Raw genomic sequence first — 57,042 nt, forward strand, 5'->3', positions numbered from 1 at the left:
GCGCCGGTCGGCGGCTTGAGCGTCGACGTCCGCGTCGGCGCGCCGCCGCACGCGGCAAGCAGTGCGGCCGTCGCGGCCGCCGCAACCCAGCCGGCCAGCCGGGGCCCAAACCACATACAATGTCCGTTCTTGATGGAAACCGCCATGTCAGATTTTCTCGACCAATATCCGATGCTCATCTTCGCGCTCGAAGCTTTCGTAGCGCTCGCCCTGCTGATCTTCATCGTCGTGTGGACGTCGTCGGGCAGGAAGAAGCACGCCCGCAGCAACGACCGCCAGCCGCGCTGACCGCCCTCGCACGCTCAATGCAGCGTGCGCGGCATGTGCAGCGCAAATTCGTCGACCGGCGCGTCGAACCGCTCGCCATCCTCCGCCACGCAGAAGTACGCGCCGCGCATCGTGCCGACCGGCGTCGCGATCACGGCCCAGCTCGTGTATTCGAAGTGTTCGCCCGGCTGCAGCAGCGGCTGGTGCCCGACGACGCCGAGCCCCTTCACTTCCTGCACGTGGTTCTCGCTGTCCGTGATGATCCAGTGACGCGCGATCAGCTGCGCCGCGACCTGCCCGGTATTGCGGATGGTCAGCGTGTACGCGAATGCGTATTGACGTCGATCGGGGTCGGATTGTTCCGGCAAGTAACTGGTTTTCACCGAAACGGTGAACTGATACTGACTCATGATGTTTCCGCTGTAGGTAAGCGCCCGCGCCAACTCGAGCGGCCAAGCCGCGGGCGCGCCGCATTGGTTCGGCATTCTATGCGGAATCGGGCCGCAACCGCACGGCCTGTCGCCGCGCACGGGGTCGCCGGACGGTAGAATGGCGGTTTTGCGCCGCAGCGTCCCCGCTCCCCTGTCATGACTCAATTCCGCATCGCTCCCAGCATCCTGTCGGCCGACTTTGCTCGGCTCGGCGAAGAAGTCCGCAACGTGGTCGCCGCCGGCGCCGACTGGATTCACTTCGACGTGATGGACAACCATTATGTGCCGAACCTGACGATCGGCCCGCTCGTCTGCGAGGCGATCCGCCCGCACGTGCAGGTGCCGATCGACGTGCATCTGATGGTGCGCCCGGTCGACCGGATCGTGCCCGATTTCGCGAAAGCCGGCGCGAACCTGATCAGCTTCCACCCGGAAGGCTCGGACCACATCGACCGGACGCTGTCGCTGATCCGCGATCACGGCTGCAAGGCCGGCCTCGTGTTCAATCCGGCCACGCCGCTGAACTATCTCGACCACGTGATGGACCGCCTCGACTTCGTGCTGCTGATGTCGGTGAACCCCGGCTTCGGCGGCCAGTCGTTCATTCCGGAAACGCTGAACAAGCTGCGTGAAGCGCGTGCCCGCATCGACGCGTACACCGAGCGCACCGGCCGCGAGATCCTGCTCGAGGTGGACGGCGGCGTGAAGGCCGACAACATCGCGGAAATCGCGGCAGCCGGCGCGGACACCTTCGTCGCGGGTTCGGCGATCTTCGGCAAGCCCGACTACCGCACGGTGATCGACGAAATGCGCGCCGCGCTCGCCACCGTCGAGCGGAGCTGACGCCGTGGCCGATTCCTCGCTGGCGGGTCGGGCACCGGCCGAAGCCGACGGCCCGATCCGTTTCGCGGCGCCGCGCATCGACGCGGCGCTGATCGACCTCGACGGCACGATGGTCGATACGGCCGACGATTTCACGGCCGGGCTGAACGGAATGCTCGCGCAGCTCGGCGCGCCGGCCACGTCACGCGACGAGGTGATCGGCTACGTCGGCAAGGGCTCCGAGCATCTGATCCAGAGCGTGCTGAAGCCGCGCTTCACGCCCGACGAAGCGCACGCGCGCTTCGACGACGCCCTCGCGATCTATCAAACCGAATACGCAAAGATCAACGGCCGTCACACGCGCCTCTATCCCGAGGTCGCGGCCGGCCTCGATGCGTTGCGAGCGGCCGGCATCCGGCTCGCGTGCGTGACGAACAAGCCGCATCGCTTCGCGGTCGAGCTGCTCGAGCAATACGGGCTGATCGATCGCTTCGGCATCGTGCTCGGCGGCGACAGCGTCGCGCGCAAGAAGCCTGATCCACTGCCGATGCTGACAGCCTGCGACGCGCTCGGCGTCGCGCCGGACGCGGCGGTCGCGATCGGCGACTCGGAAAACGACGCATTGGCGGGCCGTGCGGCCGGCATGGCGACGCTGACGGTGCCGTACGGGTACAACCACGGCAAGGCTATACAAACGATAAATTCGGATGGTATAGTCGATTCGTTGCTGGTCGCAGCACGCGCGATCACCGCGCACAACGCCGGCCGGCCAACCATCTGATTATTTCTTCCATCCGCATGTTTCTGAATAAAAAACGGAGTCTGAGCAGCATCGACCGGGGAGCCTGGCCCTGGCGTCGCTGGTCGCGCTAACCTCTTCGATGAGGTACGCTGAGGCACGTCTTCAGCGCCGTTTTTTATCTCGCTGCGCATCCGCGCGCCGATCGTCGCACCACCTCGAGTTCTACCGCGCCCGAACGCTTGCGTTCAGGATCGGCCGCAGGCTCGCGACGCTCACGCCCGGAATGCCGGCCGGCAACAGGCACTTCTCGATCGACCGCCCTTTCGCCGACGGCAGCCCCCGCAGCGTCAAGTGATCCCTGGCGCACGCCGCCGCTCGTCCCGAACAGGACCGGAACATGACCGAACTCGAATTCCAATCGCTCGCGAACGAAGGCTACAACCGTATCCCGCTGATCGCGGAAGCGCTCGCCGACCTCGAAACACCGCTGTCCCTCTACCTGAAGCTGGCCCAGCCTGAACGTGCGGGCGCCAACTCGTTCCTGCTCGAGTCGGTGGTCGGCGGCGAACGCTTCGGCCGCTATTCGTTCATTGGCCTGCCTGCACGCACGCTGGTGCGCACCCGCAACGGCGTGTCCGAAGTGGTGCGCGACGGCCAGGTCGTCGAGACGCACGACGGCGACCCGTTCGAATTCATCGAGTCGTTCCAGGCGCGCTTCAAGGTCGCGCAGCGCCCGGGCCTGCCGCGCTTCTGTGGCGGCCTCGCCGGCTATTTCGGCTACGACGCGGTGCGCTACATCGAGAAGAAGCTCGCGAACACCGCGCCGCGCGACGATCTCGGCCTGCCCGACATCCAGCTGCTGCTCACCGAAGAAGTCGCGGTGATCGACAACCTCGCCGGCAAGCTCTACCTGATCATCTATGCGGATCCGGCCCAGCCCGAGGCTTATACGAAGGCGAAGCAACGCCTGCGCGAGCTGAAGCAGCGCCTGCGCACGACCGTGCAGCCGCCCGTCACGTCGGCGAGCGTGCGCACCGAGACGTTCCGCGAATTCAAGAAGGAAGACTATCTGGCCGCCGTGCGCCAGGCGAAGGAATACATCGCGGCCGGCGAGCTGATGCAAATCCAGGTTGGCCAGCGGCTGACGAAACCGTACCGCGACAATCCGCTGTCGCTGTATCGCGCGCTGCGCTCGCTGAATCCGTCGCCGTACATGTATTACTACAACTTCGGCGATTTCCACGTGGTCGGCGCGTCGCCGGAAATCCTGGTGCGCCAGGAAAAGCGCGGCGAAGACCAGATCGTCACGATCCGTCCGCTCGCCGGCACGCGCCCGCGCGGCAACACGCCCGAACGCGACGCGGAACTCGCGACCGAACTGCTGAACGATCCGAAGGAAATCGCCGAGCACGTGATGCTGATCGACCTCGCGCGCAACGACGTCGGCCGCATCGCGCAGATCGGCTCGGTGCAGGTTACCGACAAGATGGTGATCGAGAAGTACTCGCACGTGCAGCACATCGTCAGCTCGGTCGAAGGCAAGCTGAAGCCCGGCATGACGAACTACGACGTGCTGCGCGCGACGTTCCCGGCCGGCACGCTGTCCGGCGCGCCGAAGGTGCGCGCGATGGAACTGATCGACGAACTCGAGCCGGTCAAGCGCGGGCTGTACGGCGGCGCCGTCGGCTACCTGTCGTTCTCGGGCGAAATGGATCTCGCGATCGCGATCCGCACGGGCCTGATCCACAACGGCAACCTGTATGTGCAGGCGGCGGCCGGCGTCGTCGCCGACTCGGTGCCCGAATCCGAATGGCAAGAGACCGAAAACAAGGCGCGCGCGGTGCTGCGTGCGGCGGAACAGGTCCAGGACGGCCTCGATAGCGACTTCTGACCGGAGACTGACCATGCTGCTCATGATCGACAACTACGACTCGTTCACCTACAACCTGGTCCAGTACTTCGGCGAACTGGGCGAGGACGTGCACACGTACCGCAACGACGAAATCACGCTCGACGACATCGCGCGCCTGAATCCCGACACCATCTGCCTGTCGCCCGGCCCGAGCAACCCGCAACACGCGGGCATCACGCTCGACGTGCTGCGCGAATTCGCGGGCAAGAAGCCGATTCTCGGTGTCTGCCTCGGCCACCAGGCGATCGGCGAAGCGTTCGGCGGCCGCGTGGTGCGCGCGAAGACCATCATGCACGGCAAGGTGAGCCGGATCGAAACCGACTGCCACGGCGTGTTCGCCGACCTGCCGAAGCATTTCGACGTCACGCGCTACCACTCGCTCGCGATCGAACGCGAGTCGCTGCCCGACTGCCTCGAGGTGTCCGCGTGGACGGACGACGGCGAGATCATGGGCGTGCGCCACAAGACGCTGCCGATCGAAGGCGTGCAGTTCCACCCCGAATCGATCCTCTCCGAACACGGCCATGCGCTGCTCGAGAATTTCCTGAAGCAGAATCGCGCAGCGGCCCACGCGGCTGCGCCGGCCGCCTGACGGGAGACGCACGATGACGATTACCCCGCAGGAAGCGCTGCAGCGCACGATCGAGCACCGCGAAATCTTCCACGACGAGATGCTGCACCTGATGCGGCTCATCATGCGCGGCGACATGTCGCCCGTGATGGCGGCCGCGATCATCACCGGGCTGCGCGTGAAGAAGGAGACGATCGGCGAGATCGCCGCCGCCGCGACCGTGATGCGCGAATTCGCGAATCACGTCGAGGTGCAGGACAACTCGAACTTCGTCGACATCGTCGGCACGGGCGGCGACGGCTCGCACACGTTCAACATCTCGACCGCGTCGATGTTCATCGCGGCAGCGGCCGGCGCGAAGGTCGCGAAGCACGGCAACCGCGGCGTGTCGAGCAAGTCCGGCAGCGCCGACGTGCTCGACGCGCTCGGCGTGAACATCGACCTGCAGCCCGACCAGGTTGCCGCGTCGATCGCCGAAACCGGCATGGGCTTCATGTTCGCGCCGAACCACCACCCGGCGATGAAGAACATCGCGGCCGTGCGCCGCGAGCTGGGCGTGCGGACGATCTTCAACATTCTCGGCCCGCTGACCAATCCGGCCGGCGCGCCGAACCAGCTGATGGGCGTGTTCCACCCCGACCTCGTCGGCATCCAGGTGCGCGTGATGCAGCGTCTGGGCGCGCAGCACGTGCTGGTCGTGTACGGCAAGGACGGGATGGATGAAGTGTCGCTCGGCGCCGCGACGCTCGTCGGCGAATTGCGCGACGGCAAGGTGCACGAGTACGAGATCCATCCGGAGGACTTCGGCCTGCAGATGGTGTCGAACCGCACGCTGAAGGTGGAAAATGCCGAGGAATCGCGCACGATGCTGCTCGGCGCGCTGGACAACCAGCCGGGCGTCGCGCGCGAAATCGTCACACTGAACGCGGGCACCGCGCTCTACGCGGCCAATATCGCCGAATCGATCGCGGACGGCATCCAGCTCGCCCGCGAAGCGATCGCGAGCGGCAAGGCGCGCGCGAAGGTCGACGAACTCGTGCGCTTCACGCAGCAGTTCAAGCGCTGACTCCCCTTACGAATCAAGCAGGAACCCACATGAGCGACATTCTCGACCGAATCATCGCCGTCAAGCGCGAAGAAGTCGCGGCGGCCATGCGCAGTACGCCGCTCGAGGCACTGAAACTGGACGCATCGGCGCGCGACCTGCGCGACTTCGTCAGCGCACTGCGCGCGAAGCAAGCGGCCGGCAACGCAGCGGTGATCGCCGAAGTGAAGAAGGCGAGCCCGTCGAAGGGCGTGCTGCGCGAGCATTTCGTGCCGGCCGACATCGCGCGCTCGTATGCGGCCCACGGCGCTGCGTGCCTGTCGGTGCTGACCGACGAGCAGTTCTTCCAGGGCAGCGTCCGCTACCTCGAGGAAGCGCGCGCGGCCTGCACGCTGCCGGTGCTGCGCAAGGACTTCATCGTCGACGCGTACCAGATCCTCGAAGCGCGCGCGATGGGCGCCGACGCGATCCTCCTGATCGCGGCCGCGCTCGACACGCCGCTGATGCAGGACCTCGAGGCGTATGCGCACTCGCTCGGCCTCGCGGTGCTGGTCGAAGTCCACGACCGCGACGAGATGGAACAGGCGCTGACGCTGAAGACACCGCTGCTCGGCATCAACAACCGCAACCTGCGCACATTCGAGACGACGATCCAGACCACGCTCGACATGCTCGACATGATTCCGCCGGAACGGATGGTCGTGACCGAGTCCGGCATCCTGTCGCGCACCGACGTCGACACGATGCGCGCGGCGAACGTGAACGCGTTCCTCGTCGGCGAAGCGTTCATGCGCGCCGAGCAGCCGGGCGAGGAACTCGCGCGGATGTTCTTCTGATGGCGATCGAAACGGAAATCAAGCTCGCGCTGCCGGCCGGTCAGGCCGATGCCGCGCGGCGCTTTTTCGCGACGCTGACCGGCGAAGACGGCGACGTCATCACGCTCGCGAACGTCTACTACGACACACCCGAACTCGCGCTGGCCCGCTCGAAGAGCGCGGTGCGCGTGCGCCGCACGCCGCATGGCTGGCTGCAGACCTTCAAGACGGTCGGCAGCGCGCAAGACGGCCTGCATAGTCGCCACGAATGGGAGTTGCCCGTTGCCGGCGATGCGCTCGAAATCGATGCGCTCGTCGCCGCGTGCGACGTGCCGGACGCTGCCGCCGCATTGCGCGACGCGGCGCCGGCGCTGCATACGCTGTTCCGGACGGATTTTTCGCGTACGCTGTGGCGCATCGCAATCGGCGGTGCAACCGTCGAGGCCGCGGTCGACGTCGGCGAGATCGTCGTCCAGACGGAAAACGATACGCGCCGCGAACCGATCAGCGAAATCGAACTCGAACTGATCGACGGCCCGGAAGCGGCGCTCGCGACGCTCGCCGCCGAACTGCAGCAGGCGCTGCCGGGCCTCGCCCCCGAAAACATCAGCAAGGCGCAGCGCGGCTATCGGCTGCGCGCGCAATAAACACGCATCACGCATGGCAACCCGCAAGACTCTCCGCACGCCGCAGCAGGCGTCGCTGTTCGACGATCCCGTGCCGGAAACGGCGCAGGACGATGTTTCCGCCACGGCGCCCGCGCCGGCCGCAGCCGGGCGTAAACCCGCAAGGAAGGCCGCGGCGGCCGCCCCGGTTTCCGCCGCGCCGCAGCCCGCGCGCCCCGTTGTCGCGAACGTCCCACACCTCGCCGCACAGTTCGACGCGCTGCCGGCCGTCTGGCGCGACGTGTTGAAACCGTTCACCGACAGCGATGCGTATGCGCCGCTGTGCCGCTTCGTCGACGATGAACGCGCAGCCGGCAAGACGGTCTACCCGACCGACGTGTTCCGCGCGCTGCGCCTGACGAGCCCGGACGACGTGAAGATCGTGATCCTCGGCCAGGACCCTTATCACGGCGACGACCGCGGCACACCGCAGGCGCACGGCCTGGCGTTCTCGGTGCCGCCGGCCGTCCGCACGCCGCCGTCGCTGCGCAACATCTTCAAGGAAATCGCCGCGAATTTCGGTCATGACACGCCGCGTCACGGCTGCCTCGACACCTGGGCGCGCCAGGGCGTGCTGTTGCTCAACACCGTGCTGACGGTCGAGCGCGGCGCGGCTGCGAGCCACGCGAAGCGCGGCTGGGAGCAATGCACGGACACGCTGATCCGTGAACTGGCCAACCGCCATCGCGGGCTCGTGTTCATGCTGTGGGGCGCGCACGCGCAGGCGAAGCGCGCGCTGTTCGATGCGAGCGCGCACTGTGTGCTCGAGGCGCCGCATCCGTCACCGCTGTCCGCACACCGCGGCTTCCTCGGTTGCCGCCACTTCGCGCTCGCGAACGACTATCTCGTCGAAGCGGGCCGCGAGCCGGTCGACTGGCGCCTGCCTGAGGTGGCCGAAACGCTCGCGTAATCGCGTTCCGCTTTTACCCGCACCACGCAAGAACGCCGCGCCCTTTCGGGACGCGGCGTTCTTTCATGCGGCGACGCAACGCGGGTGCGATGCACCCGCGCGGGCCTTACGCGGCAGCGATCGCTTCGCGTGCGCTGGCGAGTGCCGCGCTCTGCGAATCCGGCCCGAGGTTCAGGCCTTCCGCGTGGATGAAGCTCACGTCGGTCAAGCCGATGAAACCGAGGAACGTACGCAGGAACGGCGTCTGGCTGTCGTTCGGCGTACCGGCGTACTTGCCGCCGCGCGCCGTCACCACGTAAACCTTCTTGCCCTTGATCAGCCCTTCCGGACCGTTCTCGGTGTAGCGGAACGTGACGCCTGCGCGGGCGATCCAGTCGAAATACGTCTTCAGTTGCGACGAGACGCCAAAGTTGTACATCGGCGCACCGATCACGATGATGTCGGCGGCTTGCAGTTCGGCGATCAGCGCATCGCTCTTCGCGACGATCGCATTCTGTTCCGCGCTGCGCTGCTCGGCCGGCGTGAAAAATGCGCCCAGTACCGATTCGTCGAGGTGCGGCAGCCCGTTGGCCAGCAGGTCGCGAACCACGACCTTCGCACCGGCGTTCGATTGTTGCAGCTTTGCCGTCAGTTCGTTGGCCAGCAGCGTGGATTGCGCACCTTGCGAGCGCGCCGCGGAATTGATTTGCAGAATGGTCGTCATGTCAGGCTCCAGTTGGGCTGCGCTTCGGTAGCGCGAGTGACGCCATTGTGCGTGGCCGCATCGTCGCGAAAAAGCGGCTCAGGGGCGACGGATTGTTGCAGCAGCAGAACAATCGATGGTCGCGCCCCTAAAGCCGCTCGTGCTGGATCAGCCCTTCAGCCAGATTTCCCGGGACTTGCGCGCGGCGGCCGGTTTCGCGGCCGCCGTGAGCCGGTAGCGCATGACTTCAGGCCCGTCCAGCTTCAGTTTCGCGGTCCGCAGTTCGTCGCGGCGGAATGCGTGCACCTCGACCTTGTCGCCCGGGCGGTAGCGCGCGAGCAGCGTGTCGAGATTCGTGCCGGTGACGCGCAGCCCGTCGAGCGCGATCAGCGTGTCGCCGGCCGACAGCCCCGCGCGATGCGCGCCGCCGCCTTCGTACACCGCCGCCAGCGTGCAGTCCGCACCGCCGCGCAGGCGCGCGCCGATCGTCGGTTTCGCGGCCGCGCCAGGCGCAACCTCGGGCGCGAGCGTCACGCCGAACGGCGCGAGCAGTTCGGCGAGCGGCAGGTCGCGCGTGCCGTGCACGGCGTCGGCGAATAGTCGGCCGAGTGCCACGCCCGTCGCTTCCTCGATCAGCGCCTCGACCTCGTTTTCCTCGACGCCCGCCTGCTTGCCGCGATAGAACTCGCGGCCGTAGCGCTGCCACAGCAGACGCATCACGTCGTCCAGCGACTTGCGGTCGCGCGTCTGCGCGCGGATCGCGAGATCGAACGCGAGCGCGACGAGCGAACCCTTCGTGTAATAGCTGACGATCGCGTTGGTCGCGTTCTCGTCCTGGCGGTAATACTTGATCCACGCGTCGAACGAGCTGTCCGCGACGCTTTGCTTCAGGCGCCCCGTGCCGCGCAGCACGCCGCCGACGGTACGGCCGAGCGCCGCAAAATATTCGTCCTGCGACATCAGCTCGCTGCGCACGAGCATCAGGTCGTCGTAATACGACGTGAAGCCCTCGAACAGCCACAGCAGCGACGTGTAGTTCTCCCGCGCGAGGTCGTACGGCACGAACGCGGCCGGCTTGATGCGCTTCACGTTCCACGTGTGGAAATACTCGTGGCTGCACAGGCCGAGATAGGTGCGATAGCCTTCCGCCGTTTCCGGTCGGCCCTTCACCGGCAGGTCGGTGCGGTTGCAGATCAGCGCGGTCGACGCACGGTGCTCGAGGCCGCCGTAGCCGTCGCTGACCGCGAGCGTCATGAACACGTAGCGGTCCATCGGCGCCTTCTTCGATTTCGGCTCGAACAGCGCGATCTGCGCTTCGCACACGCACTTCAGGTCGGCGCGCAGCCGTTCCATGTCGAGCTGCGTCACGCGCCCGGCGATCACGATGTCGTGCGGCACGCCGTGCGCGTCGAACGTCGCCAGCGCGAATTCGCCGATCGTCACCGGATGGTCGGTGAGCTCGTCATAGTTCGAGGCCCGATATGCGCCGAACCCGTAGCGCTTGGTGCCGCGCGCCTCGGGCAGCGACGTACCGACGCGCCACGTGCGGAACGCCGCGCCCGCCGGTTTCGCGATGTCGACTTCGCACGGGGCATCCTCGCGACCGGCGACGCTCAGGAACACGGCCGTCGCATTGAAGAAGCCGCCCGATTCGTCGAGATACGCAGAGCGGACCGACAGATCCCACGCGTACACGTCGTAACGCAGCGTCAGCGTGCCGTTCACCGGCGCAGCCTGCCACGTGTTCTTGTCGGTTTTTGCGATCCGCACCTTGCGGCCCGCGTCGTTGAACGCGGCAAGCGTCACGATGTTGCGCGCGAACTCGCGCACGAGGTAGCTGCCGGGAATCCATACCGGCAGCGAGAAGCGCTGGCCTTCGGGATCGGGATCGGTGACCGTCACCGACACTTCGAACAGGTGCGCGGCAAGATCTTTCGGGGCAATCGAATAACGGATCGGCTGGGTCATCGTGGCAATCGGTCGAAAATCGGACGGAATATGGCGGCGGAAACGAAGAGAGGCGCCGGCAGATATCGCGGGCGCCCCTCGCTGGCCGGGCCATGCGGCCCGGCGTGTCGGTCGGTTACTTGTTCGACGCGAGCGCCTGATTCAGCTGATCGGCCGATACCGCGCCCGGCAGGCGACGGCCGTCGGGCAGGAAGATCGTCGGTGTGCCCGTGACGTTCATCCCGCGGCCGAGCGCGAGGTTCTTGTCGAGCGCGCTCGTATCGCAGTTGCCGGCGCCGGACGGTGCGCGATGGTCGAGCATCCAGCCCTCCCAGCTTTTCGCACGGTCGGTCGCGCACCAGATCGCCTTCGACTTCGTGGTCGAATCGGGCGACAGCACCGGGTACAGGAACGTGTAGACGGTCACGTTGTCGACCGACTGAAGCGTCGTCTCGAGCCGCTTGCAGTACGGGCAGTTCGGATCGGAGAACACCGCGATCTTGCGTGCGCCGTTGCCCTTGACGACTTTGATCGCGTTCGCGAGCGGCAGGCTCGCGAAGTCGATCTTGTTCAGGTCGGACAGGCGCGCGTCGGTCAGGTTCTTGTGCGTCTTGGTGTCGACGAGATCGCCGAGCAGCACGTAGTCGCCGGCCGCATCGCTATAGATGATCTGCGTGCCGAGGTTCACTTCGTACAGGCCCGCGACCGGCGCTTTCGACACGCTCTTGATCGGCGCATCGCTGCCCAGACGCGCTTGCAGCGTGGCTTTCAACTTGTCGGTGGTTTGGTCGGCCTGCGCGGTGCAGCCGAGCGTCGCCATCGTGACGGCCAGCGCCAGCGATGCGATGCGGATCGTTTTTTTCATCCTGTTGTTCCTTCAGCTCAATCGGAGTGCACGTCACAGTGTACGCCGTAACGGAACCCTGTCCGACAGGCCGGGCGCGCGAAGGTTCGATCAGCCGAGCGCGGCCGACACGAGCCAGCGCTTCACGAGCGGTTGCGCGCCGACGAACGCCATCCCCGCGTTGCGCACCGCCTTCGCGAACGAGCCGGGCACCGCGAACAGCCGCTGCAGCCCGTCGGTCGCGACCATCAGCGCGCGGATGTCCTCGCGGCGCGAACGCTCGTAGCGGCGCAGCAGCACCGTGTCGCCGAGGTTGCGGAAGCGCTCCTTGTTCGCGATCGCATCCGCCAGCGCCGCGACGTCGCGCAACCCGAGATTCATCCCCTGCCCCGCGAGCGGGTGGATCAGGTGTGCGGCATCGCCGACGAGCGCGACGCGCGGGGCGATCAGCTTGTCGACGGTCTGCAGCGCGAGCGGGAAACCGGCGGCCGGCGTCACGCATTCGAGCGTGCCGAGCTGCCCGTGCGACACGCGCTCGACTTCGGCCGCGAGTTGCGCAGGATCGAGCGCGAGCAGTTCGTCCGCGTGCGCGGTGTGCGCGGACCACACGAGCGACACATGGCCGTCCGGCAGCGGCAGCAGCGCGACGATCTCGCCGTCGCGGAACCATTGGGTGGCGGTCTCGCGGTGCGGGAGCGATGCCTTGAAGTTCGCGACGACGCCCGTCTGACGGTAATCGCGCCGCTCGATCCTTGCCCCCATTTGGGAGCGCACCCAGGAATGCGCGCCGTCCGCGCCGACCACGAGGTCCGCTTCGAGCACTTGCCCCGACGACAGCGTGAGCACGGCCGCGTCGTCGCGCACGTCGAAGCCTTGCGCGCGCGCATCGAACCATGTGAGGTTCGGCTGGAACCGCAGCGCGGCGTCGAGCGACGTCTCGATCAGCGACGATTCGGCGATCCAGGCGAGCTGCGGAACGGACGCCTGATAGGCGGAGAAATGCAGTTCCGCCTGCGCATCGCCGTACACACGCATGTCGTAGACCGGCGCGAGCCGGCCATGGTCGAGCGCCTGCCAGACCCGCAGCCGCTCCAGCAAGGCCTGCGAGCTGGACGACAGCGCGTAGATGCGCGTGTCGAACGCGAGATCGGCGGGGCGCGGCGCAGCCGGCTGGGCGAGCAAGGCAGTCTTGTAGCCGGACTGGGTCAGCGCGAGCGCGGCGGTCTTGCCGACGAGCCCGCCGCCGACCACGGCGACGTCGAAGGTGTGGTGGGCAGTCATGGCGGGCATTATAGCCGCGGGGCCAATCCCTTACGCGGCCGGACTTTGCGGGAAATCAGCAGAATCGCGGGCCGGCCCGGCAGCGCGGCGGCCCGTCGCATCGGGCGTTCGGGGGAAGGCCGGAAACCGGGGCGTCGGCACGGTACAATAGCGCCTTCGAACATCGGCCCGCCGCACTCCAGGCGCCGGCCGTCCCTATTTTTCCCGCGCCGCCGCGCTTTGTCCGGCCGCGCCGCCTCACCGGTCCGAAGGATTCCATGAGCCTCAAATGCGGCATCGTCGGCTTGCCCAACGTCGGCAAGTCCACCCTGTTCAATGCGCTGACCAAGGCCGGCATCGCCGCCGAGAACTACCCGTTCTGCACGATCGAGCCGAACGTCGGCATCGTCGAAGTGCCCGACGCGCGCCTGAAGGCGCTGTCCGAAATCGTCAAGCCCGAGCGCGTCGTGCCGGCCGTCGTCGAATTCGTCGACATCGCCGGCCTCGTCGCGGGCGCGAGCAAGGGTGAAGGCCTCGGCAACCAGTTCCTCGCGAACATCCGCGAAACCGATGCGATCACGCACGTCGTGCGCTGCTTCGAGGACGACAACGTCATCCACGTCGCCGGCAAGGTCAGCCCGATCGACGACATCGAAGTGATCAACACCGAGCTCGCGCTCGCCGACCTCGGCACCGTCGAGAAGGCGCTCACGCGCTACTCGAAGGCCGCGAAGTCGGGCAACGACAAGGAAGCGGTGAAGCTCGCCGCGGTGCTCGAGAAGGTGCGCGCGCACCTCGACCAGGGCAAGGCCGTGCGCGGCCTCGACCTGTCGGACGACGAGCAGGCGCTGCTCAAGCCGTTCTGCCTGATCACCGCGAAGCCGGCGATGTACGTCGCGAACGTGAAGGACGACGGCTTCGAGAACAACCCGCACCTCGAAGTGGTGCGCAAGTACGCGGAAAGCGAGAATTCGCCGGTGGTCGCGGTGTGCGCGGCGATCGAGGCGGAAATCGCCGATCTCGACGATGCGGACAAGGAAGCGTTCCTCGCCGACATGGGCATGGAAGAGCCGGGCCTCGACCGCGTGATTCGCGCGGGCTTCAAGCTGCTCGGCCTGCAGACCTACTTCACCGCGGGCGTGAAGGAAGTGCGCGCGTGGACGATCCACATCGGCGACACGGCGCCCCAAGCGGCCGGCGTGATCCACACCGACTTCGAGCGCGGCTTCATCCGCGCGCAGACGATCGCCTTCGACGACTTCGTCTCGTACAAGGGCGAACAGGGTGCGAAGGAAGCCGGCAAGATGCGCGCGGAAGGGAAGGAATATGTCGTGCACGACGGGGATGTGATGAACTTCCTGTTCAACGTCTGATACGCGAATGGCGATGCTGTGCAATATGCACGGCGTCGCATAATGCGCATCCGGCACGAAAAGCGAATGGGCCGATTGGCAAACGCCAATCGGCCCATTTTTCATCACGGTGCCTGCCGAGCGAGCCGAAGGCGAGGACCCTGCCCGCCTTCGGATCGTCGGTTCATCAGGTCGCCGACACCCGCCGCCCCGCCCCTGCCCGCGCATCGCGCCCCCGCTTGTTCAGCCACGCGGCAAACAGCACGAGCAACGCGAGCACGGCCGTCGCACCCACTTCCATCCGGTGTTCCTCGCTGACGAACATCACGGTCAGCGTGCCGCAAATGAACAGGATCACCGCCCACGTGAGCCACGGGAACAGCCACATCCGCAGCGTCAGGTCGGCGCCGCCCGATTCGAGCGTCTTGCGCATCCGCAGCTGCGAGATCGCGATCACGAGATACACGAGCAGCGCGATCGCACCCGACGTCGCCAGCAGGAAGCCGAACACCTGTTCCGGCATCAGGTAGTTGGCGATCACGGTCAGGAAACCGAACGCCGTCGATGCGAGCACGGCCGCACGCGGCGTGCCGGTCGAGTCGGTACGGTGCAGGAACGCGGGCGCGTCCTTGCGCCTGGACAGCGAGAACAGCATCCGCGAGGCGGTGTAAAGCGCGGAATTCAGGCAGCTCGCGACCGACACGAGCACGATCACGTCGATGATCGCCTTCGCGTTCGGAACGCCGATCAGCTCCATCGCGCGCTGATACGAGCCGTGCTTCGGCAGCAGCGGATCGTTCCACGGCACGATGGCCGCGACGACGAGGATCGAGCCAAGATAGAACAGCGTGATCCGCCAGATCACCGAGTTCGTCGCACGCACGATCTGGCGTTGCGGGTTATCCGATTCGGCGGCCGCGATCGTCACGATCTCGGTGCCGAGGAACGAGAACATCGTCGTCAGCATCGCCGCGAGCACCGCGCCGGCGCCGTGCGGCATGAAGCCGTCATGCGCAAACAGGTTCGACACGCCCGACACGGCCGGGGCAGGAACGATGCCGACGATCGCCGCACCGCCGATGCACAGGAACACGACGATCGCGACGACCTTGATCAGCGCGAACCAGAATTCGAATTCGCCGTAGTTCTTGACCGAGAAGAGGTTGGTGATCGTCAGCAGCAGCGTGATGCCGAGCGCGAAGATCCAGGTCGCGACGCCCGGGAACCACGCATTGAGAATGGTCGCGGCGGCCGTCGCCTCGATCGGGATCACGAGCACCCAGAACCACCAGTACAGCCAGCCGATGGTGAAGCCTGCCCAGTGGCCGATCGCGCGATCGGCATAGGTCGAGAACGAACCGCTGTCCGGATGCGCGACGGCCATCTCGCCGAGCATGCGCATCACCAGCACGACCAGCAGGCCCGCGATCGCATACGCGAGGATCGATGCCGGGCCGGCCTCGGCGATGGCGTGGCCGGAGCCGACGAACAAGCCCGCACCGATGACGCCGGCAATCGACATCATCGTCACGTGACGCTGCTTCAGGCCCGTGCCGAGGCCTGTGTTGCTTCCACTCATATGTCTCTCTCCAAAAAACGATTCCGGTACGACCGGGGGTCTCGTGAAGGCGGCGTGGGGAGTTGTCGTTGTTGAACCCGGCAGCCCGCCGCGCGTGCGCGGCATGCGGGCAGGAAGCCGGATCGAGCCTGGTTCGGTCGGTGCGCGACGCAGTCTGCGAAGCTGCGGGTGCGATGCGGCACGCGAGGATGCCGGCGCATCGCGTGCGCCCTTTCCGTCGGCTGTCGGTCAGCCGCCTTCGAAGCGAACGAGTGTAAGCATCAAACGGTTCTTCACTAAGAACCAATTGAAGAATTTCGATGGAACCACTTGTTGCATCGATGTGAATCGATGCAACGCTTGCTCCGGTTCGGCGTCCGCTTGGCGCGTCGTCGGAGCGGGCAACCGAAGGCGATGCCGCCCTCGGCATCGCGGCGGCCCCGATCCGTCGAAGAGGTTCGTTCGCCGCGCGGGCGCCGCGCCGGATGCTCAGTTCGCGTCGCGCGGCCCTTCGTCCCGCCATTTGGCCGGGACGATCGCCCGCCATTCTCGCAGAAGCAGATTTTTCACGGCGTCGGGATGCGCGGCCGACAGGCGCACCAGCACGATGGGCCAGCCCGCGTAGTGGTCGGTCACGTAATACACGTCGGGCTCCGATTCGATCAGCCACGCGCGCTCGTCGGGGCCGACGCCCTTCACGACGAGCGTGTCGCCGTCCTCGCGCAGGCGCGCGAGCATCTTGCCCTTCACCTTGAGCGCGGGCGTGCCGTACGACGTGCCCTCCTCGACACCGCGCCATGCCAGCGCGATCCGCCGAACTTCGTCGAATGTCACGATGCGCCTCCGTCCGCCGATGATCGACGCCCCGCACACCGTAGCGGAAATCGTGAACGACGCCTAGCCGCGAGGTGTCAGGCCGCGCGGCCGGCGACGCGTGCCTAGCGGCCGGCCGCGCGCGCCGTCAGTGGCGCGCGTCCGGTGGTGGCGACGATCGCGAACGCGATCGCATTGGCGGCCGCGCTGGCCAGGATCGGCACGAGATAACCGCCGCCCGCGTCGTAGATGAAACCGGCCGCGGCGGGCCCGATCAGCGTGCCGAACGCAACGCTCGTGTATAGCACGCCTATGATCGCGCTCACGTTGCGGCCGCCGAAGTAGTCCATCACGACGGCGGGCAGCACGGCGACCCAGCCGCCGTAGAACACGCCGAACACGAGTGCGAACGCGGCGAGCGTCGCGACGCTCCCGGCGCCGGCCCACGCAACGAGCGCGACGGCCATGCCCGCGAACATCGCGAGCAGCGACGCGCGGCGGCCGAAGCGATCGGCGAGGCCGCCGAGGAAGAACCGCCCTGCCGTGCTGCCGACGCCGATCGCGCCGAGCAGCAGCACGGCCGTCGACGGCGCGACGCCATGATCGAGCGCGTACGGCACGAGGTGCACGAACGGCACGAAGACACCGAACGAGCACACGAGACACGCCGCGTAGAGGCTCGCGAACGGCCGCGACGCGACGGCCTCGCGCACGGTCGCACCGGCCGGAACCGATGACGCGGCACCCGGCAGCGCATCGCCCGCTTGCGTACGCGCCACATCGCCGTCGGGCAGCAAGCCGCGCCCGCGCGGGTCGTTCTCGATCAGCAGCGACATGCCCGCGCCCACCACCACCGCGAGCGCCGCCAACGTGACATACGCGCCTCGCCAGCCGACGTGCGCGATCAGCGCGGACGCGAGCGGCGGCATCACCAGCGTGCCGACGCCGATCCCTGCAACCGCGAGCCCCGACGCGAAGCCGCGCCGCCGCACGAACCAGCGTTGCACGGCACCGACGGCCGGCACATACGCGCAGCCGACGCCGACGCCGACACCGAGCCCGTACGCGACATAGACCTGCAGCAGCGTATGCGCGGCACCGGCTGCAGCCAGACCGGCGGCCGTCAGCAACATGCCGGCGACGGCGAGCCGTCGGGAGCCGAAGCGATCGGCAAGCGGGCCGCTGACGATGCCGAAGCCGAAATACAGGAAGCCGGCCAGCGAGAACACGAGCGAGATCTGCCCGCGCGACGCGGCGAAATCCCGCTGCAGCGATTCGACGAACGCGCTGAACGTGTACGCACTGCCGAAGCCGACGAACGTGACGGCGAACGCGGCCGCCACCACATACCAGCCGTAGAAGACGCGCGATGGGCGCGGGCCGCTCATGACGATGCTCCTCCCAGGTTCCGCCGGACGCCGCGCGGCGCCCGGATTGCCTCATGGATATAGTTGAACTATGTTGATCGCATCGGTCGCCGCAAGTCAGTCGCGACGAATGCGATCCTATGCGACAACGGTACTCGCGCGGACCCATTGCCTCAAACGATATTTCGTCGGCCTTTCGCTTTAGAAAAACTGAATGAACCGTTCCCGCCTGCCGCCCCTCAACGCGCTACGTGCGTTCGAGGCGGCGGCCCGCCACCTGTCGGTGAAATCCGCGGCGCAAGAGCTGTCGGTCACGCCCGGCGCGGTGAGCCAGATGATCCGCACGCTCGAGCGCCACCTCGGCGTGGAGCTGTTCGAGCGCGTGAACCGCGGCATCCTGCTGACCGCCGCGGGCCGCGACTACCTGCCGCCCGTGCGCAACGCGTTCCGGCAGATCGCCGACGCGTCGCAACGCGTGTCGGGAGCCGCCGACAGCGGCGTGCTGACGGTGAGCGTCACGCCGTTTTTCGCGTCCGCGTGGCTCGTGCCGCGCCTCGCGCAGTTCCGGGACGCGTGCCCGGACATCGACCTGCAGATCGCCACGAGCCATGCACTCGCCGATTTCTCGCGTGACGGCGTCGACGTCGCGATCCGCCACGGTCTCGGCCGTTACGTCGGGCTGTGCAGCGAACGGCTGCTGACGGTGGAGATCGTCGCGCTTGCGGCACCGGCACTCGTCGCGCGGCTGGGCATGCCGGCCACCCCCGCCGACCTGGCCGGATGGCCGCATCTGCACGACGCCGAGCGCAAGGGCTGGCACATCTGGTTCGACGCGCAGCGGATCGACGATTTCGGTCCGCCGCGCGGCCCCGCGTTCGACGATTCCGGCCTGTTGCTGCAGGCGATTCTCGCCGGCCAGGGTGCGGGCCTCCTGCCGGCGGCGATGGTGCGCAACGAGCTCGCGAGCGGCCGGCTCGTGCAGCTTGCCGACATCGCGTGGCTCGACGACTTCGCGTACTACCTCGTCTACCCGCCGCATCACGCGGAACGTACGAAAGTCGCGGCGTTCCGCCGGTGGATTCTCGAGGCCGCGCAAGCCGACGGCGCGGCATCGATGACCGGCGCGGCGTAGCGTCGCCGCGCCTCGGCGCAGCGGCACCGATCTTCGGCCGATCGGCTAACATGCGGCCCGGGATCGACAGCAGATAACAACATCCGGAGAGAGACCATGCCTGCCCAGCTCCGCCGCGCGATGCGCATCGCGACCCTGTCCGCCGCGCTGTTCGCCGCGTGCGCCGCCGTGCCGCCTGCGGCGCACGCGTATCGCGCGTCGCCCGGCTACGGCAACGAAGCCGACCTCGACCGGCACGACACGTACCGTAATCGCGACGGCGACACCGTCCATGCGCCGGCCCATTCGAAATCGGGCCGCGTGCCCGAGGGCGCGAGCGCGCGCTGCCGCGACGGCACGTACAGCTTCAGCCGCCATCGGCGCGGCACCTGTTCGGGGCATGGCGGCGTCGCCGCGTGGCTGTGAACGCGGGTCGGCCGAATGGCCGGCGCGGTGTCAGCGGCAGCCGGCGGCGAAGTACAATACGCACTCGCGCCGCCAACCCGCGGCGACACCGCCGCGCCCCGCGCGGCACGCTCCGTACCGAATCCCCCGACGCCACGCATGCCCAGGCGCTGCGAGGCAGTCTCAACCCTTTCTGACTTTCACACCCAAATGGCCCAATACGTTTTCACGATGAACCGGGTCGGCAAAATCGTGCCGCCCAAGCGCCAGATCCTGAAGGACATCTCGCTGTCGTTCTTTCCCGGCGCGAAGATCGGCGTGCTCGGCCTGAACGGCTCGGGCAAATCGACGCTGATCCGCATCATGGCGGGCGTCGACAAGGACATCGAAGGCGAAGCGACGCCGATGCCGAACCTGAACATCGGCTACCTGCCGCAGGAACCGCAGCTCGACCCGACGAAGACGGTGCGCGAAGCCGTCGAGGAAGGCCTCGGCGACCTGTTCCAGGCGAACAAGAAGCTCGAGGAAATCTACGCCGCGTATGCGGAGCCGGACGCCGACTTCGACGCGCTCGCGGCCGAGCAGGCGAAATACGAAGCGATCCTCGCGTCGAGCGACGGCGGCAGCCCGGAGCAGCAGCTCGAAGTGGCCGCCGACGCGCTGCGCCTGCCCGCGTGGGACGCGAAGATCGAGCACCTGTCGGGCGGCGAAAAGCGCCGCGTCGCGCTGTGCAAGCTGCTGCTCGAGAAGCCGGACATGCTGCTGCTCGACGAACCGACCAACCACCTCGACGCCGAATCGGTCGACTGGCTCGAGCAGTTCCTGGTGCGCTTCCCGGGCACCGTCGTCGCCGTCACGCACGATCGCTACTTCCTCGACAACGCAGCCGAGTGGATTCTCGAACTCGACCGTGGCCACGGCATTCCTTGGAAGGGCAACTACAGCAGCTGGCTCGACCAGAAGGAAGAACGCCTGAAGCAGGAAGAAGCATCGGAATCGGCGCGTCAGAAGGCGATCAAGAAGGAACTGGAGTGGGTGCGCCAGAACCCGAAGGGTCGCCAGGCGAAGTCGAAGGCCCGTATCGCGCGCTTCGAGGAGCTGAATAGCCAGGAATACCAGAAGCGCAACGAAACGCAGGAAATCTTCATCCCGGTCGGCGACCGCCTCGGCAATGAAGTGATCGAGTTCAAGAACGTCAGCAAGGCGTTCGGCGACCGCCTGCTGATCGACAACCTGAACCTGAAGATCCCCGCCGGCGCGATCGTCGGCATCATCGGCCCGAACGGCGCCGGCAAGTCGACGCTGTTCCGGATGCTGACCGGCAAGGAACAACCGGATTCGGGCGAAGTCGTGATGGGCCCGACCGTGAAGCTCGCGTATGTCGACCAGAGCCGCGACGCGCTCGACGGCTCGAAGACGGTGTTCGAGGAAATCTCGGGCGGCGCCGACGTGCTGACGGTCGGCAAGTACGAAACGCCGTCGCGTGCGTACATCGGCCGCTTCAACTTCAAGGGCGGCGATCAGCAGAAGATCGTCGGCAACCTGTCCGGCGGTGAGCGCGGCCGCCTGCACCTCGCGAAGACCCTGATCTCCGGCGGCAACGTGCTGCTGCTCGACGAACCGTCGAACGACCTCGACGTCGAAACGCTGCGCGCGCTGGAAGACGCGCTGCTCGAGTTCGCGGGCTCGGTGATGGTGATCTCGCACGATCGCTGGTTCCTCGACCGGATCGCGACGCACATCCTCGCGTTCGAAGGCGATTCGCAGGTCACGTTCTTCGACGGCAACTACCAGGAATACGAAGCCGACAAGCGTGCACGCCTCGGCGAGGAAGCCGCGAAGCCGAAGCGCCTGCGCTACAAGCCCATCAGCCGCTGAACGGCGCGGCCCGGGCACCCGGCACTGCGGCAACGCGGGGCCGGTGCCAAAAGCGGCCGCCGCCGGATCGGCAAAACGAAAAAGCGGGCCGCTGGCCCGCTTTTTTTATCCGGCTGTCGTTCGGCCGCCTACGCGAGCGCGCCCAGCTCACGCAGGCGCGCCTCGGTCGCTGCCGCGCTCGTGTGATGAATGCCATGCCAGCCGAGTGCCGTCGCGGCCGCCGCGTTCTTCGCGTTGTCGTCGATGAACACGAGTTCGTGCGGCGCGATGCCCGGCAGATGCGGATCGATCCGCGCGTGCATTTCGCGATAGATCGCCGGATCGGGTTTCACGAGCTTCACGCGGCCCGACACGACGATGTCCTTGAAGCGCCGCAGCACCGGGAAGTTGTCCCATGCATACGGAAAGGTCTGCGCGGACCAGTTGGTCAACCCGAAGAGCGGCATCCCCTGCGCGTCGAGCCGGTCGACGAGCGCGGCGCCTTCGTCGAGCACGCCGCCGATCATCTCGTGCCAGCGTGCGTAGAACGCGCGGATCAGCGCCTCGTGCTCCGGAAACTTCGCGACGAGCTCACTCGTTCCCTCGTCGATCGTCTGCCCGCCGTCCTGGAGGATCACCCAGTCCATCGCGCACACGTGCGTGAGGAACCAGCGACGCTCGGTTTCGTCCGAAATCAGTTGCCGGTACAGATATTCGGGGCTCCAGTCGATCAGCACGCCGCCGAAATCGAACACCACGGCCTTGATCGTCATGCGAACTCCGTTGCAAGCACGTCCGCGAGCGGACGCGGCCGCACCGCGTTGCCCGACAGCGTATTGTTTTCCCAGACGAAGTGATGATGCGCGACGATCTGCGCGGCCGACAGGTGCGTGCGCTCGTTCGTCGTGTGTAGATCGGAGACGACGGTCGTCCGGTAGCCGAGCAGTGCCGCGCGGCGGGCGGCCGAATCGACGCAGAACTCGGTCGCATAGCCGCAGATCAGCACCGAACGGACTCCGTGGCCGTCGAGCTGCGCGGCGAGCGGCGTGTCGTGGAACGAATCGCTCACCTGCTTGCGGATGCGCCAGTCGGCGCGACCGACGATCAGCGCCTCATGCAGTTCCCAGCCGGGCGTGCCGGGCACGATGTCGTCGTCCGCATCGCCGTCGTGCTGCACGAAGCATACGGGCGCGTGTGCCGCGCGCGCCGCCGCCGTCAGCCGGTTGATGCCCGACACGACGTCGTCGAGCCGGTACGCGGGCCGCGCGCGCTGCACCAGCCCGCGCTGCATGTCGATCACGATCACTGCGGTGTCTGCCATCGGTTGCCCTCTCGGTCATGGTCCGGCCGTCCTGCGGCCGGTATCGCGTGTTGCGTCAGATCGGCTGCGTGCGCGCGTCGAGCCACGCCTTCGCGTCGCCGCTCACGTGCCGGCCGACACGCTCGCGCACGGTCGCGTGATACGCGTTCAGCCACGCGCGCTCGTCTTCATGCAGCATCTCGATCAGCACGCAGCGCGTGTCGATCGGGCACAACGTGAGCGTCTCGAACGCGAGGAAGTCGCCGAACTCGGTCTGCCCGCCCGCGCGGTTCACGACCAGGTTCTCGATCCGGATGCCCCATTTACCGGGCCGGTACACGCCCGGCTCGATCGACGTGATCATCCCTTCTTCCATCGCCGTGTACGGCTCGGCCGGCGCGTAGTGCGAGATGACCTGCGGGCCCTCGTGCACGTTCAGGAAATAGCCGACGCCGTGGCCGGTGCCGTGGCCGTAGTCGAGCCCGGCCGCCCACATCGGCGCGCGCGCGATCGCATCGAGCATCGGCGAGCGGACGCCGCGCGGGAAGCGTGCGCGCGACAGCGCCATCATCGACCTCAGCACGATCGTGAAATCGCGGCGCTGCAGGTCGCTGAGCGTGCCGACCGGCACGACGCGCGTGATGTCGGTGGTGCCGGTCGTGTACTGGCCGCCCGAATCGACGAGCAGCAGGCCGTCGCCGGCGATCGTCGCGTGCGACTCGGGCGTTGCGCGATAGTGCGGCATCGCGCCGTTCGCGTTGAAGCCGGCGATCGTAGCGAAGCTCGGCGACACGTAGCCGGGGCGCCGTGCGCGCGCGGCCGTGAGCTTCTCGTCGATCGTCAGCTCGGTGACGGTCTCGCGGTTCACCGCCTGCTCGAACCACGCGAAGAATTCGGCTAGCGCGGCGCCGTCGTGCTCCATCGTCACGCGCACGTGCTCGATCTCGGCGGACGTCTTGCGCGACTTCGCGAACGTCGACGGGTTCACTGCCTCGATCAGCTTCACGCCGGCCGGCACGGCCTCGAGCGTGCCAAACGTCACGCGGCGCGGATCGATCAGCAGCGTCGCGCCGTCGGGCAGCGCCGCGAGCGACGCGTGCACGGCGTCGTACGCACGGACCTCGACGCCGTCCCGCGCGAGCGACGCGGCCAGCGCCGGCGACACCTTGCCGTCGGCGACGAACAGCGTCGCGCGATCGGCGCCGATCAGCGCGTGCGCGACGAACACGGGGTTGAAGTTGACGTCGGCGCCGCGCAGGTTGAACAGCCACGCTAGATCGTCGAGCGTCGACACGAAATGCCATTGCGCGCCCTGCGCCTGCATCGCGCGGCGCACTTCGGCGAGCTTGCTCGCGCGCGTCGTGTCGGCCTGCGGCGCCAGGTGCTCGAACACCGCGTCGCCCGGCAGCCCCGGGCGCTCCGGCCAGATCGCGTCGAGCAGGTCGAGATCGGTGCGTAGCGCGATACCGCGCGCGCTCAACGCGGCCGTCAGCGCGCGTGCCGCCGTGACGCCGAGCACGGCGCCGTCGACACCGACCGTCGCACCGGCCGGCACGTTCTGCGCGAGCCAGTCGACGTGGGGCGCGCTCTGCTGCCCGCCCGTCATCTTCATCAGCTGGACGCCCGTGCCGGCGAGTTCGGCCTCGGCCTGAACCCAGTAACGGCTGTCGACCCACAAGCCCGCGAAATCCGCGGTCACGACCAGCGTGCCGACCGAGCCCGTGAAACCGGACAGCCAGCGGCGCGCCTGCCAGCGCTCGGGCAGGTACTCGGACAGGTGCGGATCGGCGGACGGCACGAGATAGGCGGCCAGATCCTCGCGGACCATCGCGCCGCGCAGCAGTGCGAGGCGGGCCGGCACCGGCGAGACTTCGGGGAGACGGGCATTCATGACTTCACCTGAGCGCTTTCGCGACGGGCCGACAGGGCGACCGTCACGGCTACGGCGAGGAACGCGACACCGGTGCAGACCGGCCATTCGAGCGTTTCGCCATCGTAAAACAGTCCAGAGAGGTTGCCGGCCATACGCGCGGCGGCGGCGCCTGCGATGCCGACCAGCACCACGATCCACCATGCCGGCCGGCCCGTGCGCCGCATCGGATGCAGCCACCGGCCGAACAGCCCGACGGCCGCTCCCAGGACAAGGATTCCAAACCAGTTCATTCGACGCCTTCTATAAATTCAGATTCGTCCCATAGGCGTGAACGTTGCCAGCGGCTAGCATCGATTCATCCATCGAACCCGAGACCAGCCGGGCGCCGCGAACATTCGAGTGTAGGGGCCGACCCGACGTTATGGCAAGCGCGCACCGGCAGCCGTATTGAAGAAATCCTCATGCGAATCGCCCTGATCGATCCGGAGGCGCGTCATGCTGCGCTCCTGAACCGCCTGCTCTTCGCCGGCGGTCATGTGTGCCACGCGTTTCTGTCCAGCGCGGCGTTCTTCGAGTGGCTCGCCACCGATACCTGCGACATGCTGATCACCGGCAACTGGGCCGGCGATCAGCCCGCCGAGGAAGTCATTCCGCGGGCGCAGGCGATCCTGCCCGGGCTGCCGGCCATCGCCGTGATGCAGTTGCCGCGCGAAAGCGAGGTCGTGTCGTGCCTGCACGCGGGCGCCGACGACTGCCTCGTGCGCCCGGTGAGCGGGCCCGAGCTGCTTGCGCGGATCAATGCGCTGAGTCGGCGCGCCGGGGTCCGGCGGCCGCCGAATCGCTCACGCGAGATGTTCGGAGAATACGCATTCGATGCGACCCACAGCCTCGTGCGCTTCGGCGACGCGGTCGTCGCGCTCACGCCGAAGGAGTTCCGCTTCGCGCAGTTGCTGTTCGCGAATCTGTCGCGACCCGTATCGCGCGCCCATATCCTCGAAACCGTCTGGGCGCGCCGCCGCGACATGAAGTCGCGCACGCTCGACACCCATGCGTCCCGGCTGCGCAGCAAGCTGCAGCTGCTTCCGGAGCGCGGCTACCGGCTTCTGCCGCTCTACGGCTACGGCTATCAGCTCGACCGCGTGCCGATCGAGCCCCCAAATTCGAGGCCACGCCACGCTGATGCCCGGTATGCCGCGAGTGAGGAAATCGCTGAAACGCTATAATATGGGGCTAAACGATAGCCCGCGATATGCAACTCCTCACGATCGGAATCAATCACCACACTGCGCCTGTCGCCCTGCGCGAACGCGTGGCGTTTCCGCTCGAGCAAATCAAGCCGGCTCTCGTCACGTTCAAGAACGTGTTCCTCGGCCCCCAGGCGCCCAATGCGCCGGAAGCGGCGATCCTCTCCACCTGCAACCGCACCGAACTCTATTGCGCGACCGACGATCGGGCCGCACGCGAGGGGGCGATTCGCTGGCTGTCGGAGTATCACCAGATTCCGGTCGACGAACTCGCGCCGCACGTCTACGCGCTGCCGCAGTCGGAAGCGGTCCGGCACGCATTCCGCGTCGCGTCGGGCCTCGATTCGATGGTGCTCGGCGAAACGCAGATTCTGGGCCAGATGAAGGACGCGGTGCGCACCGCGACGGAAGCCGGCGCACTCGGCACCTATCTGAACCAGCTGTTCCAGCGCACGTTCGCCGTCGCGAAGGAAGTGCGCGGCACGACCGAGATCGGCGCGCAGTCGGTGTCGATGGCCGCCGCCGCGGTCCGTCTCGCGCAGCGCATCTTCGAAAAGGTGTCGGATCAACGCGTGCTGTTCATCGGCGCCGGCGAGATGATCGAGCTGTGCGCGACGCACTTCGCCGCGCAGAGCCCGCGCGAGCTCGTGATCGCGAACCGCACGGCCGAACGCGGCCAGCGGCTCGCCGAACGCTTCAACGGCCGCGCGATGCCGCTGTCGGACCTGCCGACGCGGATGCACGAATTCGACATCATCGTGTCGTGCACCGCGTCGACGCTGCCGATCATCGGCCTCGGCGCGGTCGAGCGCGCGGTGAAGGCGCGCCGCCATCGGCCGATCTTCATGGTCGACCTCGCGGTGCCGCGCGACATCGAGCCGGAAGTCGGCAAGCTGAAGGACGTATTCCTCTATACCGTCGACGATCTCGGCGCGATCGTGCGCGAAGGCAACGCGTCGCGCCAGGCCGCGGTCGCGCAGGCCGAGACGATCATCGAGACGCGTGTACAGAATTTCATGCAATGGCTCGACACGCGCAGCGTCGTGCCGGTGATTCGTCACATGCATACGCAGGCCGACGCGCTGCGCCGTGCGGAAGTCGAGAAGGCGCAGAAGCTGCTCGCGCGCGGCGACGATCCTGCCGCCGTCCTCGAAGCGCTGTCGCAAGCGCTCACCAACAAGCTGATCCACGGCCCGACGAGCGCGCTCAACCGCGTGAACGGCGCCGACCGCGATTCGCTGATCGACCTGATGCGCGGCTTCTACCAGCACGCGCCGCGCTCGAACGACCAATCCGGCCACTAGCGCCGGCCGGTTGCCCTGCCGCCGGCCGCGAGCCGGCCTATCCTTTCCGAATACCCCTTGCCCGGGAGCGCCGCTCCACACCATGAAGACGAGCATGCAACGCAAGCTCGACCAGCTGTCTACCCGGCTGGCCGAACTGAACGACCTGCTGAGCCGCGAAAACGTCACGGCCGACCTCGACCAGTACCGCAGGCTCACGCGCGAACACGCGGAACTCGGCCCGGTCGTCGAGCAGTACGCACTGTGGCGCCAGTCGCGCAACGACGAGACGGCCGCGCAGGAACTGCTCGCCGATGCATCGATGCGCGATTTCGCCGAAGACGAGATTCGCAGCGCACGTGAGCGCATGGTCCGTCTCGAAGCCGAATTGCAGAAGATGCTGCTGCCGAAGGACCCGAACGACGATCGCAACATCTTCCTCGAAATCCGCGCGGGCGCCGGCGGCGACGAATCGGCGCTGTTCGCAGGCGATCTGCTGCGCATGTACCTGCGCTTCGCGGAGCGCCAGCGCTGGCAGGTCGAGATGATGTCGGAAAGCGCGTCGGATCTCGGCGGCTACAAGGAAGTGATCGTGCGGATCGCCGGCCAGGGCGCGTACTCGCGCCTGAAGTTCGAGTCGGGCGGCCATCGGGTGCAGCGCGTGCCGGCCACCGAGACGCAGGGGCGCATCCACACGTCCGCATGCACGGTCGCGGTGATGCCGGAAGCCGACGAGATCGGCGAGGTCGAGATCAATCCGGCCGACCTGCGGATCGACACGTTCCGCGCGTCGGGCGCGGGCGGCCAGCACATCAACAAGACCGATTCGGCGGTGCGCGTCACGCACATCCCGACCGGGATCGTCGTCGAGTGCCAGGACGACCGTTCGCAGCACAAGAACAAGGATCGCGCGCTGAAGGTGCTCGCCGCGCGCATCAAGGACAAGCAGTATCACGAGCAGCACGCGAAGGAAGCGGCGACGCGCAAGAGCCTGATCGGCTCCGGCGACCGCTCGGAACGGATCCGCACGTACAACTTCCCGCAAGGCCGGATGACCGACCACCGGATCAACCTGACGCTGTACCGGCTCGAGGCGCTGATGGACGGCGATCTCGACGAACTGATCGGCGCGCTCGTCACCGAGCACCAGGCCGAACTGCTCGCGTCGCTCGGCGACACCGACTGAGGCCGCGATGCCCGACACCACCGCCGACGACCTGCTGCGCGCGTCGCCGCTCGACGCGGTCGATGCACGCGTGCTGCTCGCATACGCGCTCGGCTGGACCCGCACGCAGTTGATCACGCGCGGCGACACCCCGCTCGAGCCCGCCTCGATCGAGCGCTACCGCGCGCTCGAAGCGCGCCGCGTGGCTGGCGAGCCGGTTGCGCAGCTCGTCGGGATGCGCGAATTCTTCGGTCGGCCGTTCGATGTGACGCCCGACGTGCTGATTCCGCGCCCGGAAACCGAACTGCTCGTCGAAGCCGCGCTCGACGCGATCGACGGACGGCCGCATCCGGCCGTGCTCGATCTCGGCACCGGCAGCGGCGCGATCGCCGTGTCGATCGCGGCGGAACGGCCTGACGCACGCGTATGGGCGCTCGACCGTTCGCCCGCCGCGCTCGAAGTCGCACGGCGCAACGCGGACAAGCTGCTCGACGCGCGCCGCCCCGGCGGCCCGCTGCACTGGCTGCAGAGCGACTGGTACGCCGCGCTCGACCCGGCGCTCGCGTTCGACACGATCGTCAGCAACCCGCCGTACATCGCGCAGCACGATCCGCACCTCGCGCAGGGCGACCTGCGTTTCGAGCCGCGCGGCGCACTCACCGACGACGCCGACGGCCTGAGCGCGATCCGCACGATCGTCGCAGGCGCCGGCGCTTACCTGAAACCGGGCGGCACGCTCTGGATCGAGCACGGCTACGACCAGGCCGAAGCCGTGCGCGCGCTACTCGTGTCGCGCGGCTTCGTCGCGGTCGAATCGCTCGCCGATCTGGCCGCGATCGAACGCACGACCGGCGGGCGCCGGCCCGGCTGATGGCCGGCCCGCCCGGTTGAAATCCGCTATCATTTCGTTCCAACGCCCCGCAAACGCAAGGTCAGTCATGGACACCCAACAACGTATCAAGCAAATCGTCGACGAAAACCAGGTCGTGCTCTTCATGAAGGGCAACGCGCAATTCCCGATGTGCGGCTTCTCGGGCCGCGCCGTGCAGGTGCTGAAAGCCTGCGGCGTCGACCAGTTCAAGACGGTCAACGTGCTCGAGGACGACGAAATCCGCCAGGGCATCAAGGAATTCTCGAACTGGCCGACCATCCCGCAGCTGTACGTGAAGGGTGAATTCGTCGGCGGCTCGGACATCATGATGGAGATGTACCAGTCGGGCGAACTGCAGCAACTGTTCGCCGCCGCGTAACGTCCCCTTCCCGATGGCATCTCCCAGCGCGCCGCCACGCCGGCTGATCGTCGCGATCACCGGCGCCACCGGCGCGGTCTACGGCGTGCGGCTGCTCGAATTGCTGCGCGCCGCCGGCGGCGTCGAAACGCATCTGCTGGTTTCGAACGCCGGCTGGCTCAATATCCAGCATGAACTGAAGCTGTCGAAGGCCGAGGTCGAAAGCCGTGCGGATGTCGTGCATTCGGTGCGCGATGTCGGCGCGACGATCGCGTCGGGCTCGTTCGCGACCGACGGAATGGTGATCGCACCCTGCTCGATGAAGACGCTTGCGAGCGTCGCGCACGGGCTGTCGGACAACCTGATCACGCGCGCGGCCGACGTCACGCTGAAGGAACGCCGGCGTCTCGTGCTGATGGTGCGCGAAACGCCGTTCAACCTCGCGCATCTGCGCAACATGACCGCCGTGACCGAAATGGGCGGCATCGTGTTCCCGCCGCTGCCCGCGTTCTACGCGATGCCGAAGACGATCGAGGAACTCGTCGACCAGACCGTCACGCGCGTACTCGACCTGTTCGCGCTCAGTGCACCGATGACGACGCAGTGGGCCGGCATCCGGCCCACACAGTAAGCTCGACGCGGCGCTTCTGCGTCGTTCCTCGCGCATCTTCGTCGATTCAGACGCCTTCCGGCTCGATCCGTTCATCTAAAGCACCGCCCGCCCCTCGCACACGCGGAAGCACCCGCATTAACAACCAGCAAGATTCAATTAAATTCCAGGCGGCCGATTTATCAATGCGTGGTGCGCGCCTATAGTCACAGGCAAACCCCTTTTGCAGGCTCCCCACCATGAATCGCTTGCCCTCGCTTTACCTGTCCCACGGCGCGCCGACGCTGCCGATCGACCCGACGCTGCCGTCCGGCGCGTTCACGCACCTCGGTGCCGAATTGCCGCGCCCGCGCGCGGTGCTGATGCTGTCCGCACACTGGGGCACGCAGCAGCCGGTCGCGAGCGTGGCCGCGCATCCGGAAACGATCCACGACTTCCATGGCTTCCCGCGCGCCCTGTACGAGATCCGCTATCCGGCACCGGGCGCGCCCGAGGTCGCCGAACGGGCGGCCGCGCTGCTGAATGCGGCCGGCATCGCGACCGCGACGGCCGAGCGCGGCCTCGACCACGGCGCGTGGGTGCCGATGCTGCTGATGTTCCCCGAGGCCGACGTGCCCGTGGCGCAATTGTCGATCCAGCCGCGCGCGGACGCCGCCCATCACTTCGCACTCGGCCGCGCGCTGCGGCCGCTGCGCGACGAAGGCGTGATGGTGATCGGCTCGGGCCAGATCACGCACAACCTGCGCGCCGCCGATTTCGGCGCGGCGCCCGAGGATGCAGACCCGCGCGTCACGGAGTTCACCGACTGGTTCGAGGCGAAGCTCGCCGCGCGCGATGTCGACGCGCTGCTCGACTATCGCCGGCAGGCCCCGCACGCGGCGCTGATGCATCCGACCGACGAACACCTGCTGCCGGTGTTCACCGCGCTTGGCGCGGCCGACGACGACTACCGGCTCGGCATCCAGTCGCTCGGCACGTATCAACGTGTGCTCGCGATGACGAACTACGTGTTCGCGGGCGCGGCAGCCTGAGTCGCCCGGCACAACTGGCGACCCCAAACAAAAAGCCCGCCCGAGCATCGCTCGGGCGGGCTTTTTTTGCGCTTCCTGCCACCGCCGATTCCGGTGGCAGGTCAGGCGTCAGGCACCGACCTTTTCGAGGATCTCGTCGTGCGATTCACGCTCGTCGAGATATTGGGTCCGGTAGCCCGTGTTCACGCCCCAGAAGTAGAACACCAGCGAGATCGCCGCGACGATCACCATGTCCCAGCCGTACGGCATCAGACCATGGCCGCCGAACTCCTTGCTGCCGATCAGCGACAGCACGGCCATCGTCGGCAGGTACGCGACCAGCCACCATGCGGCCTTCAGGTCGGCGCCCCAGCCGCTCCAGCCGGACTTGGCCTGGAAGAAGAAGTATACCGGCAGCGCGACGATCATCAGCAGGATGATTTCGCCGGTCAACGGCCACTTCGCCCAGTACAGGATCAGCGAGGCGCAGACGAACGCGAACGGTGCGATCAGCTTCATCAGCGGAATCGACAGCGGACGCTCGATGTCGGTCGCCGCGCGGCGCAGCGCCATCAGGCTGATCGGGCCGGTCAGGTACGAAATCACCGTCGCCACCGAGATCACCGCCGCGAGCGAGCTCCAGCCGCGGAAGAAGAACAGGAAGATGAACGACACGAGCAGGTTGAACCACATCGCCTGGCGCGGCACGCCGTAGATCGGGTGCACGTTGCCGAACATCTTCGGCATCGTGTTGTTGCGCTCCATCGCGTAGATCATGCGGGTGGTCGTCGCCATGTAGGTCGTGCCGGTGCCGCTCGGGCTGATGAACGCATCGACGTACAGCAGGATCGCGAGCCAGTTCAGGTTCAGCGCGATCGCGAGTTCCGCGAACGGCGACGAGAAGTTGAAGTGCTCCCAGCCCTTCGCGACGTCGGCCGGATTCACCGAGCCGATGTATGCCATCTGCAGCAGCACGTAGATCACGAGTGCCAGCAGGATCGACGTGATCACCGCGAACGGCACGCTGCGCGACGGATTGCGCGCTTCACCGGCGAGGTTCACCGGGCTCTGGAAGCCGTTGAACGCAAACACGATGCCGCTCGTCGCAACCGCGGTCAGCACGGCCGACCAGCCGTACGGCGCGAAGCTCGCACTCGACGTGGTCCCGAGGTTTTCCGAGTGGAAGCTCGTCAGCATCAGGCCGAGGATCGTGAGGCCGGGGATCAGGAACTTGAAGATCGTGATCGCGGTGTTTGCCCGCGCGAACGCCTTGACGCCCCAGTAGTTCAGCATGAAATAGATGACGACCAGCACGGCCGACAGCAGCAGGCCGAGGGTCTGCAACTCACCGTTCACGAACAACGCGTGTGCCCATGGATACGGCCACGTGCTCATGTACTGGATCGACGCTTCCGCTTCGATCGGGATCACCGATACGATCGCGATCCAGTTCGCCCATGCGCTGATGAAGCCCACCAGCGAACCGTGCGAGTAGCGCGCATAGCGCACCATGCCGCCGGACTCGGGGAACATCGCGCCCAGTTCAGCGTACGTCAGGGCAATCGCGAGAATCACGACCGCGCCGATGATCCATGCGCAGATCGCCGCCGGACCGGCGATCTTCGCGGCCTTCCAGGCGCCGAACAGCCAGCCCGAGCCGATAATCGAACCCAGCCCCGTCAGCATCAGTGCAAACGGGCCGATGTTCCGTTGAATAGAACTCTTCACATCCTCTCCTGTGTCTCAAAAAGCGTGGTCGGCCAGCTGTCCGGGATCGGCTCGGACAGCACCGCGCGCGTCATTTTGGGGGGACGGGTAACCCGATCGGGGCAACCCGTCCAGCGGCGCGTAGTTTAACGGTTGCACCTGCAAGATGGCGCCAAAATCGTTCGCCCCCTACAAAAAAGTCGCATCGTTTGCAAGGTTTGTAAACCTGAACTCCGCAATAACCCTGACTGCATGGAAATCCGGTTGACCACGCGAGCGATTAGCCGTATAAACAACGTTGCAGGATTTCAAGCGGCGAGTGAATTGGTTCTTTCGTAGTTCGCCCATCAACGGTACTCCGGTTGGTCCTATTACCCCCTTCCTTGATTTTCCGCACCCCATGGGCCTCGGCCCCGTTTTATCTTTTTAGGAATAAGTAACATGGCAACCGGTACCGTCAAGTGGTTCAATGACGCAAAGGGCTTCGGCTTCATTACCCCGGAAGGCGGCGGCGACGATCTGTTCGCGCACTTCTCGGAAATCCGCGTCGAAGGCTTCAAGACGCTGCAAGAAAACCAGAAGGTTGAATTCGAAGTGAAGACGGGCCCGAAGGGTCTGCAAGCTGCGAACATCCGTCCGGTCTAAGTTCGGCGCGATATTTCGTGTAAAAAAGCCCCGCTTCGGCGGGGCTTTTTGTTTTACGGCGCGGCAGCCATGCGGCCACCGCCCGTCCGGCTCATCTTCGGTCAGCCGAACAGCCGCTGCGCATGAATGCCGAGCCCCGTCGCGACGCTCGCAAGGCGATCGCCGAACACCGGCTGCGCGTCCGGGAATGCGCCAGCGAGCGCACCCGACAGAAACGCGAGCCCGGTCGAGCCGCCGGTGAAATACAGCGCGCCGAGGTCTCGCGGCGCAACGCCCGCCAGCCGTACCGTTTCGCGCGCGGCGTCGACGATGCGCGCGGTGTCGTCGACGCTCGCATCGACGAGGCGTTCGGCGTCGAACGCGATCTGCAGATCCTCTTCCACGTCGTTCAGGTCGATCATCGTCTCCCCGCCCGCCGCCACGCCGATCTTCGCCTCTTCCGCGCGTGCCATCAGCGCGTGCCCGAGCCGCTGTTCCACCACGCGCGTGAGCCGGTCGTACTGCCGCCCATCCTGGTACAGGTGCTTCATCAGCTTCAGCTCGCCCAGCCGCTTCGGCGTGTAGACCGTGTTGATCAGGTGCCAGGTCGCCAGGTCGAAGTAGATCCGGTTCGGCAGCTCGCGCCCCTCGGGATCGAGCGAGCGATAGCCGAACGCCGGCAGGATCGCCGCCAGCTCGACGCGGCGGTCGTAATCGGTGCCCGCGACGTGCACGCCGTGGTGCGCGAGCACGTCGTCCTTGCGCTCGAGGCGCGCCATCCGCTCCGGCCCGACACGCACGAGCGAGAAGTCCGACGTACCGCCGCCGATGTCGGCAACCAGCACGAGCCGTTCGGCCTGCTGGCGCGACTCGTAGTCGAACGCGGCCGCGATCGGTTCGTACTGGAAATGCACGTCGGTGAAACCGACCGACCGCGCGGCCGCTTCGAGCTGGTCCTGCGCGAGGCGGTCGGCGCGCGGATCGTCGTCGACGAAGAACACCGGCCGGCCGAGCACCGCGCGGCCGATCGGCGCGCCCGCGCATGCCTCGGCCTTGCGCTTCAGGTGCGTCAGGAAGCGCGCGATGATCTCCGTGTACGCCATCGCGCTGCCGTCGCCGAGATCGGTCGTGGTTTCCGCGAGCGGCGAACCGAGGATGCTCTTCATCGAGCGCATCAGCCGGCCTTCGAAACCGTCGATATACGACGCGAGCGCCGCGCGGCCGTATTCGACCGTCTGCTCGTCGTTGTTGAAGAAGATCGCGGTGGGCAGCGTCAGGTGGTCGCCCTCGACGGGCGCGAGGCGCATGCCATCGCCGTCGGGCAGCGCCACGGCGGAATTGGACGTGCCGAAATCGATCGCGCAGTAAGTCATCGGAAGGTGCCGCAGCATGGCCGGCGCGGAAAACGGAAAGGACGGGCTTTTTAACATGAAGCCCGCCGGATCACAACCGGGGCCGGCCACCGTTACGGCGCAACCGGCCCGGGGCGGAGATCAGGCGCGCCGCCGGGCGCGTCGGCGACAGGTGCGGTCGGCGGCCAAACGCACCCCGCCGCCCGCCTGGGGAATCAGGCTGCCGCTTCGAAACCCTTCTTCCATGCGCCCGCGTAGACGACCTCGCCGAGCGCATGGCGCGTGCGGGGCGCCTTTTCGCGGTCGCGCAGCACCGGATCGAGCTTGTCGACGTTGCCGTAGTGGCCGAGCGAGATGAGCGCCGGAATGGCGACGTCGGCCGGGATCTCGAAGGCGTCGCGGAACGCCTTCGCGTCGAAGCCGCTCATCTGGTGCGCGGCAAGGCCCAGCGCGTGCGCCTGCAGCACCAGCGACATTGCGGCGGCGCCCGCGTCGTACAGCGCGGTCGACGCCGGCTCGCCCTTCGGCGTGAGCGTGTGCGAAGTCACGGCGATCAGCACCGGCGCCGGCGCGTTCCAGGCCTGGTTGAACGGCACCAGCGTCGCGAATGCGCGCTTGAACGCCGCTTCATCCTGGGTGCGATCGAATACGATGAAGCGCCACGGCTGCGCGTTGTACGCGGACGGCGCCCAGCGCGCGGCTTCGAGCACCGCGTGCAGATCGGCGGCGCTGATCGGCTCGTCCGAATACGCGCGCGGGCTCCAGCGGCCCGCGATCAGGTCGTGAATCGAAACAGTGGTGGGAGCAGGTTTGACAGACATGCGGTTCCTCGCTGACATCGATGAAGGGGCGCGAACGCGCGCCGAACCGCAAGCATAACCGCTTGAGCAATCACGCGCCCGATCGTCCCGCGCAATGCAAATCACCGATCCTGCATTGACCGGCCGCCCGCCGCGCTCGGGCCGGCCGGAGCGCCGCGCTCAGGCGGCCTGCGCGGTGGCGCGGGACGGCCCGCGGTTGATCCGCAGCACGATCAGCGCGCCGACGATGCAGAGCCCGCCCGAGATCATCGACGCGATCGTATAGGTACCGAGGCTCGCACGCAGCAGCCCCGCGCCGAGCGCCGCGAATGCCGCGCCGAGCTGGTGGCCGGCGACGATCCAACCGAACACGACCGGCGCCGCGGCCTTGCCGAACACATCGGTGGCGAGCCGCACGGTCGGCGGCACGGTCGCGATCCAGTCGAGCCCGTAGAACATCGCGAACAGCGGCAGCCCGAAGAAATCGATGCCGAACGCATGCGGCAGGTAGATCAGCGACAGCCCGCGCAGCCCGTAGTACCAGAACAGCAGCACGCGGTTGTCGTAGCGGTCGGACAGCCAGCCTGACAGCGTCGTGCCGAACAGGTCGAACACGCCCATCGCGGCAAGCAGCGACGCGCCCTGCACTTCGGTCATCCCGTAGTCGCTGCACATCGCGATCAGGTGCGTACCGACATAGCCGTTGGTGCTCGCGCCGCAGATGAAAAAGCTGAAGAACAGCAGCCAGAAGTCGCGCGAGCGGCTCGCCATCAGCAGCGTGCGGAACGCGACCGCGAGCGGGTTCTCCTTCGTCGCGTCGGGCGCGGCCGGCGCATCGGCCGGCTCGCCGTACGGGCGCAGCTGCACGTCGGCCGGCCGCTCGGGCAGCAGGAACGCGACCAGCGGAATCACGATCGCGGCCGCGACCGCAACGACGAGTACGACCGGCCGCCAGCCGTGGCGCTGCGCGATCGCGGCGAGCATCGGCAAGAACACGAGCTGGCCGGTGGCCGTGCTCGCGGTCAGGATGCCCATCACGAGGCCGCGCCGCGCATGGAACCAGCGCGTGACGAAGGTCGCGGACAGCGTCAAGGCGACGACGCCGGTCGAGCAGCCGACCATCAGCCCCCAGATCACGACCATCTGCCAGCTCTGCGTCATCATCGACGACAGCGCGACGCCCGCGCCCATCGTCACCAGCGCCGTCAGGATCGTCGGCCGCAGCCCGAAACGCTGCATCGCCGCGGCCGCGAACGGGCCCGTCAGGCCGTACAGCGCGATGTTCACCGAAATCGCCAGCGAAATCGCCGCGCGGCTCCAGCCGAGTTCGCGCTCGAGCGGCACCATCAGCACGCTCGGCGTCGCGCGCGTGCCGGCCGCCGCCAGCAGGATCAGGAAAACCACCGCCGCCGCGAGCCATCCGTAATGGAAGCGCCCGCCGATTCGTGTCACTGCCCAGTTCATGTTGTCGCTCTCCAGTTGGCGGCCCGGCGCCCGCGCGCCCACTCCGCCTCACCACCAGGCCACCTCCGCCGCACGCTGCATCGGCTGACCCGGGCCGACACCTGGCATTTGTCTGTCGATCCGTTCGGCATTGTTACCGCTCGGTCACAAGTGTGTTGCGATCGTAGTTACCAGTCGGTAACATGTCAAGCAATTCATCACGCAGTCGAGGGTCATCATGTCGGGCATCGAGGCCGTCAACAAGCCGCCGGCACGCCGCACGCGCCGGCCGATCGCCGCGGCCGCGGCGCAGGAACACCTGCTGCGCGCCGCCGAGGAGCTGTTTTACAAGGAAGGGGTGCGCGCGGTCGGTGTGGAGGCGGTCGTGGAACTCGCGGGCGTCAACAAGATGAGCCTGTACCGCCAGTTCTCGTCGAAGGACGAACTGATCCTCGCGTATCTGGAACGGATGGATGCGTGCTTCTTCGAGCGTTTCGATTCGAGCGTCGCGAAGCATCCGGGCCAGCCGAAGGCGCAGTTGATCCAGTATTTCGTCGATCTCGCGGAGCGCGCGACGCAGAAGGACTATCGCGGCTGCCCGTTCGTCAACGTCGCGGCCGAATTCCCGGATGCGTCGCACCCGGCGCGCGAGCGCGTCGCGCAGAACAAGGAACAGCTGATGAAGCGGCTCGTCGAGTTGTGCGAAAGCGCCGGCGCACGGGAGCCGAAAGCGCTCGCCGATGCGCTCGCGCTGGTGGTCGAAGGCATCTACGCGGCCAGCCAGACCTATCGGCACGGCGAAACGCCGATCGGCACCGCGCCTGCGCTGGTCACGCAGCTGATCGAAGCCGGCTGCGCGTGACGGGCGGCGCACGCCCGAACCCCGCGGATCCGCTCCAGCTACAATGCGGCCCTCGCTGCCGCTTCGCCCGATTGCCTTCGCCATGACCGACACCCGCCCCGACTCGCACGACGACATCCTCGCCGCCACGCGGCACTGGCTCGCGCGCGCGGTGATCGGGCTCAATCTGTGCCCGTTCGCGAAGAGCGTCTATGTGAAGGAACAGGTGCGCTATGCGATCAGCGAAGCGACGACGCTCGAGGACGCACTCGCCGACCTCGAAACCGAGCTGCGCACGCTCGAGGCAGCGGATCCGCAGCAGGTCGACACGACGCTCGTGATCTATCCGCGCGCGTTCGCGGATTTCGTCGACTACAACGATGCGCTGTTCTTCGCGGAGCGGCTCGTGCAGCAGTTGCGGCTCGACGGCGTGCTGCAGATCGCGAGCTTCCATCCCGAGTACCGGTTCGAAGGCAGCGAAGCCGACGACATCGAGAACTACACGAACCGCGCGCCGTATCCGATCCTGCACCTGCTGCGCGAGGACAGCATCGCGCGCGCGGTCGACGCGTTTCCGGACGCGTCCGCGATCTACGAGAAAAACCAGGAAACGCTACGCCGCCTCGGCCACGACGGCTGGCGTGAATGGATGCGCCGGCCGGGCGACGATGTCTGACGCGTCGCGCGACGGCAGGTCACCGCGCGGCCGACGGGCCGCGCGTCAGTCGGCTCAGTCGGCTCAGTCGGCTCAGTCGGCTCAGTCGGCCTGAGTCGGCCTCAGTCCGCGGCCGGCGCGACGGCCTCGTCGTCCGCCGCCGCGGGCGCCGGCACGAAGAAGCGCTCGTTCAGTTCGGCGAGCCCGAACATGCCGAGGATCTCGTTCAGCCGCTCGCTGGGCTTGCGGCGCGGCAGGTTCTTGTACTGCGCGATGATCAGCTCGTTCTTCATCGAATGCTCCCAGCCGACCAGCTCGGTCACGCTGACCTGGTAGCCGTGCGCCTCGAGCTGCAGACAGCGCAGCACGTTGGTGATCTGGCTGCCGAATTCGCGCGTATGCAGCGGATGCCGCCACACTTCCGTCAGCGCATTCGCGAGCGACTTGCCCTTGTTCCTGCGCAGCACGCCCGCGACCTCCGCCTGGCAGCACGGCACCAGCACGATGTGCTGCGCGCGCTTCGCGAGCGCGAAACGGATCGCGTCGTCGGTCGCCGTGTCGCACGCATGCAGCGCGGTCACGACATCGACCGTTTCGGGCAGCTTCGGCGACGTGATCGAGTCGGCGACCGACAGGTTCAGGAACGACATCCCGCCGAACCCGAGTCGCGTGGCGAGTTCGGTGGAACGCGTGACGAGCTCTTCGCGCGTCTCGATGCCGTACACGTGCGACGCGAACGCCGGCGTGCCGTGCCCCGGCTGCTGCTTGAAGAACAGGTCGTACAGGATGAAGCCGAGATACGACTTGCCGGCGCCGTGATCGACGAGCGTGACGGCGCCCTTGTCGGCCTGCACGCTCGCGAGCAGCGGATCGATGAACTGAAACAGGTGATAGACCTGCTTCAGCTTGCGGCGGCTGTCCTGGTTCAGCTTGCCGTCGCGGGTCAGGATGTGCAGTTCCTTCAACAGCTCGACGGACTGCTCCGGACGGATTTCGTAGGTCTTGTTCGACATCGTGAAGCGGCGCCGGGCCATGGTCGGGTGACCACGGCCCGGCGGCGTGAATTCGTGAGGAATGACGACAGTTTACCGAAAATGCGCGATCAGGCCCGCGCGCCGAGCCGCCAGAGCGACGTGACCTCGGCGCGGCGTGCCGCGTGCAGCGGATCGTCCGCGTCGGTCGACTTCGGATGCGCGGGGCGGATGTCTTCGCGGCCGAGCACGACGAGACCGGCTTCATCGATCCATTGCAGCAGCGTGTCGCGCGGCCGCAGGCCGAGATGCTCGGCGAAATCGGACAGGATCAGCCAGCCTTCGCCGCCCGGTTCGAGATGGTTGGCGAGCCCGGCGAGGAAACCGCGCAGCATGCGGCTGTCGGGATCGTAGACCGCGTATTCGATCGGCGCGCTCGGGCGGGCCGGCACCCACGGCGGGTTGCACACGACGAGCGGCGCGCGGCCGGCCGGAAACAGGTCGGCTTCGACGACCTCGACACGATCGGCGTGGCCGAGCCGCGCGATGTTCTCGCGGGCACACGCGAGCGCGCGCGGATCCTGGTCGGTCGCGACGATGCGCTCGACGCCGCGCGACGCGAGCACGGCCGCGAGCACGCCGGTGCCCGTACCGATGTCGAATGCGAGCGACGTCGCCGGCAGCGGCGCGCGCGCGACGAGTTCGACGTATTCGCCGCGCACCGGCGAAAACACGCCGTAATGCGGATGGATCGGCGCACCGCCGAGCGCCGGAATCGGCACACCCTTCTTGCGCCATTCGTGCGCGCCGACGAGACCGAGCAGTTCGCGCAGCGACACGACCGACGGCGCGTCGCCCGGCCCGTACGCTTCCTCGCACGCAGCGCGCACGTCGGGCGCGCGGCGCAGCGGGATCGTGTAGTCGGCATCGAGCGGGATCAGCAGCATCCCGAGCGTGCGGGCGCGCTGCGATTGCGCGAGCCGGTGCAGGTTGAATGCGTCGGCGCCGGCCGCGGCCTTCGCCTTCTTCGGCTTGCGTTCGACGCGGCGGGCCATCGCCTGCACGAGCTGGCGCGCATTCTGGAAGTCGCCCTGCCAGACGAGCGCGGTGCCCTCGCACGCGAGGCGGTACGCGGCGTCGGCGGTGAGGCGGTCGTCGGCGGGCACGGCGCGCTTCGGCGGCTGCACGCCGGCTTCGGAGCGCCAGCGCGCGGCATGTTCGGCGCCGTCGGCGTCGGTCCAGTGGAAAACGGGGAAATCGGTCACGCGAGCTCGGCTACGGTTGGCTTCAGACAGGCGGCGAGAATTCACCGCGCGGACGACACCATACCGCGCTTTGTCCAGCCCCGCAAAAACCGCGGCCGCGGCGCCCGCCCGAAGGCGTTTGCCGCGGCACGATCGTCAATCAGGCGAGATCGACAGTCTCTGCAGCGGGCGCGTCGCGCTTGACGGCGGCAATCCCGTTGTCGCGGCCTTGTGTGCTCTTGTACGTTTCACTCGTACCGATAACCAGGTGGTTTGCGGCCTTCAGGTTGAACATGTACTCGCCGTTGTGCGCGATCTTCCGCTCATAACGTTCGTCCAGCGGCGCATTCTCGCGTAGGAAGCGATGCCGGTTCGCGCGCCACCCTTCTCCTCATACCGCTCGCTCGCCAGAATGATCTCGCCATTCGCCGACTTCAGATGGAAGAAGTACTGACCGTTCGTCGCCTTTTTGATCTCGAACTTTGCAGCCATGTGGTTACTCTCCTAAAAGAACGTCCGACCCTCGGACATTGACCAGTGTAGGAGCGGTAACCACCACAATCTAACTTCCGCCAAGCAAACTGTTGAAGACGGTTAATTCGTCAACCTTTCGTGACATTTGGCCGACGTTACCGTCACACCTACCCACCCCATCCCGGCGTCGTCGGCATGCGCAACGTGCCCGCGTCGCGGAAATGCACGCTGCCCAGCACACCGCCCGCGAGCCGCCCGCGCAGCGCGTAGGGCAACTCGCCGCTGGCCGCCGCGCCGGGCAGGTTCCACGCCTGCCGCGCGGCGGCGAATGCCGACACCGAAACGGGCACGTCGATCACCGCTTCGCCGAAACGCGGCACGACGCCCGAGCGATCGCTGACGCCGCTCGCGAACGGCGTGCCGTTCAGGTCGAGCGCGACCGAAATGCCGTCGTATTCGATCGGCGCGTCATTCGGGTTCTGCACGCGCAGCTTCAGGCTGAAGCGCATCTCGAGGCCCTGCCCGACCAGCGGGTCGAGCCCGGCGACGGACACGCTCACGGGCTCGCGCGTGAAGCCCGCGCAACCGCCGAGCACGAAGGCGGCGGCGAACAGCAGCAGCACGGCGCGCAGCGGCGCGATAAGGAACAGGGCTCGTGGCATGGACTGGCCTCCTTGCGGCAATCAATCTCATTCGACAGGTCGTCGATGCATTGTACCGAGCGCGCTGCGCCACACCGCGGTTCGTAGTTTTCGCGTAGCGCCGAGATCGTTAATAGATTAAAACTACGGAAAGCAGTAGCCAAACGGAAAGTGAATTAACGCCTACCGGCATTCAATGGCACACAAAAAATTCAATCGAGTCACTTTCTAATTTTTTCGTTTCCTTTACCCAAAACCATCAAGTATATTTACGCATCCTTCGAGCAGGCCGACAAACCTTGATGCCGCATGACGGCGATTTTACGGAACGGCGACACGCCGTCCTTCCGTCCTGCGGCCTGGTACGGCCAGCCCCGTGGGTCGTCGGTTCAAAGGGAATGCACGCCCGTGCAGGGCGGGCGGCCGCGTGTCGTGCGCGCGAAATCAATTCAGTACAACACGCGCACGGCCATTTTGAACCGGCAAGTTAACCGACATCCGGAAACACAGAGGGGGCAGTAAACGATGATTACCTTCACGTAGTCGGCCGACCGTCTTTTCGAATAATCCGTCATTGGCTTTTCTCATCGCCGCTGATTAACGGCGAGGGATTGTCTTTGCCGGCGTTTTCGCAGCACTGAACGATTCTTTCAACAATCGAGGTTTCAGTCATGTCGATCAACATTCACAAGATGCGTTATCTGCCGCTGGTCGCCGCACTCGCACTCGCCGGTTGCGGCGGCGACGACGGCGGCGTGGGCTCGGCTTCCGCACTCAGCTCGGCCGGCGCGCCGCACTCGGGCTCGTCGCCCGCCGCCAACACGCCGCCGAGCGCGTCCAACGTCGACAAGAGCGTGTCGCCTGTCGAGCTGCCGGACACCGTGGTACCGGTCAACTACCGGTTGTGGTTCCGCCCGAACGACGCGCTGAACGCGTTCGACGGGCGCGCCGATGTCGAAATCAAGGTGCTGAAGCCGGTCAACAACATCGTGATCGCCGGCCACCGGATCAAGTTCACGAACGGCCGCATCACGCTGCAGCCGGGCAACATCCAGCTGATCGCGACGCCGCAGGACAAGGGCGACTTCTACCAGCTGCGCCCCGCGGCCGGCACGATCGCGCCGGGCAACTATTCGCTGCACATGGAGTGGTCGGGCATCATCAACTTCAAGTCGTACGACGATCCGGCCACGCAGACGGGCGGCAGTTGCGGCGACGATCCGTATCCCGGCTGCTCGGCCGCGGAAGGCGTATTCCGCGTCGACCTGAAGGGCACCGACGGCAAGACGAGCGGCGCGATCCTCACGCAGGGCGAAACCAACCTGTCGCGCCAGTGGTTCCCGGGCTGGGACGAACCGGCGTTCCGTCCGACCTATGAAGTGACGGCCGAAGTGCCGCAAAGCTGGCGCGTCGTGTCGAATGCGGCCGAGAAGCCGTCGACCAACGTCGGCGGCGGCTACAAGCTCGTGCAGTTCGAGAAGACCCCGCCGATGCCGTCGTACCTGCTGTTCTTCGGCGGCGGCATGTTCGACACCTACGAGGACGATTTCTCGAGCCCGCTGCCGGGCGGCAAGGGCGGCCTGCACCTGCGCGTGTTCACGCCGCCGGGCATGAGCGACTGGGCGAAGCCCGCGATGGACCGCACCAAGCAGGCGCTCGACTACTACTACCGCTACACGGGCATCCCGCTGCCGCTGACGAAGTTCGATACGGTCGCCGCGAACGACGCGTTCAAGGAGCAGAAGGACCTGAACTTCGGCGGGATGGAGAACTGGGGGTCGATCCTCGAGTTCGCCGACGACATCCTGCCGCAGCCGGGCCAGCCGATGTCGCGTTACGGTAACGAGGTGCTGACGCACGAAGTCGCGCACCAGTGGTTCGGCGACCTCGTCACGACCGACTGGTGGGACAACGTCTGGCTCAACGAGTCGTTCGCGACGTTCTTCGAGACGAAGACGACGATCCAGTTCTTCCCCGACGAGTTCAGCTGGCTCGACCAGGTGAAGAACAAGTACCGCGTGATCAATCGCGACATCGGTCCGAACGCGTTCCCGGTCGCGCCGAACTTCAACGACTGGGCGTCGAACGACTTCGTGCTGAGCGCGAGCGCGTTCACGTACGACAAGGGCGGCCACGTGCTGAAGACGCTCGAGAACTATCTCGGCGAGCAGACGTTGCGCCAGGGCCTGCAGCAGTATCTGGTCGACTACTCGTTCGGCAACGGCACGCCGAAGCGCCTGTGGGATGCGCTGTCGAAGGCGAGCGGCCAGTCGGTCGGCCCGATCGGCGACAGCTACGTGCGCCAGACGGGCGTGCCGCTGATCTCGCTCGACACGCAGTGCGACATGACGAAGAACCAGACGATCGTCACGCTCAAACAGCAGCCGTTCCCGAACAAGAACGCGTATCCGGGCCTGCAGTGGACGGTACCGATCACGATCGCGTACGGCCAGGGTCTCGCGAAACACACGACGCTCGCGCTGAAGGATACGCAGGCGCAGACACGGATCGACGGCTGCACGGGCGTGGTCGCGGATCCGAGCGGTCTCGACTACTACGTCGTGAACTACAGCGACGCCGCGTGGAGCGGCCTGCTCACGCAGGTCAACAGCTCGACCGATCCGGTGCTGCTCGCGAACCTGAAGAGCGAGGCCGCGCTGCTCGTCGCGAACAACCTCGCGCCGGCTTCGCGTTCGACGTCGATCGGCTCGGTCGCTTCGCCGGCCGCGATGAAGCTGCGCCAGACGCCGAGCTTCGGCGGCATCGCGCCGACAGCGAAGGAACGTCCGTCGCTGCGCTATCAGGGCATGTTCAAGCCGCGCAAGACGCTGGTTCAGTAACGTTGTCCGGCCGGCCGGTGCCGCGCGGTTCGCGGCGCCGGCCGGCGTTCAAGTCCTCACGTCCTTCGGCAGGCCTCGCATGCGGGGCCTGTTTTTTGTCGGTTCCGCTCGCGCCGCACCTGCAAGGGCTAGCGATCGTCGCGCCGACGAAACGCCCACCACGCGGCAAGCGCGGTAAAGCCCGCGACGAGCAGCACCATCAGCCAGAAGCCGTGCTTGTTCTCGGAGAACGGCACGCCGCCGACGTTCATCCCGAAGAAGCCCGCGACGATGTTGATCGGCAGTGCGATCACGGTCACGAGCGTCAGCGTGAACAGCGTCCGGTTGTTCTGCTCGTCGAGCCGCGAGCCGATCTCTTCCTGCAACAGCTTGATCCGCTCGTTGAGTCCCGACAGATCGGCGAGTACGAGCGAGAACTCCTCGGTCGACTCGCGCAGCTCCTGCACGTCTTCGGGATGCAACCAAGCGGGCGGTTTCGCGAGCAGCCGGAAGATCGAGCCGGGCTCGGGCGCCAGCATGCGCTGCAGGCGCGTCAACGTGCGGCGCATCGCGCCGAGTTCGACGCGATTCGACGTGAGCCGTTGCGACAGGAAGCGATCCTCGATGCGATCGACGTCGACGCTCGTGCGCCGCATGATCTGGATCAGCAGGTCGGCCTGGTCGTGCAGCAGGTGCACGAGCAGTTCGACCGGCGACCGGAACCGCTCGCCGTCGCGCACGCCTGCGCGCAGCGTGTCGACCGAGCGCAGCGGCTTGAGCCGCGCGGTGACCATGATGCGCCGTTCGACGTGGACGAACAGCGTCGCGATTTCCGACGGCGTCAGTTCGAGGTTGAACATCACGTCGTTGACGATCGCACGCAATGCGCCGTCCTCTTGCTCGATGCGCGTCGAGCGCGACCCTTCGTGCAGGAATTCGAAGAAGCTGTCGGGCAACCCGAGGTGCGTGCGCATCCAGCGCTCGCTCGCGCCGTGCGCGAGATTGAAGTGCAGCCAGACGAAATCGTCCGATGCGGTCGCATCGCGCTCGCGGCACGTGCGCAGCCATGCAGCGGCCGCTTCGGCGTCGAGCATCACGCCCGATCCGCCCGGGACGAAGCGGAATCCGCACACCATGCCGGACGTATCGGCGCCGTAAGTCTGTACGATCAGGTCCATCGTGTCGAAGGTCGTGCGGCGCGCGCCGCGCCGCGCATCGCGCATCGCGGCGCCACGCCGGGAAATGAAACGAAACGTATGCCCGACGAATATGACACTCTCGTGACACTGTCACATACGCCTGTCCGGGCCTCATCAGCCTATCCCAAAAGCAACGCGCCGCCCATTGGGCGGCGCATGTGCGATGAGCGGACCGGCGCGAAGCCTTGGATTACTGCCGCGGCTCCGACTGCGCGGCGGTCGGGCAGGCCGGATCCTTGCCCCAGTGGCCGTCGCAGACGCGCCAGCGGCACAGCTGATCCTCGAAGAAGCCGCGCTCCGAGCAATCCTTCACGCGCGATGCGAGCGAACCGCCCGTCGTGGCGGCGGTCTTGGTCGGCACTGCCTGCCCCTTCTGTGCGGCGGCCTTCTTGTCGGCCGGCTTCGTGCGCGCGACGAGCGCGGCGAGCAGATCCGCATCCGGGTCGTCCTTCCCGGATGTCTTCGCGCTCGCGGTACGAGTCGTCGCTTCGCGACGCTTCTTCGCCTGCGCGAGCTCCGCCTGCTGTTCCTTGTGATGCTTGCGGGCTTCTGCCTTCGTTTCGGCCTTCGCATCGGCCTTGCTGCGTGCGGCGACCTTGTCGCCCTTCGCGGTGTCGGCCTTCGCCGTTTTCGTCGCCGCTGCGGCGGCGGCCGTCGCGGCGGCGGCGCCTGCCGTGGCTGCGCCCGACGCATCGTCGGCACCGTTCGCGAGCGCGCGCGACAAGCGGCTGCTGTCCGCGCCTGACGCGGACGATGCGGACGCAACGGTCTGGGACGCGGCATCGTCATTGACGATCGTCGCGGGTTGCGCGGCGGGTGCGGCTGACGCTGCATTCTGCGCGACCTGCACGGCGGCACCGCTGGCCACCTCGGCCTTCACCGGTGCCGGCACGGACGCGGAGGCCACGACGGCCTGCTCGCCCGATTGCTGCTGCAAGCGCCAAGCGCCCCAGCCGCCGACGGCGACCACGAGCGCGACGACGGCCGCGATCGGCCCCTTCAGCGAACGGCGCGGCGCCTCGGCTGGCGGCGTGACACGTCCTTCCAGATTCGCGAGAATGCGCGATTGCTGAGGTCCGCCCCCGCCTGCCGGTTTGGTATCGGACAGCAGGCTGGGCGGGGTTTTCGAATTTGAATTTTCCGGCGCACTCATTCAGCGTCTCATTGAATCCTGGTTTAATTCACCGCGATAATATAGCCCGGCCTCTCAAAGCAGCCTGATTCTAAGAGCAAGCATTGCAAAACACAATCAATTCCAATTTCCGGGGATTTCCTTGATTGCCGTCGCACTCGTCGCCTATTTCGCCCTTGCCGTCGCGGTTGCGGCCCTGTTGCTTTTACCGGGTATCAGGGCGACCGTTTTCGAATCCGTCGCCCAGTTTCACGGCCGCATGACGCGCCGTGCGAACGATCGCGCCGCACGCACGCGCAGTCAAATTGTTAAATCGGCAACCGTGACGCGCGGCGCATTAAGTGGCGTGCAAAATTTACTGGTTCGGCGGCGCTTGATGATTATGGTGTCGGCAGGTATTCTTGCGACGCCGCCATTGGTGGCCATTGCGTTACGCGGTCGGCAATTATTTCAGTACGACGACACGGCGCGCGTGCCCGACGAGAAGATCGCCGCGCTGTTGCAGGGCGAACAACTCGTGCCGCCGCCGCCGTTGCCGCCGGAAGTCTTTGCCACGAAGGAAGTCGAACAGGTGCGGCCGGCGCTGAAGGATGCAAGCCGCGACTGGAACCTGCTGGATCCCGATTTCCGTACGCGTTTGCTGCTGGTCTACAAGATCATGCACGAACAATATGGTTACGAGATGGCGCTGCTGGAAGGTTATCGGAGTCCGGAACGACAGAACCGGCTCGCGCAGATGGGCACCAACGTGACCAACGCGGCGGCCTTCCAGAGTTATCACCAGTTCGGGCTGGCGGCGGACAATGCGTTCCTGCGCGACGGCAAGCTGGTCATTTCCGAGAAAGATCCCTGGGCGATGCGCGGCTACGAGTTGTACGGCCAGGTTGCCGAGCAGGTCGGCCTGACCTGGGGCGGCCGATGGAAGATGATGGATCTCGGGCACGTGGAATACCATAAACCCGGTTTTAAACTGGGACGCGGCAGCTAGTCACGGCTGCCGGACAAGAAATAATGAGGGCGGCATGGGGCTTTTTAATCACCCGGCAGGAAACGATTTGGGCGGCGCAATCGATCGGGCATTCCGTTGCGCGATTTTTTCAGGCCGCCGCATCCGTTTTAATTCTCACAGCGTCCTTTCATTATTGCGCGCGCCTTCTCCGATGCCGCGGGCGCATTGATGCCAGCCCCCTTCATCCCGTTTGACAGCATGGCGACACATCGCAGCGCCACCCTTGCCGCTCGGCGCGCCTGTGTCGCCTCACTGAATCGCACCGGAACCTGAACGTCCTATGCAACGCATCCTCAACGTGCTGACTCATCCGCGTACGCTCTCGATTGTCGGGATCGTCGCGCTAGCGGCGATTCTCTTCATCGTCGCCGACATGCTGCAGCTGCCGCTCCTGTGGGCGGCGGTCGCCTTCGCGGCGATCCTCGTGCTGTGGCTCGGCGTCGCATTGTGGCGCCGCTGGCGCGTGAAGCGCGCGAACCAGCAATTGGGCCAGGTGCTGGAGGAGCAGGCGGAAACCGGCAAGATCGCCGCACCGGCCGCGGCCGCGCTCGCGCCCGACTCGAAGACCGCCGACCTCGACGTGCTGCGCACGCGCCTGTCCGACGCGGTGAAGACGATCAAGACGTCGAAGATCGGCCAGGTATCGGGCGGCTCCGCCCTGTACGAACTGCCGTGGTACATCGTGATCGGCAACCCGGCCGCGGGCAAGAGCAGCGCCGTGCTGAACTCCGGCCTGCAGTTTCCGTTCGCGGACAAGAACAGCGCCGTGATCCACGGCATCGGCGGCACGCGCAACTGCGACTGGTTCTTCACGACCGAAGGGATCCTGCTCGACACGGCCGGCCGCTACTCCGTGCACGAGGAAGACCGCAGCGAATGGCTCGGCTTCCTCGGCCTGCTGAAGCGCTACCGTCCGAAGGCGCCGATCAACGGCATCATCGTCACCGCGAGCATCGCCGAACTCACCGGCAACCGCCCCGAATTTGCGATCAACCTCGCCAAAAATCTCCGCCAGCGCGTTCAGGAGCTGACGGAAAAGCTCGAGGTGTTCGCGCCGGTCTACGTGATGTTCACGAAGGCCGACCTGATCACCGGCTTCACCGAATTCTTCAGCAGCAGCGACAAGCACGAGTACGACCGCGTGTGGGGCGCCACCCTGCCCTACGAGCCGGACGAGAAGCGTGACGTCGTCGCGCTGTTCGACGAGCGCTTCGAGGAACTGTACGAAGGGCTGAAGGAAATCAGCGTCGCGCAGCTGTCGCTGTCGCGCGGCAACCAGCTGTCGCCGGGCCAGTTGAGCTTCCCGCTCGAATTCTCGACGATCAAGCCGTCGCTGCGCGCGTTCCTCGCGACGCTGTTCGAGAACAACCCGTTCCAGTACAAGCCGATCTTCCGCGGCTTCTACTTCACCAGCGCGCTGCAGGAAGGCGAAACCAACAGCGCCGCCGCGCAGCGCATCGCGCACCGCTTCGGCCTCGACGCGAACGCGCTGCCGAAGCCGCACAGCGCGTTCTCGAAGAACGGCTTCTTCCTGCGCGACCTGTTCTCCAAGGTGATCTTCGCGGACCGCCAGACCGTGCGCCAGTTCGCGAGCCCGACCAAGACCCGGCTGCGCTACGCGACCTTCTTCGGCTTCGTCGCGGCCCTCGCGCTCGCACTCGGCGGCTGGACCTGGTCGACGATCGGCAACCAGCAGCTCGTCGCGAACGTGCAGGCCGACCTCGACAACGTCACGCGCCTTCAGCAGGGCCGCAACGACCTGCAGTCGCGCCTGCAGGCGATGGACATCCTGGAAGACCGGATCGAACAGCTCGAGCAGTTCCGCCGCGACAAGCCGGTGTCGGTGTCGCTCGGCCTGTACCAGGGCGACCGTCTCGAGCAGCACCTGCTGACCGAGTACTACAACGGCGTGCGCCAGATCCTGCTCGTGCCGGTCTCGCAAAACCTGGCGTCGTTCATGAAGGACGTGAACGCGCACCCCGAACAGCTCGTGCCGATGACGCGCCCGCCCGAATCGGGTGCCGTGCAGGGCGGCGCGCTGCCAGTCTCGACGAACCCGCCGGGCGCCGCACCGCTTGCCGGCGCCGCGCAAGGCGCATCCGCCGCGACGGCCGCCGCGCCGCAACAGCCGGCTGCTCCGCAGGGCGGGCTGTACAGCGACGCGTCGCCGACCAACGTGCAGGACGCGTACAACGCGCTGAAGACCTACCTGATGCTGTCCGACAAGCGTCATGTCGAACAGGCGCACCTGACCGACCAGCTCGCCCGCTTCTGGCGCGGCTGGCTCGAGACGAATCGCGGCAACATGCCGCGCGACGAGATGATCAAGAGCGCCGAGCGCATGATCTCGTTCTATCTGTCGCGCGTGACCGATGACGACTGGCCGATGATCGACGCGAACCTCGCGCTCGTCGACCAGACCCGCGAGAACCTGCGCCGCGTCGTGCGCGGCATGCCGGCCCGCCAGCGCGTCTATGAGGAAATCAAGGCCCGCGCGTCGACCCGCTTCGCGCCGATGACCATCGCGCGCATCGTCGGCGACGGCAACCAGGGGCTCGTCGCCGGCAGCTACGCGATTCCGGGCACGTTCACGCGTGAAGCATGGTTCGACTACGTGCAGCCGGCGATCCGCGACGCGGCGACCAAGGAGCTGCAGGCGAAGGACTGGGTGCTGAACACGTCGACGCAGGACGACCTGACGCTGGAAGGCAGCCCCGAGCAGATCCAGAAGACCCTCGTCGGGATGTACAAGACCGAGTACGCGCAGCACTGGCAGAAGTTCATGCAGGGCATCGCGGTGCAGGGCTTCAGCAGCTTCGGCCAGGCCGTCGACGGGATGAACCGCCTCGGCGACCCGCAGGATTCGCCGATCCGCAAGATTCTCGAGACCGCGTACGACCAGACGTCGTGGGACAACCCGTCGCTCGCGAACGTGACGATCAAGAAGGCGCAGACGGGTGTCGTGAACTGGGTCAAGCAACTGTTCACGCGCTCGCAGGCCGGCCAGATGGCGGCCGCGAACATCGACATCAACGGCAATCCGGCCGAGGTGCCGATGGGTCCGATCGGCCAGGAGTTCATCGGGCTCGCGCGGATCGTCGCGACGCACGACGGCACGTCGATGCTCAAGGGCTACATGGATTCGCTGTCGAAGGTGCGCACGCGCTTCAACGTGATCAAGAACCAGGGCGACCCCGGCCCCGGCGCGCGCCAGCTGATGCAGCAGACGCTCGACGGCAACGGCTCGGAACTCGCCGATTCGCTGAAGTTCGTCGACGAGCAGATGCTGACCGGCCTCACCGATTCGCAACGCAAGTCGCTGCGTCCGCTGCTGGTGCGCCCGCTGATGCAGGCGTTCTCGGTGGTGATCCAGCCGGCCAGCGCCGAAGTCAACAAGGTGTGGAACGCGCAGGTCTACCAGCCGTTCCAGAGCTCGCTCGCGACGAAGTACCCGTTCGCCGCGAATGCGAAGGTCGAGGCCGGCGCAGGCGAAATCGCGCAGGTGTTCGGTCCGGACGGTGCGATCGCGAAGTTCGTCGGCACGACGCTGGGCCCGCTCGCGGTGCGCCGCGGCGACACGCTCGCGGCCCGTACGTGGGGCGACATGGGCATCGGCCTCACGCCTGATTTCACGAACGGCTTCGCGCGCTGGGTCGCCCCGCTCGCCGGCGGCGCCGCAGGTGGCGCGGCCGCGGCGGCCGAACCGCAGACCGTGTTCCAGATCCTGCCGCAGCCGAGCACGGGCACGACGGAATACACGATCGCGATCGACGGCCAGCAACTGCGCTACCGCAACACGCCGCCGCAGTGGACCAATTTCGTGTGGCCGAACCCGCAGGGTTCGCCGGGCGCGACGCTGTCCGCGACGACCTTCGACGGCCGCACGGTGCAGCTCGTCAACGAGCCGGGCCGCTACGGTCTCGAGAAGCTGATCAACTCCGCGCAGCGCAAGCGCCGTCCGGACGGCACCTTCGACCTCACGTGGGTCCAGGGCAGCGTGAACGTGTCGGTGACGATGCGCATCATCAGCACGTCGCAGCCGACGAGCGGCGGCGGCGACCAGCCGCAGCAGCAGAGCCTGCGCGGCCTGCAGCTGCCGTCGTCGGTCGCCGACGCGAGCGCGGGCGCAGCACAGAACGCGACGCAGGCCGGCACGGGCGCGCCGGCCGCAGCACCGGCCGTCACGGCCGCCACCGCAACGAATGCACAGGGGGCGCAATGACGCAAACCGTTCAGGCGCAGATCGCCTACTTCGGCAAGATTCCGTCGCGCGGCGACTTCGTGAAGAGCCCGCACAATCCGCAGTTGCTGCAGACGCTCGATCGCTGGATCGCGCAGGCGCTCGAACTGCTCGCGGAAGATCCGCGCTGGAAGATCGTCTACGAGGATGCGAAGCCGATGCATTTCGCGTTCCTCGGCTCGCGCAGCAAGCTCGCGATCGCGGGCCACATGGTCGCGAGCCACGACGTGTCGATGCGCCGCTTCCCGTTCCTCGGCGCGACCGCGCTGGAAGTCGACCGGCCGCTCGCGTTCCTCGCGCGCAGCCCGCTCGCGTTCGCGCGGCTGTGGTCACGCGTCGCCGCGCAGATCCCGCCGCTGCTTGCCAAGGAGGAGCCGCCCGGCGCGCTGCAGGCGCTCGGCGACACGCAGGTGCCGATCGACGTCGGCGGCCCCGGCACGTCGCATGACGGCACCTTCAACGACTTCATCGAACACCAGTCGCTGTACGGCCTGCAGCAGATGCTGCTCGAAAGCGGCCATCCGGTCCGGCTGCGCGGCGCGATGCTCGCGCTCGGCTCGCTGTTGCGGCCCGTGATGCAGAGCGGCTCGTCGCACATCGAGCGCGGCCTCACGCTGCCGCTGCCGGTCGATCCGTTCTATCGCAGCCTCGTCGCCGCGTTCTGGCTCGAACTGATCGCACCGTTCGTCGCGCAGGCCGACTTCGAGCTCGCGATCTTCATCGGCTCGATCGCCGAGCGCGAGCGGTTGATCATCGGCTTCAACGGCGCGTCATCGAAGACGCTGCTGAGCGTCGTCGACCCGCAGACCTACGCCGCCCACAACATCGACATCGACGATCCCGAGTGGATCGACGCCCATGCGCAAAACGATCACCAGATCAGCAAGCTCGTCAGCTACCTCGACCAACCGCAACTCTCGCTGCGCGTCGCCATCGACGCATTCCGCGAAGCGTTCATCGGAGGCTGACCGGATGCAACGCACGATTCACGTCCGCCGCACGCGCTTCTCGCCCTTCGTGGCCGCCCTCGTCGCAGCCGGCCTCATCGGCAGCGGCGCGGCCTACGCGCAGAACACGGGCGGCGCGACCGTCACGCCGGTCGGCAACGGCACGGTCGCGACCGCCGCCCTGCCCGCCAATACCAATCCTGCCGCCGCGTCGGCCGCGGCGTCCGGCACGGTGGTGCGCGGCACGGCCGGCACGATCGCGCCGCCGCCCGCGAACGCGACGCCCGGCCAGGTGGTGGCCGGCGGCAAGGTGCCCGACGAGGCGACCAAGGCCGCCGTGTTGCAGAAGCTGCGCGACACCTACGGCGCGGCGAACGTGGTCGACCAGATCGAGGTCGGCGACGTCGCGACGCCGCCGAACTGGAGCGCGAACGTGCAGAAACTGCTCGGCGCGCAGCTCAAGCAGATCAGCAAGGGCCAGTTGAAGATCAACGGCACGCAGATCGAGATGAAGGGCGAGGTGCACAACGAGGCGCAACGCCAGCAGCTCGCGAGCGACATGGCGAACACGCTGAACCCGACGTATACGATCAAGAACGGGCTGCGTGTGTCGGCGTCCGAGCAGGGGCTGCTCGACCAGACGCTGGCGAACCGCACGATCGAGTTCGAGACGGGCAGCGCGACGCTCACGCCGCAAGGCAGGCAGATCCTCGATCAGATGGCGGCCGCGCTGTCGAAGTTGCAGAACCGCACGGTCGACATCATCGGCCACACCGACAACTCGGGGAACCGGACGTCGAACATCGCGCTGAGCCAGGCGCGCGCGGATGCGGTGAAGGGGTATCTGATCACGAAGAGCATTCCGCCGCAGCAGATGACGACGACGGGCGTCGGGCCGGATCAGCCTATTGCGCCGAATGATACGGCGGAGGGACGGGCGAGGAATCGACGGATCGAGTTCCGGGTGGGGCAGTAAGCGGCGATTCCGCGACATGGCGAACCGGGGGGCAGGATTACCGGCAGACTGTCCCGCGGATTGCGCAGGCCCCATTCTGCTCCCGCAGAGTCAACAAGTCGGTCGCCTGACCGACCGACTACTGAATCCAGCCATATTCCAGTGAAATACGCACTGCGCTGCTTGCGGTCGGCCATTCTGCTGTTCGTCGGTGGGTTCTTCGTGCTGGCGGGTGCAGCTGCCGCGATCAATTCGGCCATCCTCGTTCGCGCTCGTGCGTGGTCTCACGTTCCCGCCATTGTCGAGCGATGTGAGTTGTCTCTGCGATATGGCAAATCCGCTGTGACATGGGAGGCGCGCGCCGTCTTCCGCTATGGCGCGGGACAGGCGCAGCAGTACGATACGACGTGGCAGCCTGCCGGGTCGCCGGTGTATTCGCGTTCCGCCGCATCAAACATCAGCCGCGAACAGCTCGCCGCGTTCACGAAGACGTATTGCGACGCGGCCGCGGACGATGGCCTGCACGTTTCGCCGATGTTTCCGGGTATTGCGCGGCGCAACGAAGCGGTTGAGGGCGGAGCGTGGGTACGGGAAATCGGATTCGGTCTGTTCGCTCTGGTTGGCGGGATGATGCTGTGTGCGGTGGGTATTTCGCTGCTGCCGTGGATTGAGGAGCGCAAAAGGGACGCGGCAAAGCGCGGAACGCGGCGAGCATGCAATCGCGTCAGCGGTTCATGACGCAGACGGAAAGACTGGTTTCGGGTCACGCGGTCGCCTCGACACACGTGAGCTAGCTGATCGCCGTAGTGGGTGGCGCGAGGATCGGGCATTCACTGATCGTGCGCCCGTTTCAAGTAATCCATAAGAGTCGTTGCTCGTTGCTCCGCCGGCTCAGTCAGGCACTCCGCGCGATCCGCATTGCGGCCAAAGGCATCGAAGAAGAAACTCATTCGAATCGTCGCACCGCAGTCGAATGGCGTTTCGATCGTTAGCTCCGGCCATGGCTATTGTCCTCACGTGGCGGCGGCACCAACCCCGTCGGAATCGACGGCACCGCAACCGCCTGGAATCGGTCCTGCCCAAGCTCTTTCACAACCGTCGGCGACAGGACGGCGGCCGCCTTCGCGAATGCGCCCGGCTTCCCCTTGCTTGACTGGATGAGTTTCTGCACCGCCGGGTGCGTGTCGAACCGGGGATTCACTAGCAGCGCGTAATACGCGTATTGCTCGAGGTCGCTGCGATCGGTGAAGCGGTACTTGATCCACGCTTCCGCAACGGTTCTCGAAACCCTGCGGTGCGACTGGGCGTCATTGTCCTGATACTTCTTGCCGAGCCGCTTGCCGTATCGCTTCGCCAGATCACGCGACACGTCCACGATCGGCAACCGTGTACTGCCCAGCATCTCCCCGGGAAATGCCAGTTCGACATGACGGTCGGGGTAGAAGTGAACCTCGAGAATGCGCGAGCCGATAGAAACCGGCTCCTTGGTCAGCGGCAACGACACATCCGTCTCCGCCTGCTGTTTCTTCACCTGCTCGCCCGGTCGCCAGTCGTCCGCATCGTAATAGGTCCACTGAACCTTGAAATCGGTGCCCTTCAGCAAGTAACAGCAGGCGATGCTGCCTTCACCTGCCCCAGGTTCGAGATCACCGCCACCGCGTGCCTTATTGCCAAACTGATCGGTGATCGTGAATCGAACAAGGTTGTACGGCAGGTAGTTCAGCGCCTCGGTTGAAATGCTGGTGTAGGTCGGATCGGATTTGCTGCACGCCGCCATCGACACGAACAGCAAGCCTGCCGCTGCAACTCGCAACGCGGACGAGAACCGTCCGCGAGCGACGCATGCATCGTGACAGCCCTTGTTCATCGCGAACCCGCCGGGCCCGCGGCTCTCAGGTCTCGAAGCCGTCGCTCCCAACTGCCTCACGACTGCTCGTCGGGCCTCACACCCAGCAACTCGCGGATATGCGACAGCGATCCGTCGTCCTTCACGACGCTCTCGAGCCACTTGTGCAGCGGCATGTCGGCCCATTCGGCGGCCTTGTCCGCGAGATACGCGACCGGGCTGTGCGGCTCGGTCTGCCGGAAGTAACGCGCGACGGCGCGCAGCTGGTCGACGGCCTGCGCGCGGTTCTGGATGCCGGCAATCATTTGCGTCATCGGAGGACGCGGAGCGGTCTGCGACTGCACATGGGTCTCCTCGGTGGGGAACGCATCGCCGAAGCTCGGCTCGATGCGCTCGGGCTGCGTCTGCGATGACGACGGCGCCTGCGGCGCGCTGCCCGTATAGCCCTGCTCGCGCGCAAAGCGCTCGGTGAGCCGATACACGGTCTCGAACGCGTCACGCGCCTGCCGGAAGCTCGGCGCCGAATCGCCCGCACGTTCGACGAGCCGCTCCTCGAACGCGTCGAGCGAGAACTCGAACGCCTTCAGGTTCGCGAGCAGCGTCGTGTAGAACGCGATCGGCGTCACGCGCCGCGACGCATCGACCTGCTCGACCGACGGTTTGCCGCGCGCGATGTCGTCCGCGTGCTCGGGGTCGCGCTTCACGGCCTGCGCCACATGCTGCGCGACTTCCCAGTCGAGCGTGGTGAACGCGTTCGACGCGCCTTCCGTCACGGGAATGCCGCGCAGCAACTCGGCCGTGCGGCCGGACAGCCACGCGACGTTGCCGAGCCGGTATTCGACGTCGTCGCCTTCGGGCAGCGGATGCACGGTGTCCCAATAGTCGCGGCACAGGCCTTCCAGCAGCGCATAGCCTTCGGTGAGGCCGGTGATGCCGTCCTCCAGCGCGAGCGCTTCGGTCAACCACACGGCGAGCCGCAAGTCCTTGGTGCGCGTGCGCAGCAGCTCGCCCGCGTGATCGACGACGAAGCCCCAGTCGGCCTCCTTGATCTCG

At 66.7% G+C, this 57,042-nt stretch carries 51 protein-coding genes and 2 pseudogenes (1 of these 53 only partly in view); 28 read left to right on the top strand and 25 right to left on the bottom strand.

Translation table 11 applies throughout. From position 1 onward, the window contains the following. Both F3J14_RS35545 and apaG read right to left on the bottom strand, forming a co-directional pair. Positions 1-224, bottom strand: a pseudogene (locus F3J14_RS35545) (murein transglycosylase); the annotation flags it as partial. A 78-nt stretch (positions 225-302) separates the two neighbouring features. Beyond that, positions 303-677, bottom strand: coding sequence for a Co2+/Mg2+ efflux protein ApaG (gene apaG / locus F3J14_RS04615; protein ID WP_166722007.1), 375 nt, complete (start codon positions 675-677; stop codon positions 303-305). Between the two features lie 177 nt (positions 678-854). On the opposite strand from apaG, the gene rpe reads away from it, so the two are divergent. The 8 genes from rpe to F3J14_RS04655 all read left to right on the top strand — a co-directional run bounded on the left by rpe (position 855) and on the right by F3J14_RS04655 (position 8,180). After that, the gene (gene rpe, locus F3J14_RS04620; RefSeq protein WP_006752695.1) at positions 855-1,541 is read left to right on the top strand and encodes a ribulose-phosphate 3-epimerase; all 687 of its coding nucleotides are present in this window, start codon (positions 855-857) and stop codon (positions 1,539-1,541) included. Between the two features lie 4 nt (positions 1,542-1,545). After that, positions 1,546-2,301 (top strand): phosphoglycolate phosphatase, encoded by a 756-nt coding sequence (locus tag F3J14_RS04625; protein WP_166722008.1) that lies wholly within the window; start codon positions 1,546-1,548, stop codon positions 2,299-2,301. A gap of 358 nt (positions 2,302-2,659) precedes the next feature. Then, entirely contained in the window at positions 2,660-4,153 is a 1,494-nt protein-coding gene (gene trpE, locus F3J14_RS04630; RefSeq protein ID WP_166722009.1) for an anthranilate synthase component I, read from the top strand. Between the two features lie 13 nt (positions 4,154-4,166). Then, complete coding sequence (locus F3J14_RS04635) at positions 4,167-4,766, top strand: aminodeoxychorismate/anthranilate synthase component II (protein ID WP_166722010.1); 600 nt, start codon at positions 4,167-4,169, stop codon at positions 4,764-4,766. Positions 4,767-4,779: 13 nt separating this feature from the next. Beyond that, a complete protein-coding gene (gene trpD / locus F3J14_RS04640) occupies positions 4,780-5,811 on the top strand; it encodes an anthranilate phosphoribosyltransferase (protein ID WP_011655871.1) in 1,032 nt (343 codons plus the stop codon). A 29-nt stretch (positions 5,812-5,840) separates the two neighbouring features. Continuing rightward, positions 5,841-6,626: an indole-3-glycerol phosphate synthase TrpC gene (gene trpC / locus F3J14_RS04645; protein WP_166722011.1), complete on the top strand. Its 786-nt coding sequence runs from the start codon at positions 5,841-5,843 to the stop codon at positions 6,624-6,626. Then, on the top strand, positions 6,626-7,252 hold the full coding sequence (locus F3J14_RS04650) for a CYTH domain-containing protein (RefSeq protein WP_166722012.1): 627 nt from the start codon (positions 6,626-6,628) through the stop codon (positions 7,250-7,252). Before trpC ends, F3J14_RS04650 begins: the two co-directional genes overlap by 1 nt. Positions 7,253-7,265: 13 nt before the next feature. After that, positions 7,266-8,180 (top strand): uracil-DNA glycosylase, encoded by a 915-nt coding sequence (locus F3J14_RS04655; RefSeq protein ID WP_166722013.1) that lies wholly within the window; start codon positions 7,266-7,268, stop codon positions 8,178-8,180. Positions 8,181-8,286: 106 nt separating this feature from the next. Here the strand turns inward: F3J14_RS04655 and F3J14_RS04660 are convergent, their stop codons facing one another. The 4 genes from F3J14_RS04660 to F3J14_RS04675 form a co-directional block, all read right to left on the bottom strand. Then, positions 8,287-8,883 (bottom strand): NAD(P)H-dependent oxidoreductase, encoded by a 597-nt coding sequence (locus tag F3J14_RS04660; RefSeq protein ID WP_166722014.1) that lies wholly within the window; start codon positions 8,881-8,883, stop codon positions 8,287-8,289. 147 nt (positions 8,884-9,030) lie between these two features. Continuing rightward, positions 9,031-10,830, bottom strand: coding sequence for a PDZ domain-containing protein (locus F3J14_RS04665; RefSeq protein ID WP_166722015.1), 1,800 nt, complete (start codon positions 10,828-10,830; stop codon positions 9,031-9,033). A gap of 115 nt (positions 10,831-10,945) precedes the next feature. Further along, positions 10,946-11,674 carry a DsbC family protein gene (locus F3J14_RS04670; protein WP_166722016.1) on the bottom strand — a complete coding sequence of 243 codons (729 nt, stop codon included), beginning with the start codon at positions 11,672-11,674 and terminating at the stop codon, positions 10,946-10,948. Positions 11,675-11,764: 90 nt separating this feature from the next. After that, entirely contained in the window at positions 11,765-12,943 is a 1,179-nt protein-coding gene (locus F3J14_RS04675) for a UbiH/UbiF family hydroxylase (RefSeq protein WP_166722017.1), read from the bottom strand. A 248-nt stretch (positions 12,944-13,191) separates the two neighbouring features. Between F3J14_RS04675 and ychF the strand changes: the two genes are divergently transcribed. Further along, entirely contained in the window at positions 13,192-14,286 is a 1,095-nt protein-coding gene (ychF, locus tag F3J14_RS04680; RefSeq protein WP_166722018.1) for a redox-regulated ATPase YchF, read from the top strand. Positions 14,287-14,452: 166 nt separating this feature from the next. Here ychF and gabP read toward each other — a convergent pair whose 3' ends face one another. The 3 genes from gabP to F3J14_RS04695 all read right to left on the bottom strand — a co-directional run bounded on the left by gabP (position 14,453) and on the right by F3J14_RS04695 (position 18,024). After that, complete coding sequence (gabP, locus tag F3J14_RS04685) at positions 14,453-15,844, bottom strand: GABA permease (RefSeq protein WP_166722019.1); 1,392 nt, start codon at positions 15,842-15,844, stop codon at positions 14,453-14,455. 468 nt (positions 15,845-16,312) lie between these two features. Then, the gene (locus tag F3J14_RS04690; RefSeq protein WP_166722020.1) at positions 16,313-16,657 is read right to left on the bottom strand and encodes an MmcQ/YjbR family DNA-binding protein; all 345 of its coding nucleotides are present in this window, start codon (positions 16,655-16,657) and stop codon (positions 16,313-16,315) included. 104 nt (positions 16,658-16,761) lie between these two features. Continuing rightward, positions 16,762-18,024: an MFS transporter gene (locus F3J14_RS04695; RefSeq protein WP_166722021.1), complete on the bottom strand. Its 1,263-nt coding sequence runs from the start codon at positions 18,022-18,024 to the stop codon at positions 16,762-16,764. Positions 18,025-18,217: 193 nt separating this feature from the next. Here F3J14_RS04695 and gcvA point away from each other — a divergent pair, with 193 nt between their 5' ends. From gcvA to ettA, 3 genes are all read left to right on the top strand, one after another. Further along, positions 18,218-19,135 (top strand): transcriptional regulator GcvA, encoded by a 918-nt coding sequence (gene gcvA, locus F3J14_RS04700; RefSeq protein WP_166722022.1) that lies wholly within the window; start codon positions 18,218-18,220, stop codon positions 19,133-19,135. A 96-nt stretch (positions 19,136-19,231) separates the two neighbouring features. Further along, on the top strand, positions 19,232-19,540 hold the full coding sequence (locus F3J14_RS04705; protein WP_006752678.1) for a DUF3761 domain-containing protein: 309 nt from the start codon (positions 19,232-19,234) through the stop codon (positions 19,538-19,540). 189 nt (positions 19,541-19,729) lie between these two features. Then, positions 19,730-21,397 (top strand): energy-dependent translational throttle protein EttA, encoded by a 1,668-nt coding sequence (gene ettA / locus F3J14_RS04710; protein WP_006752677.1) that lies wholly within the window; start codon positions 19,730-19,732, stop codon positions 21,395-21,397. Positions 21,398-21,525: 128 nt separating this feature from the next. Here the strand turns inward: ettA and F3J14_RS04715 are convergent, their stop codons facing one another. From F3J14_RS04715 to F3J14_RS04730, 4 genes are read right to left on the bottom strand one after another with little or no spacing between them, the layout of a single operon-like run. Then, complete coding sequence (locus tag F3J14_RS04715; RefSeq protein WP_166722023.1) at positions 21,526-22,149, bottom strand: HAD-IA family hydrolase; 624 nt, start codon at positions 22,147-22,149, stop codon at positions 21,526-21,528. Continuing rightward, positions 22,146-22,697, bottom strand: a complete 552-nt coding sequence (locus F3J14_RS04720) for a cysteine hydrolase family protein (protein ID WP_166722024.1) — start codon at positions 22,695-22,697, stop codon at positions 22,146-22,148. The genes F3J14_RS04715 and F3J14_RS04720 overlap by 4 nt, the downstream gene beginning before the upstream one ends. 55 nt (positions 22,698-22,752) lie before the next feature. Next, positions 22,753-24,567, bottom strand: coding sequence for an aminopeptidase P family protein (locus F3J14_RS04725; protein ID WP_166722025.1), 1,815 nt, complete (start codon positions 24,565-24,567; stop codon positions 22,753-22,755). Further along, entirely contained in the window at positions 24,564-24,839 is a 276-nt protein-coding gene (locus tag F3J14_RS04730) for a hypothetical protein (RefSeq protein ID WP_006755625.1), read from the bottom strand. The genes F3J14_RS04725 and F3J14_RS04730 overlap by 4 nt, the downstream gene beginning before the upstream one ends. A 171-nt stretch (positions 24,840-25,010) precedes the next feature. Here F3J14_RS04730 and F3J14_RS04735 point away from each other — a divergent pair, with 171 nt between their 5' ends. The 7 genes from F3J14_RS04735 to F3J14_RS04765 all read left to right on the top strand — a co-directional run bounded on the left by F3J14_RS04735 (position 25,011) and on the right by F3J14_RS04765 (position 31,111). Continuing rightward, entirely contained in the window at positions 25,011-25,772 is a 762-nt protein-coding gene (locus tag F3J14_RS04735) for a response regulator transcription factor (RefSeq protein WP_166722026.1), read from the top strand. A 26-nt stretch (positions 25,773-25,798) separates the two neighbouring features. Beyond that, positions 25,799-27,097: a glutamyl-tRNA reductase gene (gene hemA, locus F3J14_RS04740; protein ID WP_166722027.1), complete on the top strand. Its 1,299-nt coding sequence runs from the start codon at positions 25,799-25,801 to the stop codon at positions 27,095-27,097. Between the two features lie 82 nt (positions 27,098-27,179). Next, positions 27,180-28,262: a peptide chain release factor 1 gene (gene prfA, locus F3J14_RS04745; protein WP_006755622.1), complete on the top strand. Its 1,083-nt coding sequence runs from the start codon at positions 27,180-27,182 to the stop codon at positions 28,260-28,262. A gap of 7 nt (positions 28,263-28,269) precedes the next feature. Next, the gene (gene prmC / locus F3J14_RS04750; protein WP_166722028.1) at positions 28,270-29,112 is read left to right on the top strand and encodes a peptide chain release factor N(5)-glutamine methyltransferase; all 843 of its coding nucleotides are present in this window, start codon (positions 28,270-28,272) and stop codon (positions 29,110-29,112) included. A gap of 67 nt (positions 29,113-29,179) precedes the next feature. Further along, on the top strand, positions 29,180-29,491 hold the full coding sequence (grxD, locus tag F3J14_RS04755; protein WP_006753626.1) for a Grx4 family monothiol glutaredoxin: 312 nt from the start codon (positions 29,180-29,182) through the stop codon (positions 29,489-29,491). 13 nt (positions 29,492-29,504) lie between these two features. Beyond that, positions 29,505-30,101, top strand: a complete 597-nt coding sequence (locus F3J14_RS04760) for a UbiX family flavin prenyltransferase (protein WP_166722029.1) — start codon at positions 29,505-29,507, stop codon at positions 30,099-30,101. A 218-nt stretch (positions 30,102-30,319) separates the two neighbouring features. After that, positions 30,320-31,111: a class III extradiol ring-cleavage dioxygenase gene (locus F3J14_RS04765; protein ID WP_166722030.1), complete on the top strand. Its 792-nt coding sequence runs from the start codon at positions 30,320-30,322 to the stop codon at positions 31,109-31,111. Between the two features lie 108 nt (positions 31,112-31,219). Here the strand turns inward: F3J14_RS04765 and F3J14_RS04770 are convergent, their stop codons facing one another. Then, positions 31,220-32,818, bottom strand: a complete 1,599-nt coding sequence (locus F3J14_RS04770) for an APC family permease (protein ID WP_166722031.1) — start codon at positions 32,816-32,818, stop codon at positions 31,220-31,222. 420 nt (positions 32,819-33,238) lie between these two features. On the opposite strand from F3J14_RS04770, the gene F3J14_RS04775 reads away from it, so the two are divergent. Next, positions 33,239-33,442 (top strand): cold-shock protein, encoded by a 204-nt coding sequence (locus F3J14_RS04775; RefSeq protein ID WP_006477070.1) that lies wholly within the window; start codon positions 33,239-33,241, stop codon positions 33,440-33,442. 101 nt (positions 33,443-33,543) lie between these two features. Here F3J14_RS04775 and F3J14_RS04780 read toward each other — a convergent pair whose 3' ends face one another. The 3 genes from F3J14_RS04780 to F3J14_RS04790 form a co-directional block, all read right to left on the bottom strand. Further along, the gene (locus F3J14_RS04780; protein WP_166722075.1) at positions 33,544-34,794 is read right to left on the bottom strand and encodes an Hsp70 family protein; all 1,251 of its coding nucleotides are present in this window, start codon (positions 34,792-34,794) and stop codon (positions 33,544-33,546) included. Between the two features lie 194 nt (positions 34,795-34,988). Beyond that, entirely contained in the window at positions 34,989-35,594 is a 606-nt protein-coding gene (locus F3J14_RS04785) for a nitroreductase family protein (protein WP_006753621.1), read from the bottom strand. A 159-nt stretch (positions 35,595-35,753) separates the two neighbouring features. After that, entirely contained in the window at positions 35,754-37,037 is a 1,284-nt protein-coding gene (locus tag F3J14_RS04790) for an MFS transporter (protein WP_006753620.1), read from the bottom strand. A gap of 217 nt (positions 37,038-37,254) precedes the next feature. Here F3J14_RS04790 and F3J14_RS04795 point away from each other — a divergent pair, with 217 nt between their 5' ends. Then, positions 37,255-37,878, top strand: a complete 624-nt coding sequence (locus F3J14_RS04795; RefSeq protein WP_166722032.1) for a TetR/AcrR family transcriptional regulator — start codon at positions 37,255-37,257, stop codon at positions 37,876-37,878. Positions 37,879-37,960: 82 nt separating this feature from the next. Continuing rightward, positions 37,961-38,533, top strand: a complete 573-nt coding sequence (locus F3J14_RS04800; RefSeq protein ID WP_166722033.1) for a DUF1415 domain-containing protein — start codon at positions 37,961-37,963, stop codon at positions 38,531-38,533. Positions 38,534-38,634: 101 nt separating this feature from the next. Here F3J14_RS04800 and F3J14_RS04805 read toward each other — a convergent pair whose 3' ends face one another. From F3J14_RS04805 to F3J14_RS04820, 4 genes and pseudogenes are all read right to left on the bottom strand, one after another. After that, entirely contained in the window at positions 38,635-39,525 is an 891-nt protein-coding gene (locus F3J14_RS04805; RefSeq protein ID WP_166722034.1) for an SAM-dependent methyltransferase, read from the bottom strand. 89 nt (positions 39,526-39,614) lie between these two features. After that, a complete protein-coding gene (locus F3J14_RS04810; protein ID WP_166722035.1) occupies positions 39,615-40,748 on the bottom strand; it encodes a class I SAM-dependent methyltransferase in 1,134 nt (377 codons plus the stop codon). A 139-nt stretch (positions 40,749-40,887) separates the two neighbouring features. After that, a pseudogene (locus F3J14_RS04815) lies at positions 40,888-41,219 on the bottom strand (YegP family protein). Positions 41,220-41,368: 149 nt separating this feature from the next. Next, on the bottom strand, positions 41,369-41,863 hold the full coding sequence (locus F3J14_RS04820) for an LEA type 2 family protein (RefSeq protein ID WP_166722036.1): 495 nt from the start codon (positions 41,861-41,863) through the stop codon (positions 41,369-41,371). 650 nt (positions 41,864-42,513) lie between these two features. On the opposite strand from F3J14_RS04820, the gene F3J14_RS04825 reads away from it, so the two are divergent. Next, positions 42,514-44,682 carry a M1 family metallopeptidase gene (locus F3J14_RS04825; protein WP_166722037.1) on the top strand — a complete coding sequence of 723 codons (2,169 nt, stop codon included), beginning with the start codon at positions 42,514-42,516 and terminating at the stop codon, positions 44,680-44,682. Positions 44,683-44,810: 128 nt separating this feature from the next. Here the strand turns inward: F3J14_RS04825 and F3J14_RS04830 are convergent, their stop codons facing one another. Together F3J14_RS04830 and F3J14_RS04835 are read right to left on the bottom strand one after the other, a co-directional pair. Continuing rightward, complete coding sequence (locus F3J14_RS04830; protein ID WP_166722076.1) at positions 44,811-45,839, bottom strand: transporter; 1,029 nt, start codon at positions 45,837-45,839, stop codon at positions 44,811-44,813. Positions 45,840-46,050: 211 nt separating this feature from the next. After that, positions 46,051-47,013 (bottom strand): phage tail protein, encoded by a 963-nt coding sequence (locus F3J14_RS04835; RefSeq protein WP_166722038.1) that lies wholly within the window; start codon positions 47,011-47,013, stop codon positions 46,051-46,053. 121 nt (positions 47,014-47,134) lie between these two features. Here F3J14_RS04835 and F3J14_RS04840 point away from each other — a divergent pair, with 121 nt between their 5' ends. The 5 genes from F3J14_RS04840 to F3J14_RS04860 all read left to right on the top strand — a co-directional run bounded on the left by F3J14_RS04840 (position 47,135) and on the right by F3J14_RS04860 (position 54,881). Continuing rightward, positions 47,135-47,980, top strand: a complete 846-nt coding sequence (locus F3J14_RS04840; RefSeq protein WP_166722039.1) for a M15 family metallopeptidase — start codon at positions 47,135-47,137, stop codon at positions 47,978-47,980. Between the two features lie 301 nt (positions 47,981-48,281). Beyond that, positions 48,282-52,223 carry a type VI secretion system membrane subunit TssM gene (tssM, locus tag F3J14_RS04845; RefSeq protein ID WP_166722040.1) on the top strand — a complete coding sequence of 1,314 codons (3,942 nt, stop codon included), beginning with the start codon at positions 48,282-48,284 and terminating at the stop codon, positions 52,221-52,223. Continuing rightward, entirely contained in the window at positions 52,220-53,209 is a 990-nt protein-coding gene (tagF, locus tag F3J14_RS04850; RefSeq protein WP_006755789.1) for a type VI secretion system-associated protein TagF, read from the top strand. Before tssM ends, tagF begins: the two co-directional genes overlap by 4 nt. A gap of 4 nt (positions 53,210-53,213) precedes the next feature. Then, complete coding sequence (locus F3J14_RS04855) at positions 53,214-54,164, top strand: OmpA family protein (RefSeq protein ID WP_166722041.1); 951 nt, start codon at positions 53,214-53,216, stop codon at positions 54,162-54,164. A 141-nt stretch (positions 54,165-54,305) separates the two neighbouring features. Then, positions 54,306-54,881 (top strand): hypothetical protein, encoded by a 576-nt coding sequence (locus F3J14_RS04860; protein ID WP_166722042.1) that lies wholly within the window; start codon positions 54,306-54,308, stop codon positions 54,879-54,881. Between the two features lie 250 nt (positions 54,882-55,131). Here F3J14_RS04860 and F3J14_RS04865 read toward each other — a convergent pair whose 3' ends face one another. After that, positions 55,132-56,010, bottom strand: coding sequence for a DUF3304 domain-containing protein (locus F3J14_RS04865; RefSeq protein WP_247682128.1), 879 nt, complete (start codon positions 56,008-56,010; stop codon positions 55,132-55,134). A gap of 56 nt (positions 56,011-56,066) precedes the next feature. After that, on the bottom strand, positions 56,067-57,042 hold the 3' portion of the coding sequence (tssA, locus tag F3J14_RS04870) for a type VI secretion system protein TssA (RefSeq protein WP_166722043.1). The gene runs 146 nt beyond the window's last position; 976 of the gene's 1,122 nt are visible here — the last part of the coding sequence; the start codon falls outside the window, past its right edge; its stop codon occupies positions 56,067-56,069.

The organism is Burkholderia sp. Tr-862 (assembly GCF_011753085.1).
GTDB lineage: Bacteria > Pseudomonadota > Gammaproteobacteria > Burkholderiales > Burkholderiaceae > Burkholderia > Burkholderia ambifaria.

Coding starts and splice junctions, on each gene's coding strand:
- F3J14_RS04670 (WP_166722016.1), bottom strand. CDS start 11,674: ATGAAAAAAACGATCCGCATCGCATCGCTGGCGCTGGCCGTCACGATG.
- F3J14_RS04765 (WP_166722030.1), top strand. CDS start 30,320: ATGAATCGCTTGCCCTCGCTTTACCTGTCCCACGGCGCGCCGACGCTG.
- F3J14_RS04790 (WP_006753620.1), bottom strand. CDS start 37,037: ATGAACTGGGCAGTGACACGAATCGGCGGGCGCTTCCATTACGGATGG.
- ettA (WP_006752677.1), top strand. CDS start 19,730: ATGGCCCAATACGTTTTCACGATGAACCGGGTCGGCAAAATCGTGCCG.
- gabP (WP_166722019.1), bottom strand. CDS start 15,844: ATGAGTGGAAGCAACACAGGCCTCGGCACGGGCCTGAAGCAGCGTCAC.
- trpE (WP_166722009.1), top strand. CDS start 2,660: ATGACCGAACTCGAATTCCAATCGCTCGCGAACGAAGGCTACAACCGT.
- hemA (WP_166722027.1), top strand. CDS start 25,799: ATGCAACTCCTCACGATCGGAATCAATCACCACACTGCGCCTGTCGCC.
- F3J14_RS04730 (WP_006755625.1), bottom strand. CDS start 24,839: ATGAACTGGTTTGGAATCCTTGTCCTGGGAGCGGCCGTCGGGCTGTTC.
- F3J14_RS04660 (WP_166722014.1), bottom strand. CDS start 8,883: ATGACGACCATTCTGCAAATCAATTCCGCGGCGCGCTCGCAAGGTGCG.
- F3J14_RS04725 (WP_166722025.1), bottom strand. CDS start 24,567: ATGAATGCCCGTCTCCCCGAAGTCTCGCCGGTGCCGGCCCGCCTCGCA.
- F3J14_RS04795 (WP_166722032.1), top strand. CDS start 37,255: ATGTCGGGCATCGAGGCCGTCAACAAGCCGCCGGCACGCCGCACGCGC.
- F3J14_RS04655 (WP_166722013.1), top strand. CDS start 7,266: ATGGCAACCCGCAAGACTCTCCGCACGCCGCAGCAGGCGTCGCTGTTC.
- prfA (WP_006755622.1), top strand. CDS start 27,180: ATGAAGACGAGCATGCAACGCAAGCTCGACCAGCTGTCTACCCGGCTG.
- trpD (WP_011655871.1), top strand. CDS start 4,780: ATGACGATTACCCCGCAGGAAGCGCTGCAGCGCACGATCGAGCACCGC.
- rpe (WP_006752695.1), top strand. CDS start 855: ATGACTCAATTCCGCATCGCTCCCAGCATCCTGTCGGCCGACTTTGCT.
- F3J14_RS04830 (WP_166722076.1), bottom strand. CDS start 45,839: ATGGACCTGATCGTACAGACTTACGGCGCCGATACGTCCGGCATGGTG.
- gcvA (WP_166722022.1), top strand. CDS start 18,218: ATGAACCGTTCCCGCCTGCCGCCCCTCAACGCGCTACGTGCGTTCGAG.
- F3J14_RS04715 (WP_166722023.1), bottom strand. CDS start 22,149: ATGACGATCAAGGCCGTGGTGTTCGATTTCGGCGGCGTGCTGATCGAC.
- F3J14_RS04705 (WP_006752678.1), top strand. CDS start 19,232: ATGCCTGCCCAGCTCCGCCGCGCGATGCGCATCGCGACCCTGTCCGCC.
- F3J14_RS04820 (WP_166722036.1), bottom strand. CDS start 41,863: ATGCCACGAGCCCTGTTCCTTATCGCGCCGCTGCGCGCCGTGCTGCTG.
- trpC (WP_166722011.1), top strand. CDS start 5,841: ATGAGCGACATTCTCGACCGAATCATCGCCGTCAAGCGCGAAGAAGTC.
- F3J14_RS04805 (WP_166722034.1), bottom strand. CDS start 39,525: ATGTCGAACAAGACCTACGAAATCCGTCCGGAGCAGTCCGTCGAGCTG.
- apaG (WP_166722007.1), bottom strand. CDS start 677: ATGAGTCAGTATCAGTTCACCGTTTCGGTGAAAACCAGTTACTTGCCG.
- F3J14_RS04675 (WP_166722017.1), bottom strand. CDS start 12,943: ATGCCCGCCATGACTGCCCACCACACCTTCGACGTCGCCGTGGTCGGC.
- F3J14_RS04735 (WP_166722026.1), top strand. CDS start 25,011: ATGCGAATCGCCCTGATCGATCCGGAGGCGCGTCATGCTGCGCTCCTG.
- F3J14_RS04800 (WP_166722033.1), top strand. CDS start 37,961: ATGACCGACACCCGCCCCGACTCGCACGACGACATCCTCGCCGCCACG.
- F3J14_RS04825 (WP_166722037.1), top strand. CDS start 42,514: ATGTCGATCAACATTCACAAGATGCGTTATCTGCCGCTGGTCGCCGCA.
- grxD (WP_006753626.1), top strand. CDS start 29,180: ATGGACACCCAACAACGTATCAAGCAAATCGTCGACGAAAACCAGGTC.
- F3J14_RS04635 (WP_166722010.1), top strand. CDS start 4,167: ATGCTGCTCATGATCGACAACTACGACTCGTTCACCTACAACCTGGTC.
- F3J14_RS04760 (WP_166722029.1), top strand. CDS start 29,505: ATGGCATCTCCCAGCGCGCCGCCACGCCGGCTGATCGTCGCGATCACC.
- F3J14_RS04855 (WP_166722041.1), top strand. CDS start 53,214: ATGCAACGCACGATTCACGTCCGCCGCACGCGCTTCTCGCCCTTCGTG.
- tagF (WP_006755789.1), top strand. CDS start 52,220: ATGACGCAAACCGTTCAGGCGCAGATCGCCTACTTCGGCAAGATTCCG.
- F3J14_RS04695 (WP_166722021.1), bottom strand. CDS start 18,024: ATGAGCGGCCCGCGCCCATCGCGCGTCTTCTACGGCTGGTATGTGGTG.
- F3J14_RS04720 (WP_166722024.1), bottom strand. CDS start 22,697: ATGGCAGACACCGCAGTGATCGTGATCGACATGCAGCGCGGGCTGGTG.
- F3J14_RS04785 (WP_006753621.1), bottom strand. CDS start 35,594: ATGTCTGTCAAACCTGCTCCCACCACTGTTTCGATTCACGACCTGATC.
- tssM (WP_166722040.1), top strand. CDS start 48,282: ATGCAACGCATCCTCAACGTGCTGACTCATCCGCGTACGCTCTCGATT.
- F3J14_RS04865 (WP_247682128.1), bottom strand. CDS start 56,010: ATGAACAAGGGCTGTCACGATGCATGCGTCGCTCGCGGACGGTTCTCG.
- ychF (WP_166722018.1), top strand. CDS start 13,192: ATGAGCCTCAAATGCGGCATCGTCGGCTTGCCCAACGTCGGCAAGTCC.
- F3J14_RS04780 (WP_166722075.1), bottom strand. CDS start 34,794: ATGACTTACTGCGCGATCGATTTCGGCACGTCCAATTCCGCCGTGGCG.
- F3J14_RS04775 (WP_006477070.1), top strand. CDS start 33,239: ATGGCAACCGGTACCGTCAAGTGGTTCAATGACGCAAAGGGCTTCGGC.
- F3J14_RS04665 (WP_166722015.1), bottom strand. CDS start 10,830: ATGACCCAGCCGATCCGTTATTCGATTGCCCCGAAAGATCTTGCCGCG.
- F3J14_RS04835 (WP_166722038.1), bottom strand. CDS start 47,013: ATGAGTGCGCCGGAAAATTCAAATTCGAAAACCCCGCCCAGCCTGCTG.
- F3J14_RS04650 (WP_166722012.1), top strand. CDS start 6,626: ATGGCGATCGAAACGGAAATCAAGCTCGCGCTGCCGGCCGGTCAGGCC.
- prmC (WP_166722028.1), top strand. CDS start 28,270: ATGCCCGACACCACCGCCGACGACCTGCTGCGCGCGTCGCCGCTCGAC.